Source organism: Alkalitalea saponilacus, assembly GCF_900168165.1.
In the GTDB taxonomy this organism is placed as follows: Bacteria; Bacteroidota; Bacteroidia; order Bacteroidales; family Marinilabiliaceae; genus Natronoflexus; species Natronoflexus saponilacus.
This window is the reverse complement of the sequence record NZ_FUYV01000010.1, coordinates 57672-115342: the sequence shown is the minus strand read 5'-3', so window position 1 is coordinate 115342 and position 57671 is coordinate 57672. Positions and strand designations below refer to the sequence as shown.

Below are 57671 nucleotides of genomic sequence, written 5' to 3'. Positions count from 1 at the left end.
GAAAATATATGAGAACAAAAAAAGAAATTGTGGATAATTGGCTTCCCCGTTATACCGGAAGGCCGCTGGATCAGTTTACCGACTATATTTTACTAACAAACTTCTCGAACTATGTTGAACGTTTCTCCAAATGGTATGATGTTCCCATTCTCGGAGAAGGCCATAACATGCCAAACGCCAGTGCCAATGGCATAACCATCATTAATTTTGGAATGGGAAGTCCCAATGCTGCAACCATCATGGATCTGTTGAGTGCCATTGATCCCAAAGCAGTACTTTTTTTAGGAAAATGCGGAGGGCTTAAAAATATAAACAAATTAGGAGATCTGATTCTCCCAATCGCTGCCATACGCAGCGATGGTACATCTGATGATTATCTGCCACCGGAAGTTCCTGCTCTACCGGCGTTTAGTCTTCAAAGAGCAGTATCTTCAGCCATCCGCGATAAAGGACGGGATTACTTCACCGGAACTGTATTCACCACCAACAAAAGAGTGTGGGAATACGACCAGCGTTTTAAGAAGTATCTAACAAAAACGCGGGCATTAGCCATTGACATGGAAACTGCCACCATTTTTACTGTAGGTTTTGCTAATTCCATTCCTTCCGGAGCTTTGTTGCTGGTATCCGATCAGCCGATGATCTCAACAGGAATTAAAACCGCTGAAAGTGACCAAATGGTAACGCGCGATTTTGTAGATGACCACATAAAAATCGGAGTTGAAGCTCTTCAGGAAATCATCAATAACGGGAGATCGGTAAAACATCTGAAGTTTGACAGTTAAAACGGCAGACACCGCATATAACATCTTATGAAGTTTGAAGAATTAATCAACAAAATAAAGAACGAGGATTTTGCACCGATGTATCTTTTGCATGGAGAAGAGCCTTTCTTTATTGACAAAATATCGGAAACCATTCAAAAACACGCATTAAAAGAGGAAGAAAAGGCTTTTAATGAAACCGTAGTTTACGGGAAAGACACGGATGTAGTTAACCTCATACACACTGCAAGGCGATTCCCCATGGGTTCACCCCGTCAGGTTATCATCGTGCGGGAGGCTCAGCATCTTGATAAAATTGACACCCTGGAAAGCTATGTAAAAGCACCTTTAAGCTCAACAGTGCTGGTTCTAAACTATAAGTACAAAAAGCTTGACGGCCGCTCTAAACTTGCTGCGGCCATTAAGAAAAACAAGTCCATAGTGGTATTTGAATCGGCTAAGCTTTACGACAATCAAATGGGACAATGGGTTAACAGCTATCTGAAGGAGCGGGGACTTACCATTGAACCGAAAGCTTCGGTTATGCTCATCGAATTTTTGGGGCTGGAACTGGAGAAGGTTGTTCAAGCTGCCGATAAGCTCATCGTGGCCATGGGGCCGGGAAATACCCACATCACCTCCGACCATGTGGCCAAAAACATCGGCATCAGTAAAGAGTATAACCCTTTTGAGCTTCAAAAAGCCATTATTTCTAAAGATGTTTCCAGAGCCAATCGCATCATCAAAGCCTTTGGAGCCAACCCTAAAGACTATCCGGTTCCGGCCATTACCGCCATCCTTTTCAACTATTTCCAGAAACTTCTGGCCTATCATTATCTTAAGGACAAAAGCAAACAGGTGGTGGCTTCGGAGCTGAAGATCAACCCGTTTTTCGTAACCGACTACCAAAACGGAGCCAGAAACTATTCCGGTGTAAAAGTGGCACAAATCATCTCCATATTAAGGGAATATGACATGAAATCAAAGGGATTTGGCAACACCAACACCTCGCATGAAGATTTATTAAAGGAAATGATTTATAAAATATTACATTAATGCTTTCAGTTCATATCATTCTAATTGTTGTAATTTGTATTGTCAGTTTTCTGGCTTTTAACAGGCCTGAATTAATGTCGAGATTCCAGTTTAATGCGTGGAGCATTGTACACCGCAAACAGTATCTGCGACTATTTTCTCACGGTTTTCTGCATGGTGACTGGATTCATCTGTTCATCAATATGTTCGTGCTTTGGTCATTTGGAACAGCTGTTCTGTTCTACTTTGACCATTTTCTCCCGGGAATGACTGAAGTCCGGTTTTTGATACTGTTCTTTTCGGCACTGGCATTTTCCAGTTTCTACTCGCTGATTAAGCATAAAGACAACCCAAATTACAATGCTGTAGGAGCTTCGGGAGCCGTTTCGGCCATCGTTTTTGCCGCCATATTTTTCGACCCCTACAATCCGGTTTATCTGTTTGGATTCATCAGAATTCCAGGCATTATTTTTGGCGTGCTGTACCTTTGGTACTCTGCGCACATGGCCAGAAAACAGGTAGATAACATTGGACATGATGCTCACTTTTGGGGAGCCGTGTACGGTTTTATATTCCCACTGTTCTACGAGCCAAAACTGTTTCTCCACTTTATTGAGCAGTTGACCTCTTTTAGGTAATCTTGTAAATGAAAGCAGAAAAAAAATATCTGGTGGTGAATGGTGTTCTTCAATTATTGGATACACCACTGTTTACTTCACAAAATCGTGCATTTCGATATGGAGACGGACTTTTTGAAACCGTACGGTTTCAAAAAGGAGAACCACTGTTTTGGAGCCATCACTACAGCCGATTAATTCAGGCCATGAGCGTGCTGAAATTCTCGCTGAAAGGCTTTCCATCATCATCAGAATTAAAGTCTTCCATCCAAAACCTGGTGGTAAAAAACAGGTTGTTTTACGACAGCCGCATACGAATTACAGTTTTCAGAAAAGACGGTGGGTTATACACGCCGGAAAACCTTACAGCATCATGGATAATTGAGGCTGCAGACATGAAGCAAACCGGGTATCAATTCGCCGAAAAGGGGATTTTTATTGATCTGTACAGGGATTTTCCAAAACTCCCCTCCCCTGTTTCCGCGTTTAAAACCATTGGGTGCCATGTTTATATTCTGGCAGGCATTTACAACAAAGAGAAAGGGACTGACGATTCGCTCATCATCAATGGAAGCGGGAAAATCATTGAATCCATCAGTTCCAATCTTTTTTGGGTGAAAAATGGGGTGCTTTTCACGCCGTTAATATCATCGGGTTGCGTGGAAGGAATTTTCAGGAAACAAGTTCTGGATGCGGCAGAGGCCAACAAAATAAAGTCCATTCAGACAACAGGAGCCACAGAGGATGAACTCTTGGATGCCGATGAACTGTTTCTCACCAATTCGATTAACGGGATAAGGTGGGTTGCAGGATTCAGAGAGCGACGTTACTACACAAGAACAGCTCTACTACTCTACAAAAGCATTTCAGGGAATCTCAAATGATTAGTTAAAAGCAGGATTGGAAGGAAAATTGGACCAGGTGCGGTAAACATCACCCAGGTTTTCCATAGTTTCTTTCCAGATATTGGACGTATCGGACACCATAATTTGCTTGTCTTCCAGAGTAGATACAATCCATGACTTCTCCGAAATTTCATGCTCAAGTTGTCCGGGAGACCATCCTGAATAGCCGGCAAAAAACCTCACCGACTCGTTTGTGGCCATTCCCTTATTAATTAACTTTTTAATTTGCTCAAAATCACCTCCCCAATATATGGAAGGGGTAATTTTTATGGAACCCGGTACAAGATCTCCCAAAGTGTGAAGATAATGCAGTGTATTTGAGGAAACAGGGCCTCCTATAAACAACTCGCCGCTGAAATTAAACAGATCGTCAATGACCTCATCGGGATATACATCTGTAGATTTATTGATAACAAATCCAACAGTCCCCTCCTCGCTGTGTTCGGTTATGAGAATAATTGAACGCGCAAAATAGGGACCTTGCAAAAAAGGTTCAGCAATCAGAATGCGACCTTTTTCGGGATGCAGTTTTGAATGGGTTGCCTGAAAAATATTTAAGTCTATATTCCTCATCTTTCTCCTTCTTTTGTTATCCTTACTTTCAGTTTGAAACCCAAATATCTTCGCCCTGACCTTCAAGGAATCGGTTCATACATTTAAGATAGAAAAAATATGTATCTATCAAAAATGTTTTCAATATTTTTAATAATTAGAGCTCCTTACATTTTAACATTCCGGAAGTTAAAGCAATAAAAACAGATGCGTGATTATAAATCAACACCATCTCCACCATTTAAAAAGCAACACTAGAGAACTATCAGTCATTAAAACATCAGGTATTTTTGCATCTGATTACTTACAGTGACACCTTGTATGTTAAAGAAACAACACCTCATAATTGTTTAACTATTTGATATATATTTTCAATTTACAAGAGATAAATAGAAATGGCAATAACAAATTGACATTTTAACAGAATTAATTAAGAATAAGAGAGATGGGCGAAAACCATTTTTTTGATATGATCCGATCTTCCTCTATAGATTTTGTAAAATCTATACTTAGATCCAGACTTAGGATGTGATCCCCTAATCTCCAAACTTTTAGGATTGATTCAAAAAAAGCCTGATAGTTAAAACTATCAGGCTTTAATTGAGCGGGAAACGGGACTCAAACCCGCGACCCTTAGCTTGGAAGGCTAATGCTCTATCAACTGAGCTATTCCCGCATTGTTGGTGGGGGGAGGAGGATTCGAACCTCCGAAGTCGTAAGACAACAGAGTTACAGTCTGCCCCAGTTGGCCACTTTGGTATCCCCCCAAACAATCTTTTAATTAAAACAAAACCATTGTCTTGTTATTTTCTGAGCCAATGGAGGGATTCGAACCCCCGACCCGCTGATTACAAATCAGCTGCTCTGGCCAACTGAGCTACATTGGCAGGTGGGTAAGCTACCTGCATCGCACCGCTTCGACCGCCTACCCTTGCTGCCGTCAGGCCCTGGGGGAGTTCAGCAGGAGCTGGTCGTACAGGACTTACCCGGCGACAAAAGTAGAAAATATTACTATTATGGCAAGGACTTTGACACTTTTTTTTTCGCTTTTTTTCATCCCTTAAACGGATGTTACGAGAAGTCAACAATTTATAGGGACAAAAAAACGATCCCTGGCTAGACAAAAATCCGAGAATTAGTTCGCAAAAGTTTTCTCAATGCTTTTTATTCCCACTTATTTGAATCAAAGAAGAAGTAGGAACTGAATGTTTTCAGGGTTTAAGAAATCAATTCCCCTGAAATCGCTTTTTAAAAAGTAACTTCAATGACATTAAATAATCGGCTTAAATGTGTATTTTAGCGAATGTAATTAAACTAGAAAGGTCAAATATTGCATTTCATCATAACATCGTTTTAAATTACCTATGACTGAAAATAAACTAAATAAAACGCAATTCATTTTATCCAGTGGAGCCAAACTTGGAGCCGCGCAAACTGCTTTGCTTATAATCATATATTTGGGTGGCGGGCTTTTCGTCTCTCCCTTTTTAATGCTCAACTGGGTTATTTTTGCTGTGCTGATTTCGGTATTTACTCAAAAATATCGTGATCAGGTTTTGGGTGGACACATCAGTTACGGAAAATGCCTGGGGTTTGGAGTGAGAATCTCAATGTACTCAGGAATCATTACGGGTTTCTTTTATTTCTTAATGCTACAGGTTTTTGATCCGGGATTAAAAGATGTTTTCATAGCACACTCCGAAGAGGCAATGCTTGCCACAGGATTTTCCGAATCCTATGTAGAAAAAATGCGCGACAGCCTTGAAATGAATGCAAATCCGTGGGTTCTTTTCATTTCTTCAATCATTGATGGAATATTTAAAGGATTTATCGTGGGTTTAATCACCTCCATTTTTATAAAACGTAAGGGCGATCCTTTTCAAGAAGCAATGCAAGATGTACAATAACGAAATCAAATTTTCAAAAGAACTTTCAGTAGTTGTTCCGCTTTTTAATGAGGAGGAGTCATTGCCAGAGCTGGTTGAATGGGTAGACCGCGTTTGTAAATCATTGGTAGATGCCTTCGAAATTATTTTAATTGATGATGGAAGCAGTGATCGCTCTTGGGCGGTCATTCAGGAGTTGACAAAAGACTACAGCCATCTAAAGGGCATCTCTTTTCGTCGAAACTATGGAAAATCGGCCGCACTCAACTGCGGTTTCAGAGAAGCAGCCGGAGAAGTGGTAATCACCATGGATGCCGACCTTCAGGATAATCCAGATGAAATACCCGAACTCTACAAATTAATAAAAGAGAATGATTACCAGCTGGTAAGCGGATGGAAGAAAAAGCGCTACGATCCATTGGGAAAGACCATCCCCAGTAAATTATTTAACTACACTGCGCGAATGGTATCCGGCATTAAACTGCATGATTTTAATTGCGGACTCAAAGCATACCATGGCAACGTGATTAAAAATATCGAAGTTTATGGCGAAATGCATCGATACATTCCTATACTCGCTAAAAGAGCGGGTTTTTCAAGAATTGGGGAAAAGGTAGTAATGCACCGGGAGAGGAAATATGGAGTTACCAAATTTGGAATAGAGCGATTTATTAAGGGTTTTCTGGATTTGTTATCGGTAATGTTTATCTCAAAATTTGGCGACCGGCCCATGCATCTGTTCGGAAGTCTTGGAACACTGACTTTTACGGTGGGATTCTTCTCTGCTCTTTGGCTTGGGATAAGAAAACTCTGGTTTGTTTATTTCAACGTGGAGGCACCAAGAGTGACTGATAGTCCTTACTTTTACATCAGCCTTACTTGTATGATTCTGGGAACACAACTGTTCATGACCGGGTTTATTGCTGAACTTGTAAGCAGAATGCGACCGGACAGAAATGAATATCAAATTAAACAAAAAACATCGGATTAAAAGATGCAGTTTTATCAAAGTATAGCAAAGTGGTACGACCATATTTTCCCCGGTTCGCCGGCACAGGTTAAGTTTATTGAAAATGCCGTAAATGGATTCGCAGGCAAACACATTGCTGAAATAGGATGTGCAACAGGCAATCTTTGCATTGGCATGGCTGCCAATACAAATAAGGTCACTGGAATTGATCTGGACGAAGAATTGCTTAATGTAGCCAGAAAAAAGAGCTCATCGTGCTCCAATATTGAATACATTCAGGGAGACATGTTGAAAACCGGTTCAATTGTAGAATCATTTTCACTGGACGCCATCAGTTGCATTGGGAACACCCTTGTGCATCTTCAGAAACCCAAAGACATGCTCTCCTTTTTCAATCAGTGTATTCAGGTTTTGAAGCCGGGAGGGAATCTCATTCTTCAAATTATCAATTATGACTACATTCTTGATTTTGGCATTGAAAGCCTCCCGTTAATTGAAAACGATTATATTAAATTCGACCGCAGATACGAACTCCGCGAACAGGATGAACTGATTAATTTCAAAACCATTTTGACAATAAAGGAGACCAAAAGCACCATCATTAATAGTGTTCCGCTATATCCACTCCGCCAGGAACTATTAAACAAGTTGCTTAACGAAGCTGGTTTTTTAACAGCAAAGTATTATGGGGGTTTCGACGGTAGTCCACTCCGTCAGCAGTCATTACATTTGGTTGCTCACGTTACCTGTTAAATATCCGGCCACCTTTTGGTCAATGGCAAAGGTCAGGTGGTTTTTATCCAAATCTTTCAGAGGCATCCATCTCAATATTTGGGGTAATTCATTGTCAGCAACAAAAGGCTCGGAGCAAATCGGCAATTTCGGCAATCCGGGTATTTCCATTTTATAGTAGATACTGATAAGCTGGGTGTTTTCAAAAAATTTTGCCGGTTGAAAATAATCTGTTGTATAAAAGTGTTCAAGAATTTCGGCCTCAAGGCCGAATTCCTCATTGATTTCCCGCTGCAAACAAGCTTTGGTTCCCTCTCCAAATTTGAGTCCACCTCCCGGAAACTTGGTCATCCTGATGTCTTTAAAAATCTCATCAGACAACAGTACATTCCCATTACGAATGCAGATACCATAAACACGTATTGTAAATTGCTGCTTCACGAAAACAGAGTTAAAAAGCCGATGCCGGGGATTTTGTTTGTAAACCGTAAGAAAGATTAATAATTATCCGGCATCGGCTTCAATACAAATATAATTCTTTTTAAGAACCAAAACACATTTTTTTCAAAGGGAGAGATTCTTATCAATCAACCTGGCAATTTCATTGATTTCACCCGGATGAAACCATTGCATTTCTGCATCGCGCCGGAACCACGAGAGTTGCTTCTTTGCGTAGTGTCGCGAATTGCGTTGTATCAGTTCTATGGCTTTTTCGGTAGAGTACTCTCCGTTAAACGAAGCAAAAAGCTCTTTATATCCTACGGTATTCAGAGCGTTCAAATGCTGGTGCTCAATCAACGCTTCGACCTCCTTAAGCAAACCTTCATCTACCATTTGCAACACACGTGAATTTATGCGGTTGTAAAGCTCTGCTCGCTCCATATTTAAGCCAATTTTCAAAATTGAAAACGGACGCTTCTTTTTTGGAGCAGTACGTAATGAAGAGTAAGGTTTACCGGTCATAAGGCAAATTTCAACTGCATGAACCACCCTTTTGGGGTTTTTAAGGTCAACCTGTTGGTAAAAATCAGGATCCAAAATTTTCAATTGCTGCCTGATAGACTCAATGCCTTCGGTATTGAGCTTTTCCTGCAACTCCTGTCGTAATTCGGGATCAACAGTAGGCAACTCATCAATACCATTACAAAAAGCATCAATGTACATCATGGAGCCTCCCACCATAAAAAGCACGTGGTGCTTTTTAAAAAGCTCCATCACAATTTTTAATGCATCCTGCTCAAATTCGAAAGCGTTATAATAATCAAATATCGACTTAAATCCTATCAGGTGATGCGGAACAAGAGCCTGCTCCTCTTTCCCAGGTGCAGCTGTTCCTATTGGAATTTCTCTGAAAATCTGACGGGAGTCTGCGGAAATGATTTCACTTCTATATCGCTCTGCCAACTCTATACAAACCTTGGTTTTTCCAATTCCGGTAGGACCGGTTAAAACCACCATCAACTTTGACATAATTACCCTTTACTCATTTTAAACAGATTATAAAACATTCAGAGTTTTAGATTTATTGAGTTTAATGCCTTTACAATTTTCGTAAAACGAAATGCAAACATGCAATTTATGTCCTAGTTTCGAATCAAATCTGAATTACCTCCCTCGCTCCCCCCTAACCACCAAGGGGAACCGCTAAACATACTATTCTAACCCATTATTTATGATTGACTTTACACTAGTAAAATTCATCCGGATCGAAATCTTCGTCCGATAAATCCTCTGGAAAATCTCCTCCCTCCCTGATGATATCGTCCATGTCGTCGTCAGACAAAAAGGCATCAGCTTCCAGAGCATCATCAAAATTAAAGCCTTCTTTGGAAAACTGTGGCGGAGGAGTTCCTTCCATGCGAGTGCAGACAGGTTCTTTAAGGTTGCCACCGTCGATATTAGTCAACTCCATAAACAATACTCGTTCGGCAAACAAATCAAAGGCATATAAAACTCTTTGTTTTGTATCGGTAATCAGATCCTCAAGTCGAACCTTATCCATTACCAGAATCGTTCCCTCCTCCTCCATCATGTCAATCAGTGTAATTTCCTGCTCCTTATTCCAATTCTCGTCAGTAAGAAAAAAGGAGGTCATTTGGGCCGGATCAAAATTAAGCTTTTGCTGAATGAACTGATGCAAATCTAAGAAGGATGATTTACTGTCAATGGCTATATCTAAAATAAAATCATCAGATTCGTTGCTTATGGCTCTGAAAAAATAGATCATAAAGTTAGTTTTGAGTAGATCAAAATTACTATTATTGCATTAAATATGCGAAAAAATCGTTGCTCTATTGCGTTTTTATTAATGCATAACGCAATAAACACATTATGGTTTCAAATTTTTAAAAGAATGAGCATTCGCCGGATTAATTTGCTCTTACTGTCAGCAATCTGTTTGCTTTTTTTAAAAGCAAACATCAATGCTCAACCTCCTAACACGGCACAGGAAGACTCTATCTATCATCAAAACAGCCTAATACAATTTGGTGAAAAACTTTTGGATTATCTCACCTTTGAGAAGGAGAATTATGTACTGGTTTTTTATCCATCGGGCGGATATTCCCAAAGAACAGGACTTGAAGCAGGCATTATGCCGGTCCTCAGTTGGATGGATGAATTCAGCATCCATCAAAATCAAACGAGAATAAACACACTATCGGCATCCTTGCAGGTATCCACAAAAAAAATGTTTGAAGTTAAGAGTGATTTGGAGTGGTTTTTTTCTGAAAACTGGCAAATACATTCAAAATTCAGCTATTTGAGTCTATATGACAGATATTGGGATGCACATTCTACAGAATCCTTATTCCAGAACATTGAATTCAAATTGCGCCGGATAACGTGGGAAGCTCAAATTCACAGACAATTAACCCGGTATTTTCATACCGGGATAATTACTTCCATATTAAATCAGAACAACAACTGGCAAACAGAATTTCCGGAGGTAACCGGACTGAAAGGAGGGTTCATCGCAGGTACAGGTCCGTCAATTCTTTTTGATTCGCGCGACCATGTGTTGTTTCCCCGGCAAGGATGGCTCATAACCACATCAGGAATATTTCATCATCAGATGTTAGGCTCCGATTTTGATTTCAATAAATGGTTAACAGATGTGAGGTACTACACAAATAAAGGTAAATCGACCTTCGCATTTCAATATTTCACTGAAAACGCTACAGGAGATGTCCCGTTTTTTTCACTTCCCAATCTTGGAGGCACCGACCGGTTGCGGGGAACCGGCCACTCACGCAGGATTATCGACAACAGCATTCAGCTTGTTCGCGGGGAGTTCCGAAACCCACTATGGTGGCGATTTGGCTTTGTTGTTTTTGCAGAAGCAGGAGTTGTAGAGAATTCATTCAAGGTGGATTTTGAAGATGGTATAATCTCTGCCGGCGGTGGTTTAAGGTTCAGAATTTTGCCGGATGAACCACTAAACATTCGATTTGATGTTGGATTCTCATCTGATGGACATCATGGAATGTACATTTCGTTGAGAGAAGCTTTTTAGCCTGGACAACGCTCTGCCACCAGATAAACGCAGAGACGCTAAAAAAACTCATAGTCCTGAACCCTTTTGACGCATCTATTTTATATTTTAGAAACTAAAGCCAAACAGTTACAAAGATTTCATATCTGCCACGGTATAAAAAAAGCGTGAAAGTTAAAACTTTCACGCTTTTTCATGAATTCAGTTATAGCTCTATTTTAAAGAAGAAGCCAACATCCAAACAACTTTTTCCTGTTGCGTAATGTAGTCGGTTAACAAGGTAAGTGTTCCCTCATCACCGGCCTCTTGGGCTAAAGGTAGAATATCTCTTTCCAGTTTGATAAGAGTGGATAGATTTTCCAGTGTAGCCTCGGTGGTGGCCACCCCATCAGAAAGGTTCTTTGCCTCTTTAATTGAACTAACTTTCAAGTAATCGGTAAAAGTATGATAGGGAGTCACACCTAATGTAAGGATGCGCTCAGCGATTTCATCAACTTTCATTACCGCATCGTCGTACAACTCTTCAAATTTGGCATGCAATTCAAAGAATTTTTCACCTTTAATGTTCCAGTGAAAACCTCTCAGGTTTTGGTAAAACATCTGGTAGTTAGCCAATAGCTCATTTAGTTTTTCACCCAATTGAGCTGCTTCGTTTGCTTTTAATCCTAAAAGTTCACTTATTTTTTTCATGATGATATTAAAATTAGTTTGACCGGTTTCGCATGTAAAACCAATGTCGATTTTATAATTGACGTACATGCACGTCTGTGGAATTCTTTTGTTATTCTCTACCTCAAATATAGAATTTTTGAAGGGGATTATCAAATAAGCTTAATTTATATGCCATACCGTTTAACTATAATTAACGGGGGAAGGAAGATCTGAGAGCTTATAGTTGGAGGGTGAACAGGAGGCAGGAAATCGCAGACCGGAAACCGGAAGCGAAGTGCAACCTTGTTCCGTGAAATGGAATATGCTGAATGTATTGAATGGAATTCCGTACTACGGAATAAATGAGATGCCGCCATAGGTGGCAAAGATTGATAGATCAGAATGTTTCATAGAAAAAAGCACGCCGTAGGTGTGCAATTTAAACCACATAAGGCTCATAAGGTTGTAACCACAAAGAGAACAAAGCAGACACAGAGTGCACTAAGAAATTTATATGGACTTCCTGTTTAGGGTTTGTCTCATAAGTCATAAGCTTTTCAAAAAGTAATTTGAGTATATGGAGTTTAGAACTACAATCTTTTTAAGATTAGATTTCACATTTCAAAAATGGGTCAATGAATTGACAGGCATTCTGTTTTGCATTATATTAGTGGATGGGTCATATAAAACGATAGAAGATGAGATGTAGAAGCAATTTAGACAGGAGGAATTTTGTCAGGCTTGCAGGTATGGGGTTGGGTTCACTGATGCTGATGCCGGCTGACATTTATGGAGGAGTTAGTTCTATGAAAAGAAACGATGCAAGGAGTGGAGCCACCATAAATTTTACTCCCACATACATTGATTTGCATAGAAAAGGCGAATTGCGAAAGCGTGTGGCCATTCTTAATCAAATGATGCGTCGCTGTACCCTTTGTCCGCGCGAGTGTGAAACAGAACGTTTCAGAGGCAGAAGAGGTGACTGCAATGCCAACTCGAATCTCGAGATATCCTCAGTAACACCTCACTTTGGAGAAGAAAGGGAACTGGTGGGTCAGAATGGCTCCGGCACCATTTTCTTTACCAACTGCTCTTTGTTATGTGTTTTTTGCATTAATTACGATATCAGTCAAAAAGGGCGCGGCCGTCGGCAATCGGTCGATTTTCTTGCAAATTCCATGTTGCGACTACAAGAGATGGGCTGCCATAATGTAAACCTTGTTACTCCGTCACACTATGTTCCACATATAGTTGAAGCGGTTGATATAGCAGCAGGTAAGGGTTTGCGTCTGCCAATTGTTTACAACACTTGCGGATGGGAAAAACTTGAAGTGCTGAGGCTTCTCGACGGCATTGTAGATATTTATCTGGCCGATTTTAAATATTTTGATTCTCAGGCCTCCGACAGATTCTCACCCGGGGCAGTGTGTTATCCGGAAACAACTCAAAAAGCCTTTTTGGAAATGCAAAGGCAAACAGGAGTCGCCAAACCCGATCCAGCCACAGGCCTTATGCACAGAGGTTTGATGGTACGGCATTTGGTAATGCCTAATAATGCAGCACGCACCGATAAAGTCTTGCATTGGATTGGAGAGAATCTTCCAAAAGAGACATACATCAACCTGATGTCACAATACACCCCGGTTTTCAAGGCCAATCAATTTCCAGAGATCAGCAGAAGAATAACAAGAGAAGAGTACACTGAGGCAATTGCCGCAGCTCAAAAAGCAGGCTTAACCAATGTGGTTTTGCAAGGAGGATGAGTTATATTTATACCAACAAAGGTCGCTAAGAATATGTGGAATGGGATCAAAGACTTAAAGTCTTTACAAACCAGTTAATAAGCTTTAGCGACCTTTGTTATAAAATGGGTCTAATTAAACATAATTACAGAACTCTCTTAGACGTTCTGTAATTTTATCAAATTCAGAGCAGAACCGGCTCTGAACCACTCAATCTGCTGCTGATTGTATGTATGAACCGCCTTGATAAAATCCTTTGAACCGTCGGCATGAAGCAGTTCTATGGTCACAGGCTTATCCGGAGCAAAAGACTCCAGATCAATCAGGCTGATGGTATCATCTTCCTGAATTTTATCGTAGTCTGCTTCATTCTCGAATGTCAAGGCCAACATTCCCTGTTTTTTCAGGTTGGTTTCGTGTATCCGGGCAAAGCTTTTCACCAAAACAACGCGGACTCCCAGATGACGGGGTTCCATGGCCGCATGTTCGCGTGATGAGCCTTCACCATAGTTATGGTCGCCCACTACAATGCTTCCGATTCCATTGGCTTTATAATCTCTTTGCACCTGAGGGACTCCACCATACTCTCCGGTTAGCTGATTTTTTACACTATCCGATTTATCATTAAAAAAGTTGATGGCACCCGTCAGCATATTATTGGAAATATTATCGAGGTGTCCCCGGAAGCGCAACCAGGGACCAGCCATTGATATATGATCGGTGGTACACTTTCCTTTGGCTTTAATAAGAAGCTTTAGTCCTGTTATATTGTTTCCATCCCATTGCTCGAAGGGACTCAAAAGCTGCAATCTTTCTGATTTTGGATCTACGACCACTTCAATGCTGCTGCCATCTTTGGCAGGAGCCTGGTAACCTGCATCCTTCACATCAAAGCCCTTTGGTGGCATTTGGATACCTGTTGGTTCATCCAGTTTAACATGCTCTCCATTTTCGTTAACCAACGCATCAGTCATGGGATTAAAAGTCAAATCACCGGCAATGGCAAAGGCTGTTACAATTTCGGGAGATGCCACAAATGCATGCGTATTGGGATTACCATCATTGCGCTTGGCAAAGTTTCTGTTAAAAGAAGTAATAATTGAATTGGGTCGGTTGGGGTCGTTGGTATGACGAGCCCATTGGCCAATACAAGGGCCACAGGCATTCGCCAACACCACACCTCCAATTTTGTCAAAGTCGTTTAAGAACCCATCTCTTTCCACTGTATATCTGACCTTTTCCGAACCGGGAGTGATGGTAAATTCGGCTTTAGTCTTAAGCTTTTTATCAACAGCCTGACGTGCAACAGAGGCAGCCCGCGAAATATCTTCATAGGAGGAGTTGGTACATGACCCAATCAAACCAACTTCTAAATCTTTTGGCCAGTTATTCTTCTTAACCTCTTCTGCAAACTGAGAAAGAGGAGTCGCTCTATCGGGGGTAAAAGGGCCGTTAATATGAGGCTCTAGTTCAGATAAATTGATTTCGATCACCTGATCGAAATATTTCTCAGGATTGGCATACACCTCATCATCACCGGTAAGATGTTCTTTCACCTGGTTGGCAAGTTCAGCAACATCGGCACGCTCGGTTCCTCTTAGATATTCGGCCATGCTCTCATCGTAACCAAAAGTGGATGTGGTTGCACCAATTTCAGCGCCCATATTACAAATGGTTCCTTTTCCTGTGGCAGACAAGCTTTTAGCACCTTCACCAAAATACTCAAGAATGCATCCTGTACCTCCTTTAACAGTTAAGATTCCAGCCACTTTCAGAATAACATCCTTAGCAGATGTCCACCCATTCAATTTTCCGGTTAATTTAACGCCAATCAATTTTGGGAACTTTAGTTCCCAGGGCATACCGGCCATTACATCAACAGCATCGGCACCACCAACTCCAATGGCAACCATCCCCAATCCACCAGCATTAACAGTATGTGAATCGGTTCCTATCATCATCCCACCGGGGAAGGCATAATTCTCCAGAACTACCTGATGTATGATTCCTGCACCCGGCTTCCAGAACCCAATGCCATACTTATTGGATACGGACGAAAGGAAATCAAACACCTCCTTATTCATGTTTAACGCACCTTTTAAGTCCGCCAAAGCACCATCTTTAGCCAAAATGAGGTGGTCGCAATGAACAGTAGAAGGGACAGCCGCCTTATCTCTTCCTGCTTGCATAAATTGCAACAAAGCCATTTGAGCTGTTGCATCCTGCATAGCTACACGGTCGGGAGCAAAGTCCACGTAAGACTTTCCTCGCTCGAAAGCACTCTCAGGCATTTCGCCGGAAAGATGCGTATAGAGAATCTTTTCAGTTAACGTAAGCGGTCTGTTAAGGAGCTTTCTGGTCTCCTCAACTTTTTTTTCGTAACGGGCATACACCCCTCGAATCATATCAATGTCAAAAGCCATAATAAAAAAGTGATTTTTGTCAGTTCAAAGTTTGTTGCTCAAAAATAAGCAAAATAATCCAGCTACAGAATAACAACCCATCGGATTACATTGTTTACTGCATTCTCGGCTTTATTACATTCACTATTTAACAACACCGGCAAACCTCACACTATCCGCCTATAAAATAGCGAATTATAAACAACAACCATGGCTTATGTGTTGAATCCATTCATTATCTGTCATGAAAATGATGAAATTCTCTTGAGAATTAGGTTTTCATTTCGTAATTTTAAAATAGAGTCAGGGAAATATGAAACTACATTACAATCTGGACAAGAGTTTTGGACCAGCAGGTGCTGTTGCTGGTTACTTTTTAATTGCTGTAGGAGTTGCTACCATATATCAATCTTTTTCGGGAGCAATACTTATTGTATTGGGGAGTTTTATGGCGTTCTCCAACACCGGTGCCTCCATTGACATTGATAACTTCAAAATACGATTCTCCAATAACTTATTCGGTTTTATCAGATTGGGCAACTGGCAATATGTAAGTCCAAAAATGAAGATTGGCCTCTCAAACACAAAACTAGTTTATAGAGTTTATAGCATGAGTAACCGTTCAATTGAGGTTAAAAATTCGGACTTCAGAATATTTCTTTATAATGAAGACAATAAAAAAGGCCAAGCCATTTGCAGGTTCAAGGAAAAAGAGGATGCAGAAGAAGAGTTGATTAAACTAAGCGACTTGTTAGGTCTTGAAGTGAAAGAATAGAGAATAAAACGGCAAATATATCTTATAAACACTTCCTTTGAATACTATCCTGAAAGTTTTTACAATATCAGAGGAGGCAGTATCAAAATTGATACTGCCTCCTTTATAGTAACTTATTGCAATATTCTAGAAAGAATAAGTCAATCCAATTTGAAGAACATTGTTCTTCAATTTAAAATCATCTCCATCAAAATCATTAATATCCATCAAACCCATGTTATACCTTGCAAAAAAGCCAAGTCCGAAGTCCAGTTTATAACCGGCACCAATACCAAAACTCAAATCTAATCCTTTAAATTCATCTTTCACATCTTCTGTTTCCGATTCAGAGAAACCCATCACTGAGAATTCATACTCATATTTCGCGGAGAGTAATAAACTTATCTGGGGGCCGGCCTGAATATAAAAGCCTTCAGACACATAATAATTAAACATCAAAGGAATGTCAAGATAGTCAAGTTTCAATGTTACATCGGCTTCCATACCAAAAAAATCATCGAAGAAGTCATCAAAGAAGTCGTCGAAATCATCATTAAAGTCGTCATCCATAAAGGATTCTGATGCCTTTGCTCCCTTCATGGAGTATATAAGGCCGGGTTGAAAAGAAAGCCGATCAGTTAAGAACATTTCTCCATACACACCGATAAACAAGCCGGTTCTCGAGTCCATGTCAAAATCATCCTCATCAGAAGAGATATTTGCAATGTTTACACCAGCAGTTGCACCAAAGTTCACCTGTGCAAAGGATGTAACTGTTCCTACAAACATGAGAGTGAGTGTAAGAAAACTAACTACGGTTTTTTTCATAATCTAAGTTTTAGTTAAAGATACAATATCGACAAATTCGCAACTAATTATGAAAAAAACAAAAAAAAGAGGGGTAATTGTTAATTACCCCTCTCTGTGAAATATGGAAAAAGCTTTATAAATTAAGCTTTGTCAACTTTATTCATGTGCTGAATCAATTCAACAACTTTTGTTGAATAACCCATTTCGTTGTCATACCAGCTAACAACTTTCACAAAGTTGTCGTTCAATGAGATACCGGCATCAGCGTCGAAAACAGAAGTTTTAACTTCACCAAGGAAGTCGTTAGAAACAACAGCCTCTTCGGTATATCCAAGAACACCTTTCAATTCGCCTTCAGAAGCAGCTTTCATAGCAGCGCAAATGTCAGCATAAGAAGCTCCTTTTTCCAGACGGCAAGTAAGGTCAACTACAGATACGTTAGGAGTTGGTACACGGAAAGCCATACCTGTAAGTTTTCCATTCAAAGCTGGAATAACTTTACCTACAGCTTTAGCAGCTCCTGTAGAAGAAGGAATAATGTTTTGTCCTGCTCCGCGTCCGCCTCTCCAGTCTTTCATAGAAGGACCGTCAACAGTTTTCTGAGTAGCAGTGGTAGCGTGAACAGTAGTCATCAAACCTTCAACAATACCAAACTTATCGTTCAACACTTTTGCAATAGGAGCCAAACAGTTGGTAGTACATGAAGCGTTAGAAACAAAATTCATATCCTTGGTATATTTGTCAAGGTTTACACCGCAAACAAACATAGGCGTGTCATCTTTAGAAGGAGCTGACATGACTACTTTTTTAGCACCTGCCTTAATATGTCCTTCAGCAGATTCCTTAGTAAGGAATAAACCGGTTGACTCAACAATATATTCTGCACCAATATCACTCCACTTCAAGTCAGCTGGATTTCTTTCAGCAGTTACACGGATTGAATTTCCGTTAACAACCAATTTACCGTCTTTTACTTCAACAGTACCGTCGAAACGGCCATGAGTAGAATCGTACTTAAGCATGTAAGCCATGTAGTCAACATCAACCAAGTCGTTGATACCTACAATCTCTACATTGTCGAAATTCTGAGCGGCGCGGAACACCAAACGGCCAATACGGCCAAAACCGTTGATACCAATTTTAATTTTTGACATTTTATTTCTGTTTTAAGTGATTATTACAAGTAAAAGCGCTTGACAAAAAAGTTTAAAGAAGCTTTTTCTGTTTTTGGAGGTACAAAAATACAAAATGATTACTAAACATTCAAGCAATCACCTGACTGATTCTCTGGATGAAATGTGAAATGAAGTTAAATTTAGATGGTTAGGTTAACAGGCAGTAAGGATGATGAAAAAATAGATATAGAGGACGATTATTTTCAGAACAAAGGAGTAAACATAAAAAAAAGGAAATCGTTGATTTCCTTTTGCTCAAAGAATTACTTCGTAATTTCTTTAATCCCGTATAATAAACTCCTCACAGGTTATAAACTATAAAACCTACGCGTTATTGATATTTACCAATAAGTAAAAATATCAGGCTTTAGCGGGAGCTTCTGTTTCGATAACCTGACCGTAAGCCGGGCAATCCCAACTACTTCTGCACGACGAGAAAGCCAATGCAACCAGCAACAGAACAACAGCAACAGACGCAATTTTCTTCATAACTTAGTTTTTTATGGTATAAAATTAGTGTAAATGGTTCGTTCAGACAATAAAAATCTCAGGTTTATTTCACTTTGGATGATTCTATAACGTAAAATAAAATATCTTGGTTACATTTTTTTTAAAACAAAAGAGGCTCATTATTTGTATTAATTAATTGAAACCCTTTATTTATCAAGTAAAAACAACATGAAAAAAATATGAAAACATTTTTAATAAACGTGTTAATTACTCCACTTATTGTGTTTTTGTTTTACGGATGTAAAACAAATCAGCCTGAACTTATTCTCAGCGGGGACGTTGTCAGCATAAATTCAGGAACTGTTTATTTGCAGAGATTTGACGACAGAATTTTCAGAACCATCGATTCTGTTGAAATCATTGATGGCCGTTTTTCTTTTAAACCTGTCATTGAATTACCCGAAATATACGGTCTTGCAACCGAAAAAGAGGGTCGTTCCTTTCTCGTTTTTCTTGAGAAAGGAGAAATTCATGTAACCCTCGACCCTGAGAGCAATCATCGTGAATCCAAAGTTGATGGCTCCTCACTTCACGACCAGTTTGTTGCTTACAGAGAATTGGAAAATGTGAACATCCGTGAGTATATCAAAGAGCATCCAAAATCGCTGGTATCGGCTTATGCCTTATATCGGTTTTTCTCGTTCCGCTTAACTCCGGAGGAACTAAGAGCCAACATTGAATTACTTGATACTTCACTCCATGAAACACAGTATGTAAAAATCATGCAGCGTCTTTTAAGTATTTATGAGGATGTGGCCATTGGTAAAAAAGCACCAAATTTTTCGGCAAAAACCCCTGAAGGAGAAGAAATATTCCTCTACGACAAATTGAATGGCAACTATTTACTGGTTGAATTTTGGGCTTCGTGGTGTGTATTTTGCAGGCGCGAAAATCCAAATCTGGTTAAAGCTCATGATATGTTTCACGAAAAAGGATTCGACATCCTGGGTGTTTCTCTTGACAGAGATTTCGATGCCTGGGTAAATGCCATTGAAGATGACCATCTGAAATGGACTAACATTTCAGATTTAAAATTCTGGGCCAGCGAACCTGCTGCTCTTTTTGGGGTAAGAGCGCTGCCTTCCAACTTCCTGCTTGACCCCGAAGGCAACATCATTGCTCAAAACCTTAAAGGGGAAGAGTTGATTGATTTCCTGAAAGATGTGTTGAGTGTCGAAATCCAATAATCTGACTTTCTAAACCTCCTTGCATCTGTTTTTTGTTTTGGGTTCATGGTAAAAAGTTTTGAGTTGATGGTTTTGAGTTGATGGTTTTGAGTTGAAAGTTGATTGTTCCGCTTCGCGGAATGCCACTCTCTTCGTTCATTTCGTGTCTTTATAATTTGTTTTTTAGTTGCTCCCGAAGTCTCGGGAGAACTCGTCCTGAAGTCTTGGGTCTCGTTTCAGGAATATTCCTAAAAATTGTGAAAACTGTTTGTATTATCAATTGACATTCCGATTTTTGCACAGTTTTTCTGATTAAATATTTTTAGGTTAAATGGGGATAGAAAAGGGGATATTTCAGCGTACAGAATTGCTCATGGGTAAGGAGCGCATGGAGGCAATCGCAAATAAAAGAGTTATTATTTTCGGAATTGGAGGAGTTGGAAGCTGGTGTGCTGAGAGTTTAGTCAGGACAGGCATTCATCATCTTACCATAGTGGATTCTGACCGCGTTTGTGTAACTAATATTAACCGGCAATTGCATGCCACATCCAGAACCGTTGGTGAGGTAAAAACAGAAGTATTAAAAAAACGGCTGTTGGAAATTAACCCGAAAGCAAACATCACTGCCATTCAAAAAATATATAATCAGGACAACCACGACTTCTTTGAACTTGAAAAATACGATTACATCATTGATGCCATCGACAGTCTGGGCAGTAAAATTCACCTGATAAGAATGGCAACCAGGACAGATGCCATGCTGTTTTCATCCATGGGCGCTTCATTAAAAATTGACCCTACCCGAATAAAAGTGGCCGAATTTTGGGATGTAAAAGGCTGTCCACTCGGCTCCAGGGTCAGAAAAATGATTCGCAAAGGCGACCTTCCGGCTAAGAAGTTCTTGTGCGTTTACAGTGACGAGTTACTTGAAAATTCAGGAGAAGGTTCCAGTTGTGGAACCACTGCCTGTTTATGTCCCAAAGCAGTTGTAGCTCCGGGCGACCCGGAACTGGCGAATCACGAATGGTGTAGTAAAAAAGCTGTCATCAATGGCACAGCGGCGCATATCACTTCAATTTTTGGATTTACCATTGCCGGATTGGTTGTTCAGGATATTTATCATCGGGTTGAAAAGGTTGAGGTTTAATGTTTTAAGTTCAAAGTTTATGGTTCAGGGTTGATGGTTTAGGGTTTATGGTTGTTCAATGTTTTAGGTTCAATGTTTCGCAGTGCAGCGGAGTTGAAGTGAAACAGAATGCCGAGTATCGGTACCCGCATTGCGGGAAAGGTTCAAGGTTGATGGTTTATAGTTGTTCAAGGTTCTATGTTAGAGGTTAAGGAGTTGAGAGTTGAAGGTTGTTAGTTGGGTAGTTAAGGAATTCTTCGAGAAACTGTTAGACTTGCGGTTTCCTGCTATATACCTGATATGGAAGGAAAACTACTCTTTTTCAGGAACAATCTGAGCCATATCGAATTTACCTACTTCATAAAGGGAGTTCTCGCTCTCAATTTCACTAAAGCGGCATGGACATGGTTTAAAAACACTACATCCTGCTATCAGGAAAAGAAGAATAAACAGGCGAAATATTAGTTTTATAAAAGCTTTCATCGTGAGGGACTAAACATTATAAACCCTTATACTGACATTTCAATCTAATTGTTACGACGCATCAGTTCAAATTTCGATACGGCCATGGGTTTCTGATTGCATAATTTTGTAGATTTGTGTAAAATCCAAATGCATGGCATTACTAATCACTCTTGCAATCACCATCGTTTTGCAGTTTTTTGCAGCTGCCGTTGCTGTAAAACTGACCAGGGTCACCAAATACAACCTCTCCTGGATTTTGATTTCATTTGGTTTTATTTTTATGGCTGTGCAAAGGCTGGCTGAGTTACTGCCATTTATTGCCGATGTTGAACCGCAAACATACAGACTCTTTTATATTTGGCTGGGTGCCATCACCAGTCTGTTTTTTGCCGGAGGAGTATTTCTTATTCAGAAAATCTTCCAGTATATGAAAGAAGTTGAGATGCAAACACGTAATCAGGAAAAAGCATTGCTCAATGCCATCATCCAGGCCGAAGAGCGCGAGCGCCGTCGCTTTGCCACTGAAATTCACGATGGATTGGGACCTTTGTTGTCAACCATAAAAATGTCCATCAGTTCACTGGCAGCAAATGAGACAAACGACTCCAACCTCTCGGTTATAAAAAACACCAACATGGCCATTGGCGAAGCCATTAAAAGCGTGCAGGAAATATCAAACAATCTGAGTCCGCATATGCTTAAGAACTTTGGTGTGGCCAAAGCCATCCGAAACTTCATAAACAAAGTAAATCAAAGCAAAGGCCTAAAAGTAGCATTTAAAACCAACGCACTTGACACAAGATTTTCAGAAAGTATTGAGATTCTTGTTTACCGGTCGGTGTGTGAACTTGTGAACAACACCATTAAACACTCCGAAGCCACTAAAGTAGATATTGATTTCCAGATTAAAAACAAATGCATTGAACTAAAATACAAAGACAACGGCGTTGGATTTGATACTCAAAACCTGTTTGCAGACAAAAAAGATTCAGGCTCCGGATACTTCAATATGTTCAGTCGCATTAAATCAAATCATGGAACAATGGAGGTCTTTTCAAATAAAAACAAAGGAGTTTATGTAATCATTACAATTCCTGTAAATGAAAAATGAGAGAGAAAAAATAAAGGTTTTTTTGGTAGATGACCACACCCTGTTTTTAAACGGACTGGCCATGCTCCTAAACTCCATGCCTGAAATGGAGGTAGCAGGCAAAGCATTTAATGGTAAAGAGTTTATTGAAAAACTTCAGGATAACATGCCTGACGTAGTTCTGATGGACATTGCCATGCCCGAAATGGATGGCATAGAAGCCACTCGCAAGGCACTGGAAATCAATCCGCAGTTAAAAATAATAACTCTCTCAATGTATGATGACCAGGAGTATTACACCAAAATGGTACAATGTGGTGTTAATGGGTTCATTCTAAAGGATAGCGACATACAGGAGGTCAGAACAGCCATTTCCACCGTTGCCGACGGTGGAAATTACTTCTCACATGAGCTCCTTAGAAATCTGATACTTACCCAGAAACTAAAAGAACATCATAATACAACCGAAGAAGAGCTCTCCGGCAGAGAATTGGAAATTTTGATAGAGATATGCCAGGGACTCTCCAACAACGAAATAGCCGAAAAGCTATTTATAAGTAAAAGAACCGTTGAAAAGCACCGAGCAAATATCCTGTTGAAAACAGAATGCAAAAACACAGCCAGCCTCGTGGTATATGCCATTAAAAACCAGCTAATTGAAATATAACCAGGTGTTTTACGAGTATTTCTGATAATGCCATAGAAACATAAATTCTAACAGCCGCAAATATTTGTCGGGTAAAGTGCAGCCTACAGCACATCAAGGAATCACCCACAACTTTTGTGTATAAATGCTACAGTATTGTAGCATTTGTATACACACATCGCACCACATCACACCTGACTAACAACCACTTATAACCCGGCATGAAATTTGGCCTTGTGTTGTTGATATGATTTCACTTCTAAGAGGAATCTGCATAAACCAATCAGCAACAATTTAACATTAACCTATATGAAAGTTTTTATTCCCGTAATTGACTGCTCACGCAACAGGTACACCATTGCCGAAAATTTTGAAACATCCGGTGCAATTTGCATTTTTGATATCAGGGACAATCTGGTTACCTGGTATAAATCAAAGGGGCTTTCAGCTTCTTATGAAGAGATTTTGGAAGAGCTAAAAGGCGATGGTGTGACTAAAGCAATCATTTCATCACTGCAAACTCCAACCATAAATACTTTCGTGAATAAAGGATTTCACATTTATAAATCGGTAGGAAATGATTTAAGAATAAATCTTGAACTACTTAAAATACGATGCCTTCCCGTTTTTGATTACGAGTCTGCGGAAGAACTAAATGAAATGAGTTCATTTCATTCTGAGTTCGCAACTTATGAACCGGCCATATGTCAGAATTAGGAAGAAGAGGAAAGGTCGAATCACTCCAACTGACCAATTAACCTTCGGAGAGCACGCATCGCTCGTCGGATATTCCCTTCATTTAATTCTTCCAATGATTCATCTGCAAGCTGCCGGTTATCTGAGGATTGCAATAATTTCAGCAATTCATCAAGCTCATCGGCAGCGGCTTCTAAATCATCCTTTTGAAGATAGAAAAGAGCCAGTTTTGCAACCACCAGGGAGTCTTCTGGAGTATTTTCAAGAGCAGTCAGCAAAATATGTTCCGTGTCATCCTCCGGTTTTTCAAAAACACTTCTGACCGCGCCGGTGACATTTCTTAATCTTCGTCTTCCATAGCCAACTACGACCACCTCATCAAGTGCTAGATACGTCTCTTCCATTTCTATATTAAACTCAGCGCCTTCCTCATTAAGACTCACTTCCTGATGATGATACCCAATCATACTAAAAGTAAGCGATGGGGTTTTGTCAGGAACAGTTAAATCAAAATGGCCATCTACATCAGTGACGGTTCCCTCCTTGGTTTTCCTGTCTAATACAACAACACCGGGTAGTGGCGTCCCTGTCAGGCCATCCACAACAGTTCCTCTGATATGCCTCCCGGCATCTCCCCTGCTTTCAACTAAAATTGTGCGGCCGGCTGCGCTTCCTGCTGAGGGAAGTTCAGATGCGGCTCTTTTTTCTGGTTCTGGTTTGGACTCAGGTTCAGTTACCACAAAAAAGTCCTCGCTGAAATCAACTTCAGCATCAAATAAATTTAATTCCGGCTGTGGTGGCGCGGTTGCTTTAATTTCTCTATCTGATATGGCATCCTTTGGACTTACCTCCGGTAATTCATTAACTTCTACATCCTCCTGAAGAACCTCCGGAATGGCCAATTCAGGATAAACCGGCCTGGGCTCAGGCTGATAAACCAAAGGAGAATCCTTAACCGGTTGCTGAATTAACAGAAACAGCAAGCCTACACCAACTAAAAGAAGGACTGAAGCCGCTGCCATCCATTTTTTCCAAACAACAGATTTATGCTCGTCATCGGTCGCCATCTTTTTATGGAGCCACTCTGTCACCTCTCCGGATGCTTTTTCCATTTTATCATCACCCATCAGTTGCATACCTTCAACAAAGTCGCTGCACATATTGCACCCGGCCAGATGGTTTTCCACCAGAAACATCTCTTTTCCGGATAACTGATTTTCCAGATAAAGTTTCAACAACTTTTCATCCGGACAATCCCCGTCGTGGGTAATATGTTGCCACCTGTCTGCCATTTATAGTTGATAGTATATCATAAAAAATAAAAATAACTCCACCCCTCCTTGTTTAAGAATCAAATTCTTAAGATTTCGTTTTCCGTTCTGTATATAACTCTTTACCTGATTTATGGTGTAACCGGTTTTCTGAACTATCTCATTATAACTAAACTCCTCAATATAAAACATTTGAACACATTGTTTTTGACCTTCATCCAGAGAAATCATAGCTTTCTCCAAAGCCTTTAGTTTAGATTCATGATTATTTTGCTCTTCATCATTGTGATGCAAAAACAGTTGATTTTCCACAACTGCAGATGAATTTTCTTCTTGAGAAAGCGAAAAAAGCTGATGCTTTTTCGCTTCTCTGAAATGCATCATACAGCTGTTCTTTGTGACCATATAAAGCCAGCTTTTAAAATTGGAAATCTCAAAACGGGGAAGGTCAGCAAGCACTTTCTCAAAAACCTGCATGGAAATATCTTTGGCCAAATCTTCATCCTTCAAATATTTCATACAAACAGCCAAAACAAATTGAATGTATCGTCCCAAAAGCTCCTCAATCCACCTGTTATCTTTTTTAGAAAGATAAAGACGGATAAGCTCCTCGTCTGATTTCCCTTTGATTTTCAACCTGTTTACAGATAAATAAAAAAATTATTCTGATTTTTTATGGAAAATCAGAATGACTTGCATCTCATTAATAAAAACTGATATCAATGCACTAAAATTTTAAAATGATGAAACGAGTCCCGAAGCTTCGGGACGAGTTCCATTCGGTCTTAATTTAAAAATTATTTACGGATGAAAAAAATGTATCTTTTCAAAAAAAGGTTATCTGGTGAATTCAAGGCATTCATTCTGATAATCGCCATTTGCACATTAAGCTTTTCGGTTTATTCTCAGGTAATGGTTTCGGGAGTAATAAGAGATGCCACTGACAATTATCCGCTTCCGGGTGTCAATATTCTGGAAAAAGGAACCAAAAACGGAGTGATTTCTAACATCGATGGAGAGTTTGAGTTGACGGTTGCTTCAACATCTTCAGTTTTACAATTTTCATTTATTGGTTATGAAACTCAGGAAATAATTGTTGGGAACCGACGAACTTTTGACATCAAATTATCTCCGGCAACAACTCTTTTCGAGGAAGTTATAACTGTAGGCTACGGAGGAAGAGGTATTCGAAGAAACCGCTCAAAAGCGGTTTATGATATGGAGGTGAGTGCTTTTTACATACCGGCACCTCAACAACCATCACACACCTATTTCAACCCAAGCGTAGAAACCTATTCCCTCATCAACGAAAACGGATTCAGCGATGCATTAACCAATCCGCTTTCCACCTTTTCCATCAGCGTTGATAACGCTTCCTATGCCAACGTGCGCAGGTTTATAAACAATGGACAGATGCCGCCTCCCGATGCAGTCAGAATTGAGGAGATGCTCAACTATTTTACTTATGAATATGCTCAACCCAAAGGAGAGCATCCTTTTGCAGTCACAGCAGAGTATGCCGACTGTCCGTGGCAACCTGAGCACAAACTCTTACACATTGGATTACAGGGTAAAGATATTCCTTTAGACGATTTGCCTCCTTCCAATCTGGTATTTCTGATTGATGTATCCGGATCGATGGCTCCTGCCAATCGTTTACCTCTGGTTAAAACTGCCTTTAAAATGCTGGTAAATAATTTAAGGGAAACAGACCGGGTATCCATTGTTGTGTATGCCAGCCAGGTTGGTGTTGTGCTACCTTCTACCCCCGGCTCAGAGAAAGAAAAAATTAACCGTGCCATTGATGGATTGGTTGCCAGAGGCTCAACAGCCGGTGGCGATGGCATTCAAAAAGCCTACGAAGTGGCCGTGAAAAACTTCATCCCCGGCGGGAACAACAGGGTTATACTGGCCACCGACGGGGATTTCAATGTGGGAATATCCAACGAAAATGAGCTGAAACGTTTTATCGAAACAAAGCGTGAAACAGGCGTATATCTGACCTGTTTGGGGTTTGGAATGGGTAATTTCAAAGACTCAAGAATGGAAATTCTATCGCGCGCCGGAAACGGAAACTATGCATACATTGATAACATTCAGGAAGCTCAGAAAGTATTTATACAGGAATTTGGAGGCACCCTGTTCACCATTGCCGATGATGTAAAATTGCAGATTGATTTTAATCCGGCTAAAGTACAGGCCTATCGGCTAATTGGTTATGAAAACAGAATGCTGAATGCCGAAGATTTTAAAGACGACACCAAAGATGCCGGTGAAATTGGGGCTGGTCATACCGTTACGGCCATTTATGAAATCATCCCTGCCGGATTAAAAAGTGAACATTTGCCACAAACCGATGCCTCGGTTTATCAACGGGTGCGACAAACAACGAGAAACCACTCCCATGAAGTTGCAACAGTAAGAATACGTTATAAAAATCCGGGCGAAGATAAAAGTCTGGAGCTAAGGCATCCTGTAGAAGATAGAAATCTGACATTCAACAGAGCATCAGAGAACTTTCGTTTTTCAGCTGCTGTGGCCATGTTTGGAATGCATTTACGAAACTCAGATTTTAAAGGCAAAACCAACCTCAAAGAAATATCTGAAATAACAAAAAATGCACGTAAATACGACCCTTACGGATACAGGGGAGAATTTTTACGGATGGTGGAAACCGCCGGAAGCATTGAGAATCTGTCGCAAAACAGATGATGATGCGGTAACAAAACAGACCTTTAGGGTTTGAACCACAGAGATTTCGATTATTTTACAAAATTACCAATAGCAATGGAATAATGGGAATCTCTGTGGATATTATTTTAGAGAACTATCACTTTTGACCGAATAAATAATATAGATTTCTCGCTCTGCTCAAAATGACAAAGCTTTTAAGAGCTTAGGCGAGTGAGGAGATAGATTGAGTAAAAATTAAAATCCTGTCAATTATTTGATAAATCGAAACAAAAAACTTACCTTTCACGTTAGTAACGTAAAACAATAGCATGATTGTTTCATTTGGTTCAAAGGATACCGAGAAAATTTGGAATGGAGAACGAGTTAAAAATCTACCAATTGAGATACAGCAGATTGGGAGAAGGAAATTAAGGATGATAAACAATTCTCAAATCTGGACTGATTTGAGAATTCCACCTTCCAATAGACTTGAGAAACTAAAAGGTTCCGAATTTAATAGCATCCGGATTAATGACCAATGGAGAATTACATTTCGCTGGATTGATAATAATGCACACGATGTTGAGATAATAGATTATCATTAAATGATTGGAGGGTTAAGAATGAATAAATTAGCAAACATACATCCCGGAGAGATTTTACTTGAAGAGTTTTTACGTCCTCTTGAGATAACTGCTTACAGGCTATCAAAAGATACCGAAATACCACAGACTCGTATATCACAGATTATTAAAGGTAAAAGGAGAATCACTGCTGATACAGCACTGAGATTTTCATCATATTTTGGTACAACTGCTAAATTTTGGCTAGGTCTTCAAGATGATTATGACATTGAGGAAGAGAGAATAGATAAGCAAGATATACTATCTAAAATTAAATTAAACGCACCACAAGCATTTTAGCCAACAAGGGTTGCCGAGATTTCTATCCCGAACTACTCAGGATAATAAAAGACAGGGAAATAGCTACGAATCATTAAAACCCCAGTTCTGCCAACCGTGGCATTAACTACGCCGAAATCGACTCAATCCGCCGGGCTGTACGGGAATTTTGATGAAACGAGGCATTCAAATGCCTGTTTCCATCTTTCAAAAAGATATAAAGTTCAAACTCCTTTTGAGCATAGGAATTCAGTAATTTCATACCAAAATCACTTACCTGCAAATAGGTTTTATCCTTTTTCTTTCCCATATCAACCACCGTTTCTGGTGCCAATCGGTTCATCCGATTGATTAATCCCATCGCTTTTGAACGACTTAAATTCAGTTCCTGCAAAGCATTAGCAAGGCTTCCATCGGTTAACACCAGATTTAGCAATCGGTATTGAACCTCATCCAATAACACTTTATTATTATAATAAATGGTAATAGTTCCGTTCAGATTGAAATTCTTATCTTCCATAATCCAACTATTTTGAGCGGTTTCGCAAATGAGATTTATTCATATTTCTATCAAAAGAGACACCGTTTTCCACAATCTTCTATACACCAGCAAACTAACACATTTCAGATTCAAAAAAGACTACCAAAATGTAATTTTTATAGCCAATCTTACAAAAAAGTCGAAAACAAACATATTTATTCATACACCCCTCTTTTGACATGCTTATATTTGCAAATATAATATAATTAAATTAAACACACCCCCTTTTTACGTGGGTCTATTTCTGTTTTTAACTTCTTTTTGATATCTTCACCCCTAAATACAATCAATCAAATTTAACCTGGCCATCTATGAGCATCAAACCTGAAACATTCCTTGATAACTGTTATGGTTCAAGAGAACTCAACCTATTGGTTGAGTTCAGCGACCTTCTTGGAAATAAAGAGATAGACTTAAATCATGTTATCTCTCAACTTGGGGAGCATCTTTTAGCTGAACGGATAATCCTGACCATCTACAACAGGGAAAGTGGACAGATTTTTATTGAAGGCACATATGGAGTTTCAGAGGAAGGAAAAAAAGACATCAACTATGTGCCTGGTGAAGGAATTATAGGTACTGTAATTGAGACCGGCAAACCTGTCCTAATTAGAAAAACGGGAGAATCTGAAAGCTACCTGAATCGTATGCGAACACCATTAAAGGTGAATGGAGAAGATGTTTCCTTTATCTGTGTGCCCATTCGATATAAAAACGAAACCATTGGAACCTTAAGTTTTCATAAAATATATGGTCGAAGCCATCTTCTTTTTGATGAAGATGTACGCCTGCTAAAAATTGTAGGTTCTATGATTGGCCGTGCAGTAAAACGCCGACAGGAATATGCCGAAGAGATGGCACACCTGCTCAACGAAAATCAAACATTAAAAGGAGTTATTAGCAACCAGATACAATCAGACAACATCATTGGAAACAGTGGTAAAATGAGCGATGTTTTTGCACTGATTGAAAGCGTAGCTTCCACCGATGCAACCGTCCTGATAAGGGGAGAAAGCGGAGTTGGGAAAGAACTAATTGCGGATGCCATACACCAAAACAGCCACCGTAAGGAGAAGCCATTTATTAAAGTAAATTGTGCTGCGTTACCCGAAAATTTGATTGAAAGCGAACTTTTTGGGCACGAAAAAGGCGCATTTACCGGAGCAATCGCTACCCGAGCCGGGCGATTTGAAGCAGCTGATGGCGGCACCATTTTTCTTGATGAATTTGGAGAAATCCCCCTCTCCACTCAGGTGAAATTACTGAGAGTTATTCAGCAAAAAGAGATTGAACGCGTAGGAGCTTCTAAAACCATTAAAACCGATGTGAGAATTATTTGTGCCACCAACCGAAACCTGGAAGAGTTGATTCAAAAAGGGGAGTTCAGAGAAGATTTGTATTACAGAATTAACGTATTCCCAATTTATGTTCCTCCCCTCAGAGAGAGAATCAACGATATTCCTGTGTTGGCAAACCACTTTATTGACAAATTTAATAAGCGGCATGGTAAAAACATAAAAAGAATCACGTCCATGGCCATTGACCTGTTGATGGTATATCATTGGCCTGGAAATATCCGGGAACTCGAAAACTGTATGGAACGCGCATACATATTGAGCAACGATGGCGTAATACGGGCTCACAACATGCCTCCAACCCTGCAAACCGCCGTTTCCAGCAAAACCAGTGAAACAGGCACACTGGAGATGATTCTTGAAAAACATGAAAAACAACTCATTATTGATTCAATGGTTGCCACAAAGGGGAACATGGTGAAAGCCGCTAAAAACCTTGGCATTACAGAGCGCATGATGGGAATAAGAATAAAAAAATACAACATCGACCCCAAGAGATTTAAATCCAGAAAAGCAGAAGGATAGAACTTTAGTTAGATATTGAGAGGCGGTTTTAATTTATAATAAATGTGCATTGAAGATTTTTAGTCCCGATAAAACGGGATTAGACTGATAGACAAGATTAAACAGAAATCTCCAACATTCGCAAATACTTACAAATTGTGCGCAACCTCGCTTTCACCCCTCCAAACCTCCCCCTAGCGGGAGGCTTTAAGCCACCGGGAGATTTAAGTACAAATTGTAAATGCGGATTTTACGATTTGATAGATGAGGATTATTAAAATTTACTGTTGAGACAACCTCAAAAAACAAATATAGATGCAAGACACAGAAATTGAGTTTATCCATTGTGATTTTGATGACAAAGAACATCAAATGGCATTCTTCGAATTGCTCAATGAGTACATGCTTCATCCCATGGGTTGTGGAGAGCCTTTTCCTGAAGACAAAAAAGATAAACTACTTGAAGAGTTGGGAAACCATCCTTCAGCATTTGTTCTTTTTGTAAAACAAAAAGAAGAGTTTGCCGGAATGGCTACCTGTTTTATCAACTATTCCACTTTCAAAGCAGCATATTTCATCAATATACATGATTTTGTTATCACAAAAAAACACCAAAACAGAGGATTGGGAAAAGCGCTTCTAAATGAGATAACAGCCATTGCCAAAGAAGAGGGGTGTTGTAAAGTAAATCTGGAAGTACGGGATGATAATAACAAAGCCATGGCATTGTATTCCAAAACCGGATTTGGAGAATGCGAACCACCAATGAAATTCTGGGAGCTAAAGCTTTAAAAAACTACATAAATGTAGTTTTTTTGTAAAACCATAAAACATCAAACAACTACAATACTGATCATTACATCTTTTGGCACTCAGTTTGTTTTTATGTAATATATCATTAACCAGTTGTTAACAATTAAGTCGCAGATTTAAACTCAAATATTAATCTTTTAAAACCTAAACATCATGAAAGTATTTATTCCCGTAATTGACAGTTCCCGAAGCAGGTACACAATTGCAAACGGCTTTAGCGACTCAGGTTCAATCTGTGTTTTCGACACCAAAGACAACCATGTTACCTGGTATGAGGCAACCGGAAACCCGGCAGGATACAGCGAAATGCTGGACGAACTTAAATCCAATGGTGTGTTCAACGTGATTGCTTCCGCAGTTTCGCCTATGGCACTGAAAGTATTTAGCGACAAAGGCTTCACCGTTTACAAAGCAGTTGGTAATGATTTGATGGTAAACCTGGAGTTATTAAGAATCCGTTGTCTTCCCATCTATGGTTTGGAAGAGTGCATGAGCGAGTTGACACCTACATGCTTTTCGAATTGTTCGTCCTGTGAGCCGGCCATATGCCACAATTAGTATCGGAAAGAAGTATTCTCTCTGACTTTAATTTACTTAAATAAAAAGCCATGTCCATAGGTCACGCGCTTAAATTTATCCACAGCTTCGAGGCAGACCAGGAACTGAGAAAAGAGTGTAACAGCTGCAAATCTTTTCCGGAACTTCTGGAGCTGCTGAAAAGCCGTGATATTTCCTTTACTCCACAGGAATTTGAAGAAGCCATAAATGGCTTACGCGTTAAATGTCAGAGCTATGAACAAGCAGACTATGTCAATGAAATCATGATGTGGTTTAAGATGTTCATGATTGAAAGAAGTAATTAACCTACCTGTACTTCCCTCCTGTATTCTTCAGAAAAGATTACACAGAATGCCATAAAGTTCTCACAGAGTTACACAAAGGATTTTTTATTCTCTGTGACAGTCCCGTGCTCTCCGTGCAATACAATGCAACCTGCTCAAAAACATAAATTTACATCGCAACCTTTTCGTATATTTAACATCATTGTTTAAATGGTGCTTTCTTGTTGTGTTTTTCGGCTCAACTCTCATTTGGGTTTACTGTTTTGCATGGTTTTATTTCTTTTGTTCTCTTAACATCTAACGTTATGAAAGCACTGTTTTTTAGATTGAGTTCAGTTTTCCTGATGTTAATATTATTGGCGGCAGGATGTGACAGCGAAGAAAATAAAGCCCCCTGCCTCCCGGACTACGGAATGGAAGATGGATACTTCTATTGGTTTGAAAATGAGAAGAAGAATTTAAAACGAGATAGAAATCATCTGTCGATACGTTTTTATGAAGCTTCTGGCAAAGCTTTTCACGACAGCATTTTAGAAAAATATGGTATTAAAACCGTTTGGGCTCAAACTTACGACAAACACCCGCCTATGCCTGGATATTATAAGGGTAACTAAAAAACCTGCAGAAAAATATTATACATGCTATGGAGATACCATCCATACCGGACTAGGTAATCTTCCTGAAATTGAATTTGTATTACCAGTATATTACCAAAACAAAGAATTTTGGGATTTAAAGTTAACCCCCGTTAAACTATACACATTCCATGATATAATTACAGAGGACAGACAAGAGGAGATATTAGACAGCCTAATAACTAATGATAAGTTAATAACAAGACAATTATTTCCAGGAGAAGATTGGTCTCCCTATAGCATTTACGTTACTAAGACTTCACCGGAAGATCCCTACACCTTATACCACCGATATTACAAAAGCGGCTTCTTTGAATCAAATTGACATGAATTGGAGTTTTACTTCTCGGTGGCTAGAAAATTAACAATTAAACATTAACTCAAAAAATTGAAAATCATGAAAAATTTACAAAAACACCTACTGGTAATATTAACAGTATTGTTTGTAACATCTCTCACATCAATCGGGCAGGAATGGTATGTCAAACAAAACGGTAATCAAGTCACATTAACGCCAAAAGAGAACACGTGGGTTCTTTATATCCCTGATACAACTTATAACAAATAAGTTTGAATAAAATGAAGAATAAAATAAATATAACATTATTCTACAAAACAATGACAATATATTGTTTCATTGTTATTGCTTTGTTAACTGTTGCTGGTTGCGAAAAGATTGAAAATTCTACTGAAAAAGACTTATACCTCATTGCTAAAGTCGAAAATGCCATAGAATACAGTTCAGTTGTTGCAGTTAAACTTATGATAAGAGATAAAAATGGTAACGATGTAGAACTTGCCCGTGGCGATTGGAAAGATAACGGTTTCGCAATTTCACTACCAAAAATAAACCGATATAATTATGGAGAGTTAATCCATATGCCTTTGTTGCCGACAGTGATATATGATAATTTGGTTACTATAACTACTAACAACAGAAACGCAAGAAATAGAATTGCTGAATTTTGGGGCGTTGATAAAGAAGGAAATATGATTGCTGAGTTCCTTCCTCGTAAAATAGATGAAGATGGAAACATGGTTAGGGTTCGATTTAGATATGTTGACTCTGATGTTATTATTTCAGGTTATATTGAGGCAGAAACTATTGTTCTCGATTATTTTGACGAGGAAACAGGATTTATGTCTAATTGGATATGGGAAAATAAAACGATTTTTTTGATTGATTATAAGGAAGGGTGGAATGCTTCAAGTCATCCAAGTTTTCAATCCTCTAGCGGGGAAACAATAAGGAAGCATTTAACCATTCCTACTAGTAGTAATTTGAAATGGTATGCTAGAGATGATTTATAAATAATTAAATGTCTAATCATTAAAATAAAATTAATTGAATATGAAACAGTATTTATTAAGATTAAGTGGGAAATTAATATTGCTCCTTTTAGCTATTGCAATTGGTTGTAATTTTCTTTATGCACAACATCATTTTTCAGTTGATTATGGAGATTTGCGGGTAAATGCTAATCTGATTCGAACAGAAGCTGCAAATACCACAGCATCAACTAAGTCGATTACGAAAAATCACAACAATCAAGATGTATATACCCTTTCTCTTTCATCGGTTAAAAATACCAAAATCGTAATTTTGAATGAGGAAACAGGGAAAAGTGTGGTAATTACTCCAAAAGATAATGCGCCAGCAAAATTCGAATTGCCACCGTTTTTTATCGAAGAATTGCGGCAGGCGGCTTTGGGTGAGGCAAAGCAGTATTTGGTTGCAGAAACTGATGGTGATTTTTGAGTCAGAAATGCTACAACTGTTGCGGTTGACAACCAAGATATATATATACCTCGATATTTTTACGGTACAAAGAAAAATGTGAAAGAAGCTCTTCCGAAAGACAGAAAAATCATTCATGTTTTTAAGGAAAAGCCGATACTTATTCCTGCTTTTCCAGATGATCCCGAGTGTTTGCGTCTTGTAGCACTTTTGGAAGAAGAAATGAGTTATTATGTGTATATGTATCAACTACCCGACGGAACTTTAACTATTTATGATGAGAATTTTAATCCGAGTTTGGCAAATAATGAAGTTAAAACAAGTTTAAATACTATTTCAAATCTTCAGTTTAGTTTAAGTGGCAATACAACAGGACAAGCGCAAACAGCTACGTTACACGCACTAAATCTTTGGAGTGAACAATTGTTTGGTAATGTGCCTGTTGATATTAATGTTAGACTTATTTCAATGGGTACGTATGTTCTTGGAAGTTCGTATCGTACGCCGAGCCATCTGATTGATGGAGTATTCTACCCTTCACCGTTAGCAAATCAAAAGTTAGGTTATAATTTTTCTACACAGAGAGATATTAGAATAGAAATGAACTCGGATTTCACTTGGTACTTTGGTTTAGATGGTAATACTAGTGGGTACGATTGGGTTACCATCATGTAGCACGAAGTAACACACGGCTTAGGCTTCTTCCCATTAGTTGGAAGCAATGGAGCTTATATCTATACGACTTCAAGTGGTAATTCATCCTCCACGAGCTATCCCGGAATTTACGATAGGCAGTTGTATCAAGGTGCTACAGGTAATACTTGTTTAACAGACCTTAATCTATCTCAACGTGCAGCGTTGGTTATAAGTGGCAATCTGTTTGCTGGTAAACCAGGTTCACATTTATTGGCAGCAAATGGCGGTACTCGTGTTAAAATGTATGCCCCTAATCCATGGCGTCCTGGCTCAAGTGTTTCACACTGGGATTGGTCTGTAACTTACTTTCCAAATTTTATGAGACATGCCTATGCTAGTCCTTTACATACTTTTAATACAAGAAAAATTGGGATAATGCGAGATATGGGTTGGGAAACGTGTGATATAACCATCTCCGGCCCCTCAACCGTCTGCCAGCAGGCTACGTACCAAATTGAGAATCTTACCGAAGGAGCCCAAATAAACTGGACAACAAGCAACAGTTTATCTATTAGCAACGGACAAGGAACACCTCAGGTAACCGTTTCAAATACTGGCGCATTCAGTATTTCACATTTTGTAAAAGCAACCATCACCGCATGTGGTAGCTCATACGAGATTTGTAAAAATATTTCAAGAGTTGGAAATGAGAGCGCATTAATTCTTTTGTATGATGCTGATGGAATCAACTCCTACCATGCCGGAACAATCTTAACCAGACATCTCATAAAAGCTCATCTAAACAATCCTTCACCTGATCCTAATCATTACAGGTGGACCATTATTGCTCCGCCCAAAAGCAATATCCCCAACAAGTTAGCCAGCGGACAATCATTTTCTTATGCCACCGATTACGTTGGGAACTATACGTTCCGGTTAACCTATTTTGCAGAATGCGGATGGAGTACTATAACAAGAGATATCTATTTTGGATTCGGCTCCCTTATGCAAGTTAAAATTCTCCCAAACCCTGCCTCAAATGAAACATCGGTTTCATTGAATTTAAATTCTGGTGAGGATTTGAATTCTATGTCATCCCAAATCTGGGAATTCGAAGTTCATGATCAGAATCAACGGCTTATCACCCATCAGAGAAACATTAAAAGCAATTCACATACCATTAACACAGCAGGCTGGCAAAAAGGCCTCTATATTGTAACGGTAAAGTACAACAATGAAACCTTTAGCGAAAAGCTGGTGGTGAAATAATGGAAAAGTTACACTGAGGGCACGGAGTTCTCACGGAAATACACGGAGGTTTTTTATGCTCAGTGACAGTTTCTGTGCTCTCCGTGTAGCAAAATGCAACCTGCTCAAAAACATTAATTTACTTCGCAACCTTTTCGTATATTTAACATCATTGTATAGTGTGCTTTTTTGCTCTGTCACATTTAAGCGTCCTGTTTTGGCTACACGACCGCGAGTTTTCCGGTATAGCATTATTGTAAACAAGCTCCCTAAATCGGCTGAAATTGGAATTATAAAAATAAAACGAACTCATTATGAAAACCAAGACAATTAACAAACAAACTTACATAGTTGGAATGGGATTAATCCTGCTTTTATTTCTAATTATGGCGTGCAACAAAAATGAGATAAATGCACAGGATGATACCGTATTGCTTCGTGAAATTTCGGAAAATCCTTCCTATATCTCCTTGCCTCTGTTGGAAACCACGTGGACATTGATTGGTTTTGCCAATGAAAAATCAAACAGGATCAAATTAGCAGTGCCAAATGATGATAATTGTTATACATTGATTTTTGGCGATAATGGTTCTATAAAAGGCCATACTTCTACTAATATCGCAGGTGGAAAATATTATCTGGATAATAAAAGTACTATCAATATTATTAGTTTTGGGCCAGAAACTTATATTAATGAAATTTTTGATGGTAAAGCCTTTATTGATGCGGTAAACAACGTCTTTTCTTACCAAATTACTCAGAAAGGACTGGTTCTAAAATATCAAAAAGACAAGCACATGCTTTTTAAACCTATAGAATAACAAGCCATTATACTTTTATTAATTTCAATTTAGGTCAAATATATCAACGATGAAAAAGATACTTACCTTAATCACCCTAAATTTTGTTTTCTTTTCCGCATCTACCCAAATCAGTACGGATGAACTACCAGTCAGCTTCAATGAAACCATTGGCGTTGCAATACAAAATAGAGAAACGGATTTGAAAATCATGCCGAGCCTGGATATGGCACGAATACAACAGGAAGACGAAAGAGATGCGCAAAACGGGCTGCCTCCGAGGTTTGGTTTTCCTCATGCTGTGAGTTTCAATTTACTCAATTCTGGTGTTTGGACAACTTTGCCTAACGGTGATAGAATTTGGCAGTTAAGCATTCACTGCCCTGGCGCGCTTTCTATCAATTTATTGTATGACCAGTTCTGGTTACCTGAAAAAGCTAAACTTTTCCTCTATACCGATGACCGAAAACATATTTTGGGTGCCTTTACATCAAGGAATAATAAGGGCTCAGCAAACGATATTCAGGGATTTGCAACGGGATTGCTGTATGGAAGAACGATCATATTGTAATATTATCTGCCTGAAAATATTGAGGAACAGGGGGTAATATCCATTGCGAATATAGTCCATGGTTATAGATATATCACTCTGCCTGAAGATTCTACCAGCAGACTTTCCCTATCTGGTGACTGCCAAGTCAATATAAATTGTTCGGAAGGAAATACTTGGCAGCAGGAAAAGAATGCCGTGGCTCTGATACTAGTTGGTGGAGTAAGATGGTGTACCGGCTCGTTGATTAATACTGTATGTGATGATGATCGACCATTATTCCTTACTGCGGATCATTGTTTGGGAGGATGGGCGAACGATCACATAAAATATGATGCAATCACTAACCCCGTTTTGAATCATTGGTCTTTCTACTGGAATTATGAAAGTCCACGCTGTCCGAATATTGCTCCACCTCCAGCCATATTATCTACGGTTGGGGCTACGGTAATTGCAAACAACGGGAATACGGACTTCGCACTACTACAATTAACAGAAGACCCTAAAGATAGGAATGGTGTTACACCTTACTACCTTGGTTGGGATAGGTCGGGTTACGCAGGAACTGGCGGAGTAGGGATTCATCATCCAAATGGAGATGTGAAAAAGATTGCCACTTATATAGGCACTCCAACAAACTCCACATGTCTAAACGCAAACTATTGGCAAACTGGTTTTGTAGCTACATCTAACGGTCACTCAGTTATGGAGCCTGGCTCCTCAGGTTCTCCATTAATAAACTCAAATAGACATGTAATCGGACAATTGTATGGCCCCGGAAATTTAGCTATTTGCCCTCAACATCTTTGTGACAACCAACCTGAACTACAAGAGGTTTCTTACGGCAAATTCAGTGTCTCTTGGACAGGAGGAGGTGCCATCGATAACAGGCGGCGTTTGAGGGACTGGCTTGATCCGCTTGGCACTGCTCCAACAACACTCGTCGGCAAAGCAGCGACTCTTATCTCCGGCCCCTCAACCGTCTGCCAGCAGGCTACGTACCAAATTGAGAATCTTCCCGAAGGAGCCCAAATAAACTGGACAACAAGCAACAGTTTATCTATTAGCAACGGACAAGGAACACCTCAGGTAACCGTTTCAAATACTGGCGTATTCAGTATTTCACATTTTGTAAAAGCAACCATCACCGCATGTGGTAGCTCATACGAGATTCGTAAAAATATTTCCAAAGTTGGGAATGAAAACGCTGTCATTCTATTGTATGACGCAGATGGAATAAACTCTTATCATTCCGGTACAATCTTAACCAATTACCTAGTTAAAGCCCACTTAAACAATCCTTCTCCTGACCCGGGTAATTACAGGTGGACCATTATTGCCCCACCAAAAAGTGGTATTCCCAACAGGTTAGCTAGCGGACAGACCTTTCCGTTTTCGACAGACTATTCTGGGCACTATACGTTCCGGTTAACCTATTTTGCAGAATGCGGATGGAGTACTGTAACAAGAGATATCTATTTTGGATTCGGCTCCCTTATGCAAGTTAAAATTTTCCCAAACCCTGCCTCAAATGAAACATCGGTTTCATTGAATTTAAGTTCTGGTGAGGATTTGAATTCTATGTCATCTCAAATCTGGGAATTCGAAGTTCATGATCAGAATCAACGGCTTATCACCCATCAGAGAAACATTAAAAGCAATTCACATACCATTAACACAGCAGGCTGGCAAAAAGGCCTCTACATTGTAACAGTAAAGTACAACAATGAAACCTTTAGCGAGAAGCTGGTGGTGAAATAATGGAAAAGTTACACAGAGGGCACGGAGTTTTCACAGAGTTTATTCTCTGTGAAGAGTTCCGCACTCTCCGTGCAATAAAATGCAAACTGCTCAAAAACATAAATATGAAGAGGCATCAGATTAAGCATCACTGCTTTTAATTCCTTACCGCCAACCTTTCAACTTCTCTTAAATTGTCCATCTTTTTCTTTGTCAGGAAGCTTTGAATATCACCCATGTGCTCTTTTACGCGTTTGTTACCAAACTCGTACACTTTCTCTGCAAGGCCGTCCAGAAAATCACGGTCGTGTGATACCAGAATAAGAGTTCCGTCAAAATCCATAAGAGCACTTTTCAGAATATCTTTCGTCCTAATATCCAAATGATTGGTTGGCTCATCCAGAATAAGCAAATTAACCGGTTCAAGAAGGAGTTTTATCATGGCCAGTCGGGTACGCTCACCTCCCGAAAGCACTTTTACTTTTTTGTGAATATCATCCCCACCAAACATAAAAGCCCCTAGGAGATCTTTAATTTTGGTCCGAATCTCTCCCACTGCCACATCATCAATGGTTTGAAAAACCGTTAGTTCTTCATTGAGCAACGATGCCTGATTCTGCGCAAAATAACCTATCTTAACGTTGTGCCCAACAGTGAGTTTCCCCTTAAAATCAGTTTCTCCCATAATGCATTTAACAAGGGTTGATTTCCCTTCACCATTGCGCCCAACAAAGGCTACTCTTTCACCTCGTTTCAGGCTGAGCGAAGCATTGGAAAACACATTAAAATCGTCATAATTTTTGGCGACCTCATCAACAATTACCGGATAACTGCCGGATCTGGGAGAAGGTGGGAACTTTAATCTAAGAGCCGAATTATCTTCCTGATCTACTTCCACAATTTCGAGTTTTTCAAGCATTCTTACCCTGCTTTGCACCTGGTTGGTTTTTGAATAAGTCCCTTTAAAACGCTCAATAAACACCTTATTGTCGGCAATCATTTTTTGCTGCTCCTCATATTGTCGCTGCTGCTGCTCACGGCGTTCTTTACGTAATTCAAGGTATTGGGAATAATTCACCTTATAATCGTAGATGCGCCCCATCGTGATTTCAATGGTTCGGGTGGTAATATTGTCCACAAAAGCCTTATCGTGCGATATGACGATGACCGCTTTGGCATTGTTCACCAGAAAATCTTCCAGCCATTGAATGGACTCGATATCGAGATGATTGGTTGGCTCATCCAACAGGATGAGATCGGGATTTTTGAGCAATATTTTGGCCAGTTCTATACGCATTCGCCAACCACCACTGTACTCGCTGGTAGGACGGTTAAAATCGTTGCGTGTAAACCCGAGCCCCATAAGAATTTTCTCCACTTCCGACTCGTAATTGGTCTCCTCTATACTGTAAAATTTCTCGCTTAAAACAGAAACGCGCTCAATCAACTCATAGTAAGCTTCAGATTCATAATCGGTGCGTGTTGAAAGTTGATGATTGATCTCATCTATCTCAGTCTGCATATCATTGATGTGTGCAAAGGCCTGAGAAGTCTCCTCAAAAACCGTACGGTTGTCTTCCGTCATTAAATGTTGCGGCAAATAGGCAATTACCGCATCCTGTGGTACAGTAACTCTGCCTGATGAAGCGTCACGAACACCTGCCATAATCTTTAGCAAAGTTGACTTGCCCGCACCATTTTTACCCATAAGGGCTATTTTGTCCTGATCGTTAATAGCGAAAGAAATATTCTTAAATAATGTGGTTCCACCAAACTCAACTGTCAATCCGTCAACTGAAATCATTAATCTGTATAGTTAAAAATTAAAGCGACAAAGATAGGCAGAAACATTGAAATATTATCCCAAAACCCTTCTCTCTGTTAATGACTTAATTTCAGCCATGCCTTCAAGCATGGCTGATAAATCTTCCGGCGAAGGAGTGCGGTAACCAAAGTCTTCGAGAGAACAAATGCCCTCAAACTTTCCTGTCAGTACACAGGTCTGTTTCATAGAAGGTGTTAAATCAGGCTCCAGCATCTCGGCCTCACGAAATAACCCCAGTGGCACATGATGAGTTGGCAATTCTTCGTAACAGGCCATTAAAGCCACAAAGTATTTCTCCAGAGTCATTAAAATCATGCTGTATTTAAGGTCATCACTGAATTTGGATGATCCGTTCAAAGCCTTTTCAATGATGGCGTAAAACCGGTTGGCTTCCTTTAATGTATCGTTGGCCAGAATTTGAAAATCCTGATCGGCGGTGATGGTTGTGGTTTCCATATTTTTGGTTTTTAGTATTGGTAAAATATTCAGATTTCTTTTCACTGGTGTCCGGTTAATTATTTAAAAATCATGAATTATGCCTTGTTTATTGAGCTGCGCGGCTTTCTTGAAATATTGGGCTTGCTTTCCGCCTCAGGAAAAAGACGTTAAGAAAATCAATGTTTTTTTCGTTAAAAAAACCGTGTTGTTTGAGCGTAGCGAGTTCACGGTTTTTAGAAAAACACATTGATTTTTAGTCTTTTTCGTGCAGCGGCGGCATTTTTTGTTTACTTTTTTTTGCTGTAGAAAAAAAGTAAAAGCCTGTGCGGCTTGAGCACTTAAATAATATGAAATTATTGCCCCGGACAATAGTGATTTCTTTTGAAAAATGATAATGTTTTCTGCAAATCATAAATCAGGCCAAAGCCTGATTTAACACATCCAATCACATACAAAACACTATCTCACAACACATTAAAACACAACCTATTTTCTATCCATCAAATCAGATAAAAACAGACCCTCAAAAAAACTACTTTTTGGTAGGATAGGGATTTAATAGATACCATAATGTTAATAAACAGCCTGTCGCTTTATTTAAACTCAATTAAAACAAACAGCACTTACACTTTTTAAATCACTACAATACTGCATTTTAACACATACACAGTAATCCCAAAAAACATAAATGGCATGGTTCGGCACACTTATTTCAATACCCCAAACCAAAGAACTAACTTAAACATTAAATGCCATGAGAAAAATTGCTATTTACGGGAAAGGTGGAATCGGTAAAAGTACCACTACCCAAAACACAGTAGCCGGACTGGTTGAACTTGGAAAAAAAGTGATGATAGTGGGTTGCGACCCCAAAGCAGACTCCACCCGATTGCTGCTTCACGGACTGGCTCAGAAAACGGTTCTCGATACATTACGGGACGAGGGTGAAGACATTGAATTGGAAGATGTATTAAAAGCAGGATTTGGTGAAACCCGTTGTGTGGAATCAGGCGGTCCTGAGCCTGGTGTAGGTTGTGCAGGTAGAGGAATTATCACCTCCATTAACCTTCTGGAACAACTGGGTGCCTACGATGAAGACAAACAGCTCGATTATGTATTTTACGATGTTCTGGGAGACGTTGTTTGCGGAGGGTTTGCCATGCCAATCAGAGATGGAAAAGCAGAGGAGGTTTACATTGTTTGTTCTGGTGAAATGATGGCCATGTATGCTGCCAACAACATCTGCAAATCCATTGCAAAATTCGGTAAGGCCGGGAAGGTTCGTCTGGGAGGATTGATCTGTAACTCCAGAAAAGTTGACAACGAAGCCAATATGATAGAGGAGTTTGCCAAAAAGCTGGGTACTCAAATGATTCACTTTGTACCTCGCGACAACATGGTGCAGCATGCAGAAATCAACAGAAAAACCGTGATAGACCATGCACCTGAGCATGTACAGGCCGACGAGTATCGTGAATTGGCCAGAAAAATTGATGAAAATAAAATGTTTGTACTTCCTACTCCTCTTGCCATTGATGATTTGGAAAAACTACTCATCGATTTTGGTGTCCTTAATTAGAGAACTAGATATTAGACATTAAGAAAAAGAGAAGTTAAGATGTAAAATATCTTTTTCCGAAAAACTCATCACAATTAAAAACTAAAAAAACTCACAACTATGTATATGTTAAGAGCCATTGTGCGTCCGGAAAAGTCACCGGCAGTACTTAAAGCACTATTTGATGCCGGATTTCCGGCCGTTACTAAACTTCCGGTATTTGGTCGCGGTAAACAGCGTGGACTGAAAGTTGGAACTGTGACCTATGATGAACTTCCAAAAGAGATGCTGATGCTGGTTATCCAGGAAAAGGACAAAGATTTCGTAGTAGAAACCATCATGAATTCAGCCCGATCAGAAGATGGTGGACAGTTTGGCGATGGAAAAATATTCGTTACCCCGGTGGAAGAGTCATACACCATTTCATCAGGGTATAAGGAGTGAAGTTTTAAAGTTTTAGGTTCGAGGTTCAATGTTGAGAGTTTATAGTTCTGGGTTTATAGTTTATAGTTTATAGTTAACAAAAAACCATCAAGCCCCAACTATCAACCATCAACCATCAACCATCAACTCTCCAACTTTAAACTACAAACTATTAATCACCCTGACAACTGTTCACTGATAACTGTTCACTGATAACTGATAACTGAATTATATGAAACTAATACTCGCAATAATTAGGATAGCCAAAATGCAGGAGACCAAAGTGGCTCTTTCGGACGCAGGATTGCCCTCGTTCACTGCAATGGCAGTACTGGGGCGGGGAAAAGGTCACGGCGACCTGGAAAAGGCCAAAGAGGTCAATCCCCAGCACCATGAGTTCATCTCCGATACACCACGATTTAAATCAAAACGCCTCATCACGCTGGTGGTTACCGACGATAAAAAAGACCTGGCCGTTAAAACCATCATTGATGCCAATCATTCCGGAAAAAGTGGCGACGGCAAAGTATTCGTAGTCAACACCATTGATTCCATCAGGGTGAGAAACGGAGAATCCGGAGATTTAACACTTGACTAAAGTAAGGAGGAAACAATTATGGGAATGAAGAATAAAAAAGACCTGAGCAAATTCAGGGAGACGGTGATTGAAAAATATCCCAATAAAGTAGCAAAAAAGAGGGCAAAGGGGATCGTCAACAACGACCCTGAGAATATTCCCGAAATTCAGGCCAACATCAGAACCATTCCGGGAATCATCACCCAGAGAGGATGCACCTATGCCGGATGCAAAGGTGTGGTGCTTGGACCCACCCGGGACATTGTAAACATCACACATGGGCCGATTGGCTGCGGGTTTTACTCATGGCTAACCCGGAGAAACCAAACCACTACTACCAGTGATGCCGAGGAAAACTTTATCACCTATTGCTTTTCTACCGACATGCAGGACTCCAACATTGTTTTTGGAGGAGAAGAGAAACTCAAGCAAGCCGTCCGTGAAGCTGTAGAACTTTTCAATCCCAAAGCCATTGGAATATTCTCGACCTGTCCGGTAGGACTCATTGGTGATGATGTGCACAAAGTGGCAGAACAGATGATGGAAGAGTATGATAACAAAATCAACATCTTTGGTTTTTCCTGCGAAGGCTACAAGGGCGTTTCCCAGTCAGCCGGTCACCACATTGCCAACAACCAATTGTACAAGCACCTCATTGGCAACGATGATACTGTAAAAGGAAGCACAAAGTACAGAATTAATATGTTGGGTGAATACAACATTGGTGGAGACGCTTTCGAAATTGAACGCATTTTTGAAAAATGCGGCATTGAGTTGGTTGCAACTTTCTCGGGAAATTCAACCATCTCGTCATTTGAACAGGCTCACACCGCCGATCTTTCGTTGGTAATGTGCCACCGTTCCATCAACTACGTGGCCGAGATGCTTGAAACCTCCTTTGGAATACCCTGGATAAAGGTTAACCTAATAGGTGCAGATTCCACTGCCAAAGCCCTGCGTAAAATTGCGGCCTATTTTGAAGATGAAGAGTTAATAGCGAAAGTTGAAGAGGTGATTGCCGAAGAGATGAAAGATGTGGAAGCAGCAAGAGAAGCAGTTCTGCCCAAAACCACCGGAAAAACTTCCATGCTCTTTGTTGGGGGTTCAAGAGCTCACCATTATCAGGATCTGTTCGAAGAGTTGGGGATTAGAACCGTTGCTGCCGGTTATGAATTTGGTCATCGTGACGACTACGAAGGCCGACGCGTTTTACCATCCATAAAAATTGATGCTGATAGCCGTAACATTGAGGAAATCACCGTTAAACGTGACGAAAAACGGTACAAAGAGCGCATGACCAAAGAAAAACTGGAGGAGATTCAAAAGCAAGTCGATCTCGAGTACAACGATTACAAAGGCCTGATGCCTCAAATGGAAAAAGGTGCTCTGGTAATTGACGACCTTAGCCACCACGAAATGGATAAATTGATAGAGATGTACAAACCTGACATTTTCTGTGCCGGAATAAAAGAGAAGTACGTGGTTCAGAAGATGGGAGTACCACTAAAGCAGTTGCATAACTACGATTCGGGTGGTCCCTATGCCGGTTTTAAAGGTGCCATCAATTTTTACAACGACATTTCCATGATGGTGTCCACATCCATTTGGAAAGAGGTGAAAGCCCCCTGGGAAAAAGAAGAAATGGTTCAGGCCGTTTATGCTTACTAACATCTCTGCCATTATTTTAAAAAGCAATTATTTCCGAAATCCGGTTTCCATTTTCCGATTTCCTTAAATTCTTAAACCTGATTAATTATGTTATTACGACACACAACTCCCAAAGAGATAGACAGGAAGGCGCTGACCATAAATCCCGCCAAAACCTGTCAGCCCGTGGGAGCCATGTATGCAGCCCTGGGGCTGCATGGATGCCTCCCCCACAGCCACGGTTCGCAAGGCTGTTGCTCATACCACCGAAGTGCTCTCACACGGCATTTTAAAGAGCCGGTAATGGCAGCCACCAGCTCATTCACCGAAGGCTCCTCCGTTTTTGGAGGAACAGCCAACCTGGTGCAGGCCATCAACACCATTTTCACTGTTTACGAGCCAGATGTTATTGCTGCTCATACCACCTGTTTGTCGGAAACCATTGGTGATGATATGACGGCCATTATTGGGAAAGCCAAAGATGACGGGATGATTCCCGAAGGAAAACACGTGATATTCTGCAACACACCCAGTTACGTGGGAACCCACGTAACCGGATATGCCAACCAGGTATCATCCTTCGTAAAATCCTTTTCCACAGCTACTCCTAAAAAGAAAAATGTGGTAAATCTGGTTGCAGGCTGGATGGAACCATCCGATATGGCTGAAATCAAGCGGCTTGCCAAAGCTCTGGAAGCACGAACCATTATGTTTCCCGACTTAACGGGAGTGCTGGATGCGCCCATGGACGGCAAATTCCACATGTATCCGCAGGGAGGAACCACAGTGGAAGATATGAAAGCCACCGGCGACAGCAAATTCACCATCGGACTTGGCCCCTACTCCACCGAAGATGCTTGTATTACACTCGAGAACAAGTGTAAAGTAAAGTTTGAAATGGTTGATATCCCCATTGGATTGAAAGCCACCGACCGGTTTATCATGTCGCTGAGTCGCCACGCCAATGTACCCGTTCCCGATGATGTTACACTTGAACGCGGTCGCCTTGTCGACCTCGTTGCCGATAGTGCCAAATTACTTTATGGTAGGCGCGTCGCCCTCTGGGGCGACCCCGACACACTGATTCCATTGTGCGAATTTCTGGTTTCGCTGGACATGCGCCCCGTTTATGCTGTTACCGGAACTCCCGGAAAACTATTCGAAGCCCGCATGAAAGAAATCCTGAAAAACGTTCCGGAAGCTAAATTTAAAAGCGGGGAACGGGCCGACATGTTTCAAATGCACCAGTGGATTAAGCAGGAAGGAGTTGACCTGCTCATTGGAAATACTTATGGAAAATACATTGCCCGCGATGAAGATACTCCGTTTGTACGCTTTGGTTTTCCTATTACCGACCGCTCCGGACATAACTACATGCCAAAAACAGGTTACCAGGGAGCCGCCAATCTTGTAGTGCAAATTATCGGCGCACTGCTCGACCATGAAGACAGAACATGTCCAGAAGAGAAAATTGAATTTCAGATGTAATACACGTTTCTTTACTCAGTTATATTGATTGGATGACTTTGAGTCATCCAATCAATAAATTTTTGCCTCTCTATTCAGAGCGAATACCCCCAAGGCATTGCCATCGGGTTGAGTTTTATATACCTCCTCGCATCCTGAGAGTTCTATACTTGAAAATCAATCTCAATCAATACATTGGAAACCGCTCAAAGGCTAAGATTTCCATATCAACAGGCTTAAATGAATCATAAAACTCTTTGTGAATTCTAGAACATACCTGAATCAGATTCTTTTTATCTTCCTCCGTGTAATTCCCACAAACTTCTAAATATTCGGCATACATCGAAAGAGAGTTTATAGCGGACATAATGGTAACCACTTTCGGATGTATAAAATCGGAACCCATTTCGGCAACTATTGAATTGATTTGCTTTTCCGTAATTTTAAACAGATTATTCTTATCTCTTTTCTGAGTAAACCAAAGGACATAAAACTCCTTCAGTAAATTTGTGTAGTAATGCGACACATGAATTGACAGGCTCTTGTTTTCAATAAGATATCGCATATAATTATTAAATATCCTGTTTATCAATTCCCGCTTTCCCAAAGATTTTACATCCCAAACTTCAAATGGACGATGATATTCTTCAATGATTTGTTGCCAGTAGGCTGTGGTATAAATTTCCTTATGAAAATCCAGTTCCATTGCGGCCAACTTACCGGTAAGAGATTTTATATCATCATCGCTACCGCTTCCCGACAAAAAAGGAGCGACCAATTCATTAAAAGGGATATCTGCTATGGACTCCCCATTCATCACATCTTTGGAGTACCATAATTCTTTGTATATTTTCTTAGTAAATGTAACTAACGGGGCATCCAGACCAATAGCTAAGAGAAAGTCAATCGCCTTAAAAAGCTTCTCAATCCATCTCACAGGAAATTCCTCGAAGTAATTTAAATATTGGCTTATTTCAGCAGTCCGCCCCTTTAAACATAACCAAACAATTATGTCTGTATCATAATATCCCGCACTTTTTACATATATATCAGGATACCGTTCTCTCATATAAAAAAGAAAATCAATTGCCTTATCTAAAGAATCTCTTCTTTGAGACTCAGCCACAAGTTCAAAGATCACCTCATGTTCAAGTCCCAGATTAATATTGGTTTCAATAGTATTTTCTTCCAGAAAAGTTTTTAAATGAAGGATAATTTCTTCAGGATCATCCATCTCTTTATATCTCTCCCACCAATCATTCACTTTTATCTCTTCTTCAGTGCTAATTTTCGGATAATCATCTTCAAAGGATTCATTTAGGGCTCCGAAATCCAGAGAATTCAAATCAAACTTATCATATTCACCAAAAACCTCTTCAAACAAATCATCATCAGGCAAATACTCCTTGCTTAATAAATATTCATCCCTCTCTTTTTGCTGATCAGTTGCCAAGCAGCATTTTTTATATTTCTTACCGCTACCGCAGTGACAGGGATCGTTTCTTCCAATATGGCTCATACTTCTTAAGTTTTATACGCAAAGATACCATCAACAAAATAGAACTCCAATAACATAATAGCTGTTTAAATTTATATTCTAAATATGTTATAGACGCGAAGAATGTTAGATTAAAGACAGATAGAGCAGTAGAGATAGATCTTAATTTTAGGATTAATCTTATCTATCGTTCTAATCCCGATTCATCGGGACTAAAAATCGTTTATGATTGGAGTGCTCCAATTTCAAGCTTGATCCAGAGCTATGCACATACTTCACCTCACACACAGAAACAAAGTTTCTGATTTGATTAAAAATTAATTCAGAATTCAAAAACGACAATAGTAATTTTAACAAAATCCTACCCATTGGTAGGATTTTGTTATAATACCTACACAGTTGTAATAAATCTATTATTTTTATCGGTTCTAAACAACTGTAACACTCACAATAGCAACCCTTAACAAAGGATTATTTCTTCAAATTCATACTGGCACGGTTTTTATCTATAGTAAAGAGAACCTATTATTAACTATACCTATTCACTATGGCCAGTTACATTCTCACACAACGTCAGAAGCAGGTTGCTCGTTCCGGAGTTGAAACCGGCAAGATGGACTGCAACAAACCCAGCGTTGCAGGGAGTGTAAGTCAGCGGGCCTGTGTGTTTTGCGGCTCAAGAGTGGTTTTATACCCCATTGCCGATGCGCTCCACATCATTCACGGACCCATTGGCTGTGCCGCATACACATGGGACATCCGCGGAGCCATGTCATCCGGCCCCGAGTTGCACCGCATGAGTTTCTCCACCGATTTGAGCGAAAAAGAGGTGATTTTTGGCGGGGAACCCAAACTCTACAAAGGCCTCACAGAACTGATAGACAAGTACAGTCCCAAAGCAGCTTTTGTTTATTCCACCTGCATTGTCGGAATTATTGGCGATGATGTGGAAAAGATTTGCAAACAGGTTGCACAGGAAAAGAACATACCAATTTTACCCGTACAAGCTCCCGGATTTCAGGGGTCAAAAAAGGATGGCTATAAAGTAGCCTGTGAGGCACTTTTCAATCTGGTTGGAACACTCGACCTGCCAACACCATTGTTCAGCATCAATATTTTAGGCGATTTCAACCTGGCCGGAGAACTTTGGATTCTGACCGAATACTATCAAAGAATGGGCATTCACATCAACGCCACCATCACCGGCGACGGTCGTGTGGACCACATCCGCAATGCGCACAACGCATCGCTTAACGTGGTGCAGTGCTCAGGTTCCATGGCGCATCTGGCTCGTCTGATGAAAGAAAAATACGGTATTCCATTTATGCAAGTCTCCTATTTCGGCATCGAGGATATGTCGGAAGCTCTTTACGAAGTAGCAAAGTTTTTTAAAAGTGAGGAGTTGATGAACAGTGCTCAACAAATTGTGAAGGAGGAGATTGGAAAGTTAATGCCGGAATTGCAATGGTACCGGCAACAATTAGAAGGGAAAAAAGCCGCCATCTACGTTGGCGGCGCCTTTAAAGCCATCTCGCTGATAAAAGCACTTCGGCTAATAGGTGTGAAAACGGTGATAGTTGGCTCACAAACCGGCAATGCCGATGATTACGAAATCATAAAAAAACTGAGCGATGAAGATACCATCATAGTGGATGATTCCAATCCGGTGGAGCTTTCAAATTTTGTAAAGGAGAAACAAGCCGATGTATTTATAGGAGGCGTTAAAGAACGCCCCATTGCCTATAAAATCGGAATCGGGTTTTGCGACCACAATCACGAACGAAAAGAAGCTCTGGCCGGATACGAAGGCATGATGAATTTTGCTAAAGAAATTCATGCAACCATTATGAGCCCGGTATGGAAATTCACCAAACTTAAAACCACATAAGACACATAAGGAGTCAATTTAAACATTCAATCAATAATCGCTACCTCTCAACTTTAAATTTAAAACATTGAACAACCATCAACCCTAAACCATAAACCCTGAACCATAAACTTTAAACATTAAACCTAAAACATTAAACAACTATAAACTATAAACCATAAACTCTGAACCATAAACATTAAAACCTTGAACATAAAAAACGCCATGATAACTTCAACCACCATAAACAAAGCAACCTCTTCCACCCGGAATGCATGTAAGTTGTGCGCCCCATTGGGAGCTTCATTGGTATTTAAAGGTATCGAGGGGTGTGTTCCGCTCATACATGGTTCTCAGGGTTGCAGTACTTATATCCGCAGATATATGATTAGCCATTATAAGGAGCCGGTGGACATTGCTTCCACAAATTTCAGCGAGGAAGCGGCGGTTTTTGGTGGTGGACAGAATTTTATAACCGGCATAAACAATATCATTCAGCAATATCGCCCCGCAGTCATCGGAATAGCCTCCACTTGTCTGAGTGAAACCATTGGAGAAGATGTAGATGCGCTTGTCAGAGACTATTCCGAGCAGACGAAAAACCAGCACCAGCCGCTTTTCTTCAATGTAGCCACACCAAGTTATTGCGGCACTCACATGAATGGTTTCCATCAGGCTGCCATAGCAGCAGTAGCCCGTTTTGCCATACAAGGGAAAAAAGGAGAACATATCAACCTGTTTCCGGGATTTGTTTCCCCGGCCGACATCAGGTACCTCAAAGAACTGTGCAGCGACTTAGGTATAAAAGCCACCATTTTTCCCGACTATTCAGAAACGCTCGACAACGTACACACGCATGAATACCAACTAATTCCCACCGGAGGAACGACCATTCCGGAGCTGGAGAAAACCGGCTCTGCAAATGCCTCCATTGAATTTGGAACCGTTTTTAACCGCGGCGGGAAAAGCATGCATGGCTCAATTAACAGTGCCGGTGAATGGTTACAGGAAAAAATGTTGGTTACAAACCATCAGTTGAACATGCCCATTGGGATTGATGCTTCTGACAAATTCATGAATATACTGTCTGAATTCTCTAAATCGCCAGTTCCCGAAAAACACATTAAAGAACGTGGCAGATTGATAGATGCCTACGTGGATGCCCATAAATATGTGTTTGGAAAGCGAGCAGTGGTATATGGAGAGGAAGATTTTGTCATCGCCATTTCAGCATTTCTAAAGGAGATTGGAATCATTCCGGTGTTGGTTGCCTCCGGTGCTTCCAGTGGAGTTATGAAAAGCGCCATGAATGAAATCACAGAACAAAGCGATGAAACAATTTTTGCTGATGGCTCCGATTTCGCCACCATGCGTGAAATGATGCAGGAACTCAAACCCGACATTATGATTGGTAACAGCAAAGGATATTACATAGCCCGTGAAATGAAAATCCCCATCATCAGAATCGGGTTTCCCATACACGACAGATTTGGAGCGTCACGTATGCATCACATAGGCTATCGGGGGACTCAGGAGCTTTTCGACCGGATAGTAAACGCTCTGATAGAATACAAACAGGAAAACAGCCCGGTTGGGTATAAGTATATATAACGGAGACAGGAGAAGGGAAACAGGAAGACGGAAACGGGAGACCGGAGGACGGAAACCGGAAAAAACCTGAAGAATGAAAAAATTATTTAATTAACCCTGGTCTTCCATTTTCCGGTCTCCGATGTCCGGTCTCCATAATTTAAAAAAAACAGCCATGACAAAAGAAACCAACACAAATATTGCCCACCCCTGTTTCGATAAAGAAGCAAAGCATTCACATGCCAGGGTGCATTTGCCGGTTGCTCCAAACTGCAACATTCAGTGCAACTATTGCAACCGCCAGTTTGATTGTGTAAACGAAAGTCGGCCGGGGGTAACTTCTACCGTTCTGAAGCCATTTCAGGCATTTGAATATTTCCGTGCATTGGAAGACAAGCTGGACAATCTTTCGGTTGTTGGAATTGCCGGGCCGGGTGACCCGTTTGCCAATGCAGAAGAGACCATGGAAACCATGGAACGCATCAAAGCTGAATATCCCGACAAATTGTTTTGTGTTTCCACAAACGGTCTCAACCTTTATCCCTACATCGACAAACTGGCCAAAGTTGGAGTGTCGCACGTCACCATTACCATCAACGCCATTGACCCTGCCATCACAGCAAAGGTTTACAAGTGGGTACGTTTTAACAAAAAAGTTTACCGTGGAATCGAGGGAGCTGAGGTGTTGCTTGAGCAACAGCTAAAATGCATTCCGGCTTTAAAAGGAAAGGGGATTATCGTAAAAATAAATTCAGTAATCATGCCCGGCATCAACGACGAGCACATTGTAGAAGTCGCTCGTGTTTGTTCAGAACTGGGTGCCGATGTGTTCAATTGCATCCCCATGATAGCTACAAAAGGAACTGAATTTGAGAACCTCCAGCAGCCCGACTCCAAAATGGTGTTCAAAACCCGCATGCAGGTTTCTGAACATATAGAGTTGATGTCGCATTGCTCAAGATGCAGAGCCGATGCCGCCGGTTTATTAGGAAAAGATTTAAAAGATACACATGTTATGTTGAAGGAATTTGCAAAAAGAGAACCCTTTACCGAAGAAGAAAGGCCATACGTAGCAGTCGCAACCCGTGAGGGGTTGCTGGTAAACATGCACCTTGGAGAGGCTAAATCATTTTACATCTTCCGCAAATCGCCCAAAGGTTTTCAGTTTGTGGAAGAACGCCAGTCGCCGAAAGCCGGAACCGGCGATAACCGCTGGCTGGATATGGCCCGATTGATGAAAGATTGTCGCGCACTTTTGGTTTCAGGAGTAGGTGAAAACCCCAAAGCCATCATCAGCAGTTGTGGCACCCGGATTATAGAAATGACCGGCCTCATAGATGAAGGCCTGGATGGAATTTACAATCACAAACCAATCAGAAGCATTGCCAAACAGGACGCTTTTCGTTGCGGAAGCAACTGCAAAGGAAATGCTCAGGGATGTGCATAAAAGCAGTTCAACAGTATTTGTTTATAGTTTATAGTTGATGGTTTATGGTTCAATGCCTCAACAATCAACCATCAACTCAAAACTATAAACTATCAACCATCAACTCAAAACTATAAACAAACAACTATAAACTATGAAAAAACCTGATTTCCACATTCTCGTCTGCAATTCATTCCGTGTTGCCGGCGACGCACAGGGAGCCTGTAATAAAAAAGGAGCTGCCAACCTGCTTCAATACATCACCGAAGAGTCCTCCGACCGCGGTCTTGACGTGGCCGTTTCCACCACCGGATGCCTCAATGTTTGTACCGAAGGACCGGTCATCGTCATTCATCCCAATAATTTTTGGTATGGAAAAGTTGATTCCGAAGAAGCCATAGATGAAATTCTGGATGCACTTGAGGAAGGAGAGGCATGCGAGAAGTATCTCATATCCGATTAACCCAAAATTACCTTCGCGGATAATTGTTCCGGCTCTGTTTCATGGCAGAGCGCGGTAGTGATGCTTTTTTCTGGCGCCGGCAAATAAGCAATCCGGAATAACCCGCGAAGGTTTTTACTAAACCGAAACAACTTATGACGAAAAAACATGCACCACATTTCATTGACACCACCCTGAGGGATGGAGAACAAGCTCCGGGAGTAGCGTTCACTCTGGCGGAAAAAATGGCCATTTGCCATTTGCTCGACAGAACAGGAATCACAGAAGTTGAGATAGGAACCCCTGCCATGGGAGATAAAGAAATCAACGAGATAAGATACCTCTGCTCTTCCGGATTTGGCTTTATTACCACTGCATGGTGTAGAGCCACTCCCGACGATATTATGGCTGCATCCCGCTGTGGAACAGACGGCGTACACATCTCGTTCCCGGTATCAGATATTCTTTTAAAATGCATGCAAAAAGACCAGCGATGGGTTATCGATTCTGTTAAAAACCTTTTGTCAATGGCATTAGAGCTGTTTTCATTTGTAACCGTAGGAGCACAAGATGCTTCGCGTTGCGAAGCATCTTTCCTGAATGAATTCGTCTCCATAGCTAAAGATTGCGGTGCAGCACGCATCCGAATGGCCGATACCGTGGGAACATTAACACCAAAACAAACCGCCAGACAACTTTCAAACATCGTGAAAAACAACCCCGGTGTGCCTTTTGAATTTCATGCACACAATGATTTGGGAATGGCTACGGCAAACATTCTTTCTGCCTTTGACGCAGGGGTTCAAAGCTTCAGCGTGACGGTAAACGGACTTGGTGAAAGAGCCGGAAATGCAGCTCTGGAAGAGGTGGTTATGGCTTTTGAGGTTGGCGAACAGATTCCTTGCGGATTAGATACAACTATGTTCTATCAGTTAAGCGAAATGGTGGCAAAAACATCAAACCGACCAATACATCCGGCAAAGCCCATCACAGGAAAGATGGTTCTGGCGCACGAAAGCGGTATTCATACCGCTTCAATCATCCGCGACAGGAATTCATATCAACTGATAAACGCCGAATCCATTGGCCGGGAGGACATTCCCTTTGTATTTGGAAAACACAGTGGCAAAACCAGCATATATCATTTTTTTAATAATCTGCAAATCGAAATATCCGAGGATTTCTGCAATGAAATACTAAACCGATTGAAAGAACAGTCAGAACAATTCAAAGAAGCCATCTCCGAAATAGAACTAATGGACATTTACAACCAGTTGCTTCATGAAAAATCTGATTCACTAACAGAAAACCCTGTGGTTTTGATGCGTACTTCCTTAAATCAGATTGAAGAGGATTGGGTGAAATACTAAACAACTAAAAACAAACAACATGAAACTAAGTGCCAGAAATCAACTCAAAGGGAAAATAGTAACAGTGGAAGAAGGTCTGATAACTTCAAAAGTCGTGATGGATTTAGGAAGTGGCAACATCATTTCTGCCATTATATCCAAAGATGCCATCGCTGATTTGGAGTTAAAGCCCGGTGTTGACGCCATTGCGGTAATTAAGTCAACCGAAGTAATCATTGGTACCCCTTGCGATTGCAAATCAGAAGGCAAAGAGAGTAAATGTGGATGCAAAAACCATGATTGAGATTGAATGCCATATAAACATCAGGAAAAACGGAGCCATCTATTTAAACCATCAGAAAACTTCGTTGCTGAATGAGATTAATCATCGAGGTAGCCTTAGCAGTGCTGCAAAACAATTAAAAATTTCATATCAGCATGCATGGAATATGATTGATGAAATGAATAGCATCGCGCCACAACCGTTGGTTATTAAACAACGAGGAGGTATTAACGGCGGTGGTGCTCAACTTTCTGTTTATGGGAAAGGTGTTATAAAGGAGTTCAACTACATAGAAGCCCATGTTATCGCTCTTGTACAAAAGCTAAACGTAGAAATCACTCTGTGATTTTTTTTAATATGCGTTATCTTTAATTATTTATATCGGTAACAAAAATCGCAATATTATGGAAACAATCACCTTAAATCCAATAGGAAAAATATTTACTCCACATAACAACATCAGCGACATGCCCATACAAGCCATTGCTGCCGATGGAGTTAAAGGACACATTGAGTTACTGCCCGAATTTGAGCCGGGCCTTAAAGACCTGGATGGATTTTCACACATCACCCTGCTCTATCACTTTCATAAAGCAGATGGGTTTGAACTGGTGACAACACCTTTTTTGGATACAGCACAGCATGGTGTTTTTGCCACCAGAGCACCCAAAAGGCCAAATGCCATTGGCATTTCAACAGTGCGGCTTACCGGCATCGAAAATAACATCATCCACATAGAACAAGTAGATATGCTGAACGGAAGTCCGTTGATTGACATAAAACCATTTCACCCGCAATTTGACCATAGAGAAAACGTTCAATCGGGATGGCTTGAAAAGAGTAAAA

60 protein-coding genes, 3 tRNA genes and 1 other RNA gene (1 of these 64 only partly in view) are annotated in these 57671 nt (G+C 40.3%); 44 read left to right on the top strand and 20 right to left on the bottom strand.

Translation table 11 applies throughout. The features are described from left to right. Positions 1 to 8 precede the first annotated feature (8 nt). The 4 genes from B5X70_RS09635 to B5X70_RS09620 are packed head-to-tail and all read left to right on the top strand — an operon-like array spanning position 9 to position 3300. A complete protein-coding gene (locus B5X70_RS09635; RefSeq protein WP_079557718.1) occupies positions 9 to 785 on the top strand; it encodes an AMP nucleosidase in 777 nt (258 codons plus the stop codon). 27 nt (positions 786 to 812) lie between these two features. Continuing rightward, positions 813 to 1820: a DNA polymerase III subunit delta gene (gene holA, locus B5X70_RS09630; protein WP_079557693.1), complete on the top strand. Its 1008-nt coding sequence runs from the start codon at positions 813 to 815 to the stop codon at positions 1818 to 1820. Next, positions 1820 to 2437: a rhomboid family intramembrane serine protease gene (locus B5X70_RS09625; RefSeq protein ID WP_232468385.1), complete on the top strand. Its 618-nt coding sequence runs from the start codon at positions 1820 to 1822 to the stop codon at positions 2435 to 2437. The genes holA and B5X70_RS09625 overlap by 1 nt, the downstream gene beginning before the upstream one ends. Before the next feature lie 8 nt (positions 2438 to 2445). Next, positions 2446 to 3300, top strand: a complete 855-nt coding sequence (locus B5X70_RS09620) for an aminotransferase class IV (protein WP_079557691.1) — start codon at positions 2446 to 2448, stop codon at positions 3298 to 3300. Here B5X70_RS09620 and B5X70_RS09615 read toward each other — a convergent pair whose 3' ends face one another. The 5 genes from B5X70_RS09615 to ffs form a co-directional block, all read right to left on the bottom strand. Then, complete coding sequence (locus B5X70_RS09615; protein WP_079557690.1) at positions 3301 to 3894, bottom strand: YqgE/AlgH family protein; 594 nt, start codon at positions 3892 to 3894, stop codon at positions 3301 to 3303. It lies immediately after the preceding gene. A gap of 582 nt (positions 3895 to 4476) precedes the next feature. Then, a tRNA-Gly gene (locus tag B5X70_RS09610) sits at positions 4477 to 4549 on the bottom strand. A 5-nt stretch (positions 4550 to 4554) separates the two neighbouring features. Further along, positions 4555 to 4640 (bottom strand) — tRNA-Tyr (locus B5X70_RS09605). 46 nt (positions 4641 to 4686) lie between these two features. After that, positions 4687 to 4760: transfer RNA gene (locus tag B5X70_RS09600), tRNA-Thr, on the bottom strand. A 7-nt stretch (positions 4761 to 4767) separates the two neighbouring features. Continuing rightward, positions 4768 to 4861, bottom strand: an RNA gene (gene ffs / locus B5X70_RS09595) — signal recognition particle sRNA small type. A 376-nt stretch (positions 4862 to 5237) separates the two neighbouring features. On the opposite strand from ffs, the gene B5X70_RS09590 reads away from it, so the two are divergent. From B5X70_RS09590 to B5X70_RS09580, 3 genes are read left to right on the top strand one after another with little or no spacing between them, the layout of a single operon-like run. Beyond that, positions 5238 to 5780, top strand: coding sequence for a DUF4199 domain-containing protein (locus B5X70_RS09590; RefSeq protein WP_079557689.1), 543 nt, complete (start codon positions 5238 to 5240; stop codon positions 5778 to 5780). Beyond that, complete coding sequence (locus tag B5X70_RS09585) at positions 5770 to 6750, top strand: glycosyltransferase family 2 protein (RefSeq protein WP_079557688.1); 981 nt, start codon at positions 5770 to 5772, stop codon at positions 6748 to 6750. The genes B5X70_RS09590 and B5X70_RS09585 overlap by 11 nt, the downstream gene beginning before the upstream one ends. A gap of 3 nt (positions 6751 to 6753) precedes the next feature. After that, complete coding sequence (locus tag B5X70_RS09580; protein ID WP_079557687.1) at positions 6754 to 7482, top strand: class I SAM-dependent methyltransferase; 729 nt, start codon at positions 6754 to 6756, stop codon at positions 7480 to 7482. On the opposite strand, the gene B5X70_RS09575 is transcribed toward B5X70_RS09580, so the two are convergent. From B5X70_RS09575 to B5X70_RS09565, 3 genes are all read right to left on the bottom strand, one after another. Next, positions 7453 to 7902, bottom strand: a complete 450-nt coding sequence (locus B5X70_RS09575) for an NUDIX domain-containing protein (protein WP_079557686.1) — start codon at positions 7900 to 7902, stop codon at positions 7453 to 7455. The two genes, B5X70_RS09580 and B5X70_RS09575, sit on opposite strands and share 30 nt — an antisense overlap. 123 nt (positions 7903 to 8025) lie before the next feature. Beyond that, complete coding sequence (gene miaA, locus B5X70_RS09570) at positions 8026 to 8931, bottom strand: tRNA (adenosine(37)-N6)-dimethylallyltransferase MiaA (RefSeq protein ID WP_079557685.1); 906 nt, start codon at positions 8929 to 8931, stop codon at positions 8026 to 8028. A gap of 217 nt (positions 8932 to 9148) precedes the next feature. After that, complete coding sequence (locus B5X70_RS09565) at positions 9149 to 9688, bottom strand: IS1096 element passenger TnpR family protein (RefSeq protein WP_079557684.1); 540 nt, start codon at positions 9686 to 9688, stop codon at positions 9149 to 9151. 126 nt (positions 9689 to 9814) lie between these two features. Here B5X70_RS09565 and B5X70_RS09560 point away from each other — a divergent pair, with 126 nt between their 5' ends. After that, positions 9815 to 10975 (top strand): BamA/TamA family outer membrane protein, encoded by a 1161-nt coding sequence (locus B5X70_RS09560; RefSeq protein ID WP_157666459.1) that lies wholly within the window; start codon positions 9815 to 9817, stop codon positions 10973 to 10975. Between the two features lie 192 nt (positions 10976 to 11167). On the opposite strand, the gene B5X70_RS09555 is transcribed toward B5X70_RS09560, so the two are convergent. Further along, positions 11168 to 11644, bottom strand: coding sequence for a Dps family protein (locus B5X70_RS09555; RefSeq protein WP_079557717.1), 477 nt, complete (start codon positions 11642 to 11644; stop codon positions 11168 to 11170). Between the two features lie 205 nt (positions 11645 to 11849). On the opposite strand from B5X70_RS09555, the gene B5X70_RS18520 reads away from it, so the two are divergent. Both B5X70_RS18520 and B5X70_RS09550 read left to right on the top strand, forming a co-directional pair. Next, on the top strand, positions 11850 to 11984 hold the full coding sequence (locus B5X70_RS18520; RefSeq protein ID WP_262481305.1) for a hypothetical protein: 135 nt from the start codon (positions 11850 to 11852) through the stop codon (positions 11982 to 11984). Positions 11985 to 12303: 319 nt separating this feature from the next. Further along, the gene (locus B5X70_RS09550; RefSeq protein WP_079557682.1) at positions 12304 to 13368 is read left to right on the top strand and encodes a radical SAM protein; all 1065 of its coding nucleotides are present in this window, start codon (positions 12304 to 12306) and stop codon (positions 13366 to 13368) included. 137 nt (positions 13369 to 13505) lie between these two features. On the opposite strand, the gene B5X70_RS09545 is transcribed toward B5X70_RS09550, so the two are convergent. Next, the gene (locus B5X70_RS09545) at positions 13506 to 15770 is read right to left on the bottom strand and encodes an aconitate hydratase (RefSeq protein ID WP_079557681.1); all 2265 of its coding nucleotides are present in this window, start codon (positions 15768 to 15770) and stop codon (positions 13506 to 13508) included. A 292-nt stretch (positions 15771 to 16062) separates the two neighbouring features. On the opposite strand from B5X70_RS09545, the gene B5X70_RS09540 reads away from it, so the two are divergent. After that, positions 16063 to 16524, top strand: coding sequence for a hypothetical protein (locus B5X70_RS09540; RefSeq protein ID WP_079557680.1), 462 nt, complete (start codon positions 16063 to 16065; stop codon positions 16522 to 16524). Positions 16525 to 16650: 126 nt separating this feature from the next. On the opposite strand, the gene B5X70_RS09535 is transcribed toward B5X70_RS09540, so the two are convergent. The 3 genes from B5X70_RS09535 to B5X70_RS18515 form a co-directional block, all read right to left on the bottom strand. Next, entirely contained in the window at positions 16651 to 17331 is a 681-nt protein-coding gene (locus tag B5X70_RS09535; protein ID WP_079557679.1) for a porin family protein, read from the bottom strand. A 122-nt stretch (positions 17332 to 17453) separates the two neighbouring features. Next, complete coding sequence (gene gap, locus B5X70_RS09530) at positions 17454 to 18467, bottom strand: type I glyceraldehyde-3-phosphate dehydrogenase (protein WP_079557678.1); 1014 nt, start codon at positions 18465 to 18467, stop codon at positions 17454 to 17456. Positions 18468 to 18848: 381 nt separating this feature from the next. Then, a complete protein-coding gene (locus B5X70_RS18515; protein WP_262481304.1) occupies positions 18849 to 18977 on the bottom strand; it encodes a hypothetical protein in 129 nt (42 codons plus the stop codon). A 200-nt stretch (positions 18978 to 19177) separates the two neighbouring features. On the opposite strand from B5X70_RS18515, the gene B5X70_RS09525 reads away from it, so the two are divergent. Both B5X70_RS09525 and B5X70_RS09520 read left to right on the top strand, forming a co-directional pair. Further along, on the top strand, positions 19178 to 20185 hold the full coding sequence (locus B5X70_RS09525; protein WP_079557677.1) for a TlpA disulfide reductase family protein: 1008 nt from the start codon (positions 19178 to 19180) through the stop codon (positions 20183 to 20185). A 310-nt stretch (positions 20186 to 20495) separates the two neighbouring features. Beyond that, positions 20496 to 21311 (top strand): tRNA threonylcarbamoyladenosine dehydratase, encoded by an 816-nt coding sequence (locus tag B5X70_RS09520; protein WP_079557676.1) that lies wholly within the window; start codon positions 20496 to 20498, stop codon positions 21309 to 21311. A 291-nt stretch (positions 21312 to 21602) separates the two neighbouring features. Here B5X70_RS09520 and B5X70_RS18065 read toward each other — a convergent pair whose 3' ends face one another. After that, entirely contained in the window at positions 21603 to 21773 is a 171-nt protein-coding gene (locus tag B5X70_RS18065; RefSeq protein WP_157666460.1) for a hypothetical protein, read from the bottom strand. A 133-nt stretch (positions 21774 to 21906) separates the two neighbouring features. On the opposite strand from B5X70_RS18065, the gene B5X70_RS09515 reads away from it, so the two are divergent. The 3 genes from B5X70_RS09515 to B5X70_RS09505 all read left to right on the top strand — a co-directional run bounded on the left by B5X70_RS09515 (position 21907) and on the right by B5X70_RS09505 (position 24208). Then, a complete protein-coding gene (locus tag B5X70_RS09515) occupies positions 21907 to 22866 on the top strand; it encodes a sensor histidine kinase (RefSeq protein WP_079557675.1) in 960 nt (319 codons plus the stop codon). Beyond that, entirely contained in the window at positions 22856 to 23512 is a 657-nt protein-coding gene (locus B5X70_RS09510; RefSeq protein ID WP_079557674.1) for a response regulator transcription factor, read from the top strand. The genes B5X70_RS09515 and B5X70_RS09510 overlap by 11 nt, the downstream gene beginning before the upstream one ends. A gap of 288 nt (positions 23513 to 23800) precedes the next feature. Beyond that, a complete protein-coding gene (locus tag B5X70_RS09505; RefSeq protein ID WP_079557673.1) occupies positions 23801 to 24208 on the top strand; it encodes a hypothetical protein in 408 nt (135 codons plus the stop codon). A 20-nt stretch (positions 24209 to 24228) separates the two neighbouring features. On the opposite strand, the gene B5X70_RS09500 is transcribed toward B5X70_RS09505, so the two are convergent. Together B5X70_RS09500 and B5X70_RS09495 are read right to left on the bottom strand one after the other, a co-directional pair. Beyond that, the gene (locus B5X70_RS09500) at positions 24229 to 25479 is read right to left on the bottom strand and encodes a carboxypeptidase-like regulatory domain-containing protein (RefSeq protein WP_079557672.1); all 1251 of its coding nucleotides are present in this window, start codon (positions 25477 to 25479) and stop codon (positions 24229 to 24231) included. Next, positions 25480 to 26094 (bottom strand): RNA polymerase sigma factor, encoded by a 615-nt coding sequence (locus B5X70_RS09495; protein WP_079557671.1) that lies wholly within the window; start codon positions 26092 to 26094, stop codon positions 25480 to 25482. A 171-nt stretch (positions 26095 to 26265) separates the two neighbouring features. Between B5X70_RS09495 and B5X70_RS09490 the strand changes: the two genes are divergently transcribed. The 3 genes from B5X70_RS09490 to B5X70_RS09480 all read left to right on the top strand — a co-directional run bounded on the left by B5X70_RS09490 (position 26266) and on the right by B5X70_RS09480 (position 29054). After that, positions 26266 to 28170: a vWA domain-containing protein gene (locus B5X70_RS09490; protein WP_079557670.1), complete on the top strand. Its 1905-nt coding sequence runs from the start codon at positions 26266 to 26268 to the stop codon at positions 28168 to 28170. A gap of 290 nt (positions 28171 to 28460) precedes the next feature. Beyond that, the gene (locus B5X70_RS09485; RefSeq protein ID WP_079557669.1) at positions 28461 to 28736 is read left to right on the top strand and encodes a type II toxin-antitoxin system RelE/ParE family toxin; all 276 of its coding nucleotides are present in this window, start codon (positions 28461 to 28463) and stop codon (positions 28734 to 28736) included. Continuing rightward, complete coding sequence (locus B5X70_RS09480) at positions 28737 to 29054, top strand: HigA family addiction module antitoxin (RefSeq protein WP_232468386.1); 318 nt, start codon at positions 28737 to 28739, stop codon at positions 29052 to 29054. Between the two features lie 106 nt (positions 29055 to 29160). Here the strand turns inward: B5X70_RS09480 and B5X70_RS09475 are convergent, their stop codons facing one another. After that, positions 29161 to 29553: a winged helix-turn-helix domain-containing protein gene (locus B5X70_RS09475; RefSeq protein ID WP_079557668.1), complete on the bottom strand. Its 393-nt coding sequence runs from the start codon at positions 29551 to 29553 to the stop codon at positions 29161 to 29163. Between the two features lie 332 nt (positions 29554 to 29885). Between B5X70_RS09475 and B5X70_RS09470 the strand changes: the two genes are divergently transcribed. From B5X70_RS09470 to B5X70_RS09415, 12 genes are all read left to right on the top strand, one after another. Further along, positions 29886 to 31454, top strand: a complete 1569-nt coding sequence (locus B5X70_RS09470) for a sigma 54-interacting transcriptional regulator (RefSeq protein ID WP_079557667.1) — start codon at positions 29886 to 29888, stop codon at positions 31452 to 31454. Positions 31455 to 31748: 294 nt separating this feature from the next. Beyond that, complete coding sequence (locus tag B5X70_RS09465) at positions 31749 to 32225, top strand: GNAT family N-acetyltransferase (RefSeq protein WP_079557666.1); 477 nt, start codon at positions 31749 to 31751, stop codon at positions 32223 to 32225. Between the two features lie 174 nt (positions 32226 to 32399). Further along, on the top strand, positions 32400 to 32804 hold the full coding sequence (locus tag B5X70_RS09460) for a NifB/NifX family molybdenum-iron cluster-binding protein (RefSeq protein ID WP_079557665.1): 405 nt from the start codon (positions 32400 to 32402) through the stop codon (positions 32802 to 32804). Between the two features lie 50 nt (positions 32805 to 32854). Next, on the top strand, positions 32855 to 33109 hold the full coding sequence (locus B5X70_RS09455) for a Nif11-like leader peptide family natural product precursor (RefSeq protein WP_079557664.1): 255 nt from the start codon (positions 32855 to 32857) through the stop codon (positions 33107 to 33109). 284 nt (positions 33110 to 33393) lie between these two features. After that, positions 33394 to 33702 (top strand): hypothetical protein, encoded by a 309-nt coding sequence (locus B5X70_RS09450; RefSeq protein WP_079557663.1) that lies wholly within the window; start codon positions 33394 to 33396, stop codon positions 33700 to 33702. Between the two features lie 600 nt (positions 33703 to 34302). After that, positions 34303 to 35034, top strand: a complete 732-nt coding sequence (locus tag B5X70_RS09445; RefSeq protein ID WP_143255060.1) for a hypothetical protein — start codon at positions 34303 to 34305, stop codon at positions 35032 to 35034. Positions 35035 to 35074: 40 nt separating this feature from the next. After that, positions 35075 to 35482 carry a hypothetical protein gene (locus B5X70_RS09440; protein ID WP_079557661.1) on the top strand — a complete coding sequence of 136 codons (408 nt, stop codon included), beginning with the start codon at positions 35075 to 35077 and terminating at the stop codon, positions 35480 to 35482. 78 nt (positions 35483 to 35560) lie between these two features. Next, positions 35561 to 36136 (top strand): hypothetical protein, encoded by a 576-nt coding sequence (locus B5X70_RS09435; protein ID WP_079557660.1) that lies wholly within the window; start codon positions 35561 to 35563, stop codon positions 36134 to 36136. Between the two features lie 120 nt (positions 36137 to 36256). After that, on the top strand, positions 36257 to 37366 hold the full coding sequence (locus B5X70_RS09430) for a T9SS type A sorting domain-containing protein (protein WP_143255059.1): 1110 nt from the start codon (positions 36257 to 36259) through the stop codon (positions 37364 to 37366). Between the two features lie 293 nt (positions 37367 to 37659). Continuing rightward, positions 37660 to 38166, top strand: coding sequence for an META domain-containing protein (locus B5X70_RS09425; protein ID WP_079557658.1), 507 nt, complete (start codon positions 37660 to 37662; stop codon positions 38164 to 38166). Between the two features lie 49 nt (positions 38167 to 38215). After that, on the top strand, positions 38216 to 38716 hold the full coding sequence (locus tag B5X70_RS09420; RefSeq protein ID WP_079557657.1) for a hypothetical protein: 501 nt from the start codon (positions 38216 to 38218) through the stop codon (positions 38714 to 38716). A 177-nt stretch (positions 38717 to 38893) separates the two neighbouring features. Continuing rightward, positions 38894 to 40456, top strand: coding sequence for a T9SS type A sorting domain-containing protein (locus B5X70_RS09415; protein WP_079557656.1), 1563 nt, complete (start codon positions 38894 to 38896; stop codon positions 40454 to 40456). Between the two features lie 136 nt (positions 40457 to 40592). Here the strand turns inward: B5X70_RS09415 and B5X70_RS09410 are convergent, their stop codons facing one another. Then, a complete protein-coding gene (locus tag B5X70_RS09410) occupies positions 40593 to 42239 on the bottom strand; it encodes an ABC-F family ATP-binding cassette domain-containing protein (protein WP_079557655.1) in 1647 nt (548 codons plus the stop codon). A gap of 54 nt (positions 42240 to 42293) precedes the next feature. Continuing rightward, a complete protein-coding gene (locus B5X70_RS09405) occupies positions 42294 to 42716 on the bottom strand; it encodes a hypothetical protein (RefSeq protein WP_079557654.1) in 423 nt (140 codons plus the stop codon). 736 nt (positions 42717 to 43452) lie between these two features. Here B5X70_RS09405 and nifH point away from each other — a divergent pair. The 5 genes from nifH (at position 43453) to B5X70_RS09380 (ending at position 48391) form a co-directional block, all read left to right on the top strand. Beyond that, positions 43453 to 44277: a nitrogenase iron protein gene (gene nifH, locus B5X70_RS09400; protein ID WP_079557653.1), complete on the top strand. Its 825-nt coding sequence runs from the start codon at positions 43453 to 43455 to the stop codon at positions 44275 to 44277. A 99-nt stretch (positions 44278 to 44376) separates the two neighbouring features. Next, positions 44377 to 44700: a P-II family nitrogen regulator gene (locus B5X70_RS09395; RefSeq protein ID WP_079557652.1), complete on the top strand. Its 324-nt coding sequence runs from the start codon at positions 44377 to 44379 to the stop codon at positions 44698 to 44700. A gap of 211 nt (positions 44701 to 44911) precedes the next feature. Then, the gene (locus B5X70_RS09390; RefSeq protein ID WP_079557651.1) at positions 44912 to 45277 is read left to right on the top strand and encodes a P-II family nitrogen regulator; all 366 of its coding nucleotides are present in this window, start codon (positions 44912 to 44914) and stop codon (positions 45275 to 45277) included. Between the two features lie 24 nt (positions 45278 to 45301). After that, complete coding sequence (gene nifD / locus B5X70_RS09385; protein ID WP_088328845.1) at positions 45302 to 46924, top strand: nitrogenase molybdenum-iron protein alpha chain; 1623 nt, start codon at positions 45302 to 45304, stop codon at positions 46922 to 46924. 87 nt (positions 46925 to 47011) lie between these two features. Beyond that, positions 47012 to 48391, top strand: a complete 1380-nt coding sequence (locus B5X70_RS09380) for a nitrogenase component 1 (protein WP_079557649.1) — start codon at positions 47012 to 47014, stop codon at positions 48389 to 48391. Between the two features lie 166 nt (positions 48392 to 48557). Here the strand turns inward: B5X70_RS09380 and B5X70_RS17905 are convergent, their stop codons facing one another. Beyond that, a complete protein-coding gene (locus B5X70_RS17905; protein WP_143255058.1) occupies positions 48558 to 49889 on the bottom strand; it encodes a YecA family protein in 1332 nt (443 codons plus the stop codon). A 526-nt stretch (positions 49890 to 50415) separates the two neighbouring features. On the opposite strand from B5X70_RS17905, the gene nifE reads away from it, so the two are divergent. From nifE to tsaA, 8 genes are all read left to right on the top strand, one after another. Then, positions 50416 to 51756 (top strand): nitrogenase iron-molybdenum cofactor biosynthesis protein NifE, encoded by a 1341-nt coding sequence (gene nifE / locus B5X70_RS09370; RefSeq protein ID WP_079557648.1) that lies wholly within the window; start codon positions 50416 to 50418, stop codon positions 51754 to 51756. A gap of 186 nt (positions 51757 to 51942) precedes the next feature. Then, a complete protein-coding gene (locus B5X70_RS09365; protein ID WP_198314220.1) occupies positions 51943 to 53346 on the top strand; it encodes a nitrogenase component 1 in 1404 nt (467 codons plus the stop codon). A 154-nt stretch (positions 53347 to 53500) separates the two neighbouring features. Beyond that, entirely contained in the window at positions 53501 to 54772 is a 1272-nt protein-coding gene (gene nifB, locus B5X70_RS09360) for a nitrogenase cofactor biosynthesis protein NifB (protein ID WP_079557646.1), read from the top strand. A 133-nt stretch (positions 54773 to 54905) separates the two neighbouring features. Continuing rightward, positions 54906 to 55214 (top strand): (2Fe-2S) ferredoxin domain-containing protein, encoded by a 309-nt coding sequence (locus B5X70_RS09355; RefSeq protein WP_079557645.1) that lies wholly within the window; start codon positions 54906 to 54908, stop codon positions 55212 to 55214. A 134-nt stretch (positions 55215 to 55348) separates the two neighbouring features. Continuing rightward, positions 55349 to 56563: a homocitrate synthase/isopropylmalate synthase family protein gene (locus B5X70_RS09350; RefSeq protein ID WP_079557644.1), complete on the top strand. Its 1215-nt coding sequence runs from the start codon at positions 55349 to 55351 to the stop codon at positions 56561 to 56563. 19 nt (positions 56564 to 56582) lie between these two features. Next, the gene (locus B5X70_RS09345; protein WP_079557643.1) at positions 56583 to 56846 is read left to right on the top strand and encodes a TOBE domain-containing protein; all 264 of its coding nucleotides are present in this window, start codon (positions 56583 to 56585) and stop codon (positions 56844 to 56846) included. After that, on the top strand, positions 56839 to 57171 hold the full coding sequence (locus B5X70_RS09340; RefSeq protein ID WP_079557642.1) for a winged helix-turn-helix domain-containing protein: 333 nt from the start codon (positions 56839 to 56841) through the stop codon (positions 57169 to 57171). Before B5X70_RS09345 ends, B5X70_RS09340 begins: the two co-directional genes overlap by 8 nt. Before the next feature lie 58 nt (positions 57172 to 57229). Beyond that, positions 57230 to 57671, top strand: partial view of a tRNA (N6-threonylcarbamoyladenosine(37)-N6)-methyltransferase TrmO gene (tsaA, locus tag B5X70_RS09335; protein ID WP_079557641.1) — the 5' portion only. 44 nt of this gene lie beyond the right edge of the window; 442 of the gene's 486 nt are visible here — the first part of the coding sequence; the start codon lies at positions 57230 to 57232; its stop codon lies off the right edge, out of view.

Excerpts from the sequence above, each read along its gene's own strand:
- B5X70_RS09620 (WP_079557691.1), top strand. The coding sequence starts at position 2,446 with ATGAAAGCAGAAAAAAAATATCTGGTGGTGAATGGTGTTCTTCAATTA.
- B5X70_RS09380 (WP_079557649.1), top strand. The coding sequence starts at position 47,012 with ATGTTATTACGACACACAACTCCCAAAGAGATAGACAGGAAGGCGCTG.
- miaA (WP_079557685.1), bottom strand. The coding sequence starts at position 8,931 with ATGTCAAAGTTGATGGTGGTTTTAACCGGTCCTACCGGAATTGGAAAA.
- B5X70_RS18515 (WP_262481304.1), bottom strand. The coding sequence starts at position 18,977 with ATGAAGAAAATTGCGTCTGTTGCTGTTGTTCTGTTGCTGGTTGCATTG.
- gap (WP_079557678.1), bottom strand. The coding sequence starts at position 18,467 with ATGTCAAAAATTAAAATTGGTATCAACGGTTTTGGCCGTATTGGCCGT.
- B5X70_RS09475 (WP_079557668.1), bottom strand. The coding sequence starts at position 29,553 with ATGGAAGATAAGAATTTCAATCTGAACGGAACTATTACCATTTATTAT.
- B5X70_RS09540 (WP_079557680.1), top strand. The coding sequence starts at position 16,063 with ATGAAACTACATTACAATCTGGACAAGAGTTTTGGACCAGCAGGTGCT.
- nifE (WP_079557648.1), top strand. The coding sequence starts at position 50,416 with ATGGCCAGTTACATTCTCACACAACGTCAGAAGCAGGTTGCTCGTTCC.
- B5X70_RS09535 (WP_079557679.1), bottom strand. The coding sequence starts at position 17,331 with ATGAAAAAAACCGTAGTTAGTTTTCTTACACTCACTCTCATGTTTGTA.
- B5X70_RS09470 (WP_079557667.1), top strand. The coding sequence starts at position 29,886 with ATGAGCATCAAACCTGAAACATTCCTTGATAACTGTTATGGTTCAAGA.
- B5X70_RS18065 (WP_157666460.1), bottom strand. The coding sequence starts at position 21,773 with ATGAAAGCTTTTATAAAACTAATATTTCGCCTGTTTATTCTTCTTTTC.
- B5X70_RS09465 (WP_079557666.1), top strand. The coding sequence starts at position 31,749 with ATGCAAGACACAGAAATTGAGTTTATCCATTGTGATTTTGATGACAAA.
- B5X70_RS09405 (WP_079557654.1), bottom strand. The coding sequence starts at position 42,716 with ATGGAAACCACAACCATCACCGCCGATCAGGATTTTCAAATTCTGGCC.
- nifB (WP_079557646.1), top strand. The coding sequence starts at position 53,501 with ATGACAAAAGAAACCAACACAAATATTGCCCACCCCTGTTTCGATAAA.
- B5X70_RS09565 (WP_079557684.1), bottom strand. The coding sequence starts at position 9,688 with ATGATCTATTTTTTCAGAGCCATAAGCAACGAATCTGATGATTTTATT.
- B5X70_RS09445 (WP_143255060.1), top strand. The coding sequence starts at position 34,303 with ATGAAGAATAAAATAAATATAACATTATTCTACAAAACAATGACAATA.
- B5X70_RS09525 (WP_079557677.1), top strand. The coding sequence starts at position 19,178 with ATGAAAACATTTTTAATAAACGTGTTAATTACTCCACTTATTGTGTTT.
- B5X70_RS09580 (WP_079557687.1), top strand. The coding sequence starts at position 6,754 with ATGCAGTTTTATCAAAGTATAGCAAAGTGGTACGACCATATTTTCCCC.
- B5X70_RS09455 (WP_079557664.1), top strand. The coding sequence starts at position 32,855 with ATGTCCATAGGTCACGCGCTTAAATTTATCCACAGCTTCGAGGCAGAC.
- B5X70_RS09390 (WP_079557651.1), top strand. The coding sequence starts at position 44,912 with ATGAAACTAATACTCGCAATAATTAGGATAGCCAAAATGCAGGAGACC.
- nifH (WP_079557653.1), top strand. The coding sequence starts at position 43,453 with ATGAGAAAAATTGCTATTTACGGGAAAGGTGGAATCGGTAAAAGTACC.
- B5X70_RS09450 (WP_079557663.1), top strand. The coding sequence starts at position 33,394 with ATGAAAGCACTGTTTTTTAGATTGAGTTCAGTTTTCCTGATGTTAATA.
- B5X70_RS09585 (WP_079557688.1), top strand. The coding sequence starts at position 5,770 with ATGTACAATAACGAAATCAAATTTTCAAAAGAACTTTCAGTAGTTGTT.
- B5X70_RS09510 (WP_079557674.1), top strand. The coding sequence starts at position 22,856 with ATGAAAAATGAGAGAGAAAAAATAAAGGTTTTTTTGGTAGATGACCAC.
- holA (WP_079557693.1), top strand. The coding sequence starts at position 813 with ATGAAGTTTGAAGAATTAATCAACAAAATAAAGAACGAGGATTTTGCA.
- B5X70_RS09560 (WP_157666459.1), top strand. The coding sequence starts at position 9,815 with ATGAGCATTCGCCGGATTAATTTGCTCTTACTGTCAGCAATCTGTTTG.
- B5X70_RS09515 (WP_079557675.1), top strand. The coding sequence starts at position 21,907 with ATGGCATTACTAATCACTCTTGCAATCACCATCGTTTTGCAGTTTTTT.
- B5X70_RS09440 (WP_079557661.1), top strand. The coding sequence starts at position 35,075 with ATGAAACAGTATTTATTAAGATTAAGTGGGAAATTAATATTGCTCCTT.
- B5X70_RS09350 (WP_079557644.1), top strand. The coding sequence starts at position 55,349 with ATGACGAAAAAACATGCACCACATTTCATTGACACCACCCTGAGGGAT.
- B5X70_RS09410 (WP_079557655.1), bottom strand. The coding sequence starts at position 42,239 with ATGATTTCAGTTGACGGATTGACAGTTGAGTTTGGTGGAACCACATTA.
- B5X70_RS09425 (WP_079557658.1), top strand. The coding sequence starts at position 37,660 with ATGAAAACCAAGACAATTAACAAACAAACTTACATAGTTGGAATGGGA.
- B5X70_RS09395 (WP_079557652.1), top strand. The coding sequence starts at position 44,377 with ATGTATATGTTAAGAGCCATTGTGCGTCCGGAAAAGTCACCGGCAGTA.
- B5X70_RS09500 (WP_079557672.1), bottom strand. The coding sequence starts at position 25,479 with ATGGCAGACAGGTGGCAACATATTACCCACGACGGGGATTGTCCGGAT.
- B5X70_RS09460 (WP_079557665.1), top strand. The coding sequence starts at position 32,400 with ATGAAAGTATTTATTCCCGTAATTGACAGTTCCCGAAGCAGGTACACA.
- B5X70_RS09590 (WP_079557689.1), top strand. The coding sequence starts at position 5,238 with ATGACTGAAAATAAACTAAATAAAACGCAATTCATTTTATCCAGTGGA.
- B5X70_RS09545 (WP_079557681.1), bottom strand. The coding sequence starts at position 15,770 with ATGGCTTTTGACATTGATATGATTCGAGGGGTGTATGCCCGTTACGAA.
- B5X70_RS09355 (WP_079557645.1), top strand. The coding sequence starts at position 54,906 with ATGAAAAAACCTGATTTCCACATTCTCGTCTGCAATTCATTCCGTGTT.
- B5X70_RS09480 (WP_232468386.1), top strand. The coding sequence starts at position 28,737 with ATGATTGGAGGGTTAAGAATGAATAAATTAGCAAACATACATCCCGGA.
- B5X70_RS09615 (WP_079557690.1), bottom strand. The coding sequence starts at position 3,894 with ATGAGGAATATAGACTTAAATATTTTTCAGGCAACCCATTCAAAACTG.
- B5X70_RS09485 (WP_079557669.1), top strand. The coding sequence starts at position 28,461 with ATGATTGTTTCATTTGGTTCAAAGGATACCGAGAAAATTTGGAATGGA.
- B5X70_RS09420 (WP_079557657.1), top strand. The coding sequence starts at position 38,216 with ATGAAAAAGATACTTACCTTAATCACCCTAAATTTTGTTTTCTTTTCC.
- B5X70_RS09520 (WP_079557676.1), top strand. The coding sequence starts at position 20,496 with ATGGGGATAGAAAAGGGGATATTTCAGCGTACAGAATTGCTCATGGGT.
- B5X70_RS09635 (WP_079557718.1), top strand. The coding sequence starts at position 9 with ATGAGAACAAAAAAAGAAATTGTGGATAATTGGCTTCCCCGTTATACC.
- B5X70_RS09625 (WP_232468385.1), top strand. The coding sequence starts at position 1,820 with ATGCTTTCAGTTCATATCATTCTAATTGTTGTAATTTGTATTGTCAGT.
- B5X70_RS09550 (WP_079557682.1), top strand. The coding sequence starts at position 12,304 with ATGAGATGTAGAAGCAATTTAGACAGGAGGAATTTTGTCAGGCTTGCA.
- B5X70_RS09555 (WP_079557717.1), bottom strand. The coding sequence starts at position 11,644 with ATGAAAAAAATAAGTGAACTTTTAGGATTAAAAGCAAACGAAGCAGCT.
- B5X70_RS09345 (WP_079557643.1), top strand. The coding sequence starts at position 56,583 with ATGAAACTAAGTGCCAGAAATCAACTCAAAGGGAAAATAGTAACAGTG.
- B5X70_RS09490 (WP_079557670.1), top strand. The coding sequence starts at position 26,266 with ATGAAAAAAATGTATCTTTTCAAAAAAAGGTTATCTGGTGAATTCAAG.
- B5X70_RS17905 (WP_143255058.1), bottom strand. The coding sequence starts at position 49,889 with ATGAGCCATATTGGAAGAAACGATCCCTGTCACTGCGGTAGCGGTAAG.
- B5X70_RS09505 (WP_079557673.1), top strand. The coding sequence starts at position 23,801 with ATGAAAGTTTTTATTCCCGTAATTGACTGCTCACGCAACAGGTACACC.
- nifD (WP_088328845.1), top strand. The coding sequence starts at position 45,302 with ATGAAGAATAAAAAAGACCTGAGCAAATTCAGGGAGACGGTGATTGAA.
- B5X70_RS09340 (WP_079557642.1), top strand. The coding sequence starts at position 56,839 with ATGATTGAGATTGAATGCCATATAAACATCAGGAAAAACGGAGCCATC.